Raw genomic sequence first — 45949 nt, 5'->3', positions numbered from 1 at the left:
CCTTTGCCCACCCTACCCCTGTATTTAATCTTGATAAGGCACTACGCTGGTGAATAGATCTCCGCCTGCGCGGGGACGACACTTACATGTCAAAATCAGCAAGTCGGCCTGCTATATGGATACCATATCTGCCCTTGCCACCATGGCAACGTCTGCTATCGCGGACTTAACTGCGGCTTCCCGCTGAAAAGTGCCAAACAGGCCCATCAACGCCAGGCCGCCAACAGCGGTTCCCGCTACCGCACTGCCCACCAGTAAAGAAACGCCGGAACCAGTCGCCAGCCCTGTAAAAAACGCTCCCGGCCCAGTCCAGAAACCCAGCGCAAAACCAACAGCAAAACCAATGATTGCCGACAGGAAAAAGACGGTGGCTGTGGCCACAACGGCCAGAGCAATTTTAAGCGTAGTCCGCATAAGGGGATGCGATCCCTGCAGGGATGTCCGACAATTCCGCTCAAACTGGATAATCGCGTTTTTTTTATCTGCCTGCGGATCCTGCAGGGCCTGCACCAGCTGCTCGGCATACAGACCGGTCTGTCGCCTGTGGTGTCTGCTGTGTAAACGCTTGAGCATTCTGTCCAGATCGCACAGTTTTTCGTGTAATACCGACGACTCTCCTTCAACACCAGTCAAGGCAATCGCTGCATTAAGTGGATCAGACAGGCTGTGTGGGTCCTGTCTTAAGAAATTCGTACTATCGGCTGGCAGGGACAAAACATCATGAATCATGTGAGATAAGTCTTTTATGCCAACGGCCGTGCGTGCCGATGTAATGCATGCACCCCGAACCGGACTGGATAATTGATTGTGGAGATCCCAGAACTGCCTCAGCGTATCTGGGTGCGCTTTGTCATAACAGGTCCCTGCCACAATGATATTCGGCTGCGACGGGCTGGCTTCCATTTTTTCAAGATAACGATAAATCAGCTCTTCGTTTAATGAGGGCTGAGACAAGTCGACACATAACAGACCAATATCGGCCTGTTGTATGCTGTTAAACAAAAGGGCATCGTATTTTTCATCACCGGAGCAATCCCATATCCTGTAGTGATATTTTCCCTTATCCAGAATAAGGTAGTCCGCCGCGAGGGTTGGGAAGTAGTTTTTTCGGAACAAGGCATGACGATCCCGAAACTTCGCAAGCAACTGCGTTTTGCCTGAGCATTTTTCACCAAAAACAACCATGTTTATTGTGCGCAAAGACATGTTGATTCCTTAAGCATCGCAATCCCTTTGGACAACATTAACACATTTGGACAAAAAATATAATTTTTTTAGAAACAGACACCGCATCCGTCCGCACCCTGACCGTCAGGGTGCGGACGGCCTGCTGGCTTAAGGCATGCTTGATGCGGCCGGGGATGACGATGCATAGCCGGCTTCCATAACGGCTTCAGCATGCAGGCAGACGGCACGCAGCAATTCTGACAAAAATCCGACTTTCGGATAGGCGTTTTCAGGGAAAACGCTATAGACATCCTGAAAAAGTTCGACGATGGGTTTGCCATCCTCCTGTTGGTTGAGCACGATGCGAAGCCTTTCCATATGGCTGCGATCTGCGGAATCGGTCGGAAGGCTGTCCATCACCTTTTGAAAGAACGCCATATAAACAGCCTTTGGATTCAGCGCAAGTAACGTTTCATCCATGATACCTTCACTGACGGCCTCCTGCAGAATTTTCCCGGCCTTGGTTTTTACATTCTCAATAAAGCAGGCATCGGAACAGGCAAATTCCTTCGCCACGACACTGCTCCATTCAATTTCCTGAAATCTTTCCCAAAAATCACGGGAATCGCAGTCAAGAAGATACTCCAGATTCTGCACATCTCGATCAAAACGAATACAAAAATCACGCATGTACCCAGCCAGATAACTGAAAGGAGATATGTCGTTCTCGCGCAAGGCTTCACGGAAAATCCTGTGGACATCGGGCAGACTGAAAGGTCTAAGCGTACTCAGACGGGCGATAACGCTCTCAATCTCACCTCTCTCAGGGGGATGATAACTATTTTTATATCTATCGAGATCCGTACAGACTCGTGTCTGTAACGACAGTAAATTATCGCAATCAACGGCCGTCCATTTTTTGGCGGCATATGACTCCACCTGTTGAAAACGCTCTTTGACCCGGCTCAGTACCTGCTGGAATAAAACGCCGCCCCGAGACTCCATATCTTTACGTTTAAAATAAGCTTCCCAATTCCCCTGATGGTTTTCCCAGGCATTTCTGATTTCACAGATCCACTGCTTTGGCAGATACTCATGAAGCTTTTGGAGGAGAAATTCAGGGCTGCATAAAAGACTGAATGAAAGCTCCTTGAGCACTTCTTTTCCTGCTGTTGTTTTTTCAAGTTTTGTAAGCAGCGCCAGATCGAAGATGCCAGCCTTGAAGGAGCCGCTGAAAACATGGTCTTTCAGAGCCCGGCAAACCAGTAAACTCAGCATGGGATTTTTTTTGACCAGAAGGTCGTACACGATCTGATGACCTTCCTCAGGGCCCTCGCATAGCCAGGCCAGCAGCGAACTGGCTCCGAACACCAGGGTTGGCGCCTGATCTTTCAGCAGGGGTATCAGCAGCATCCCTGTCGTGAGTTCAGGCAGGCTTTTAAAAGCGTCCAATACGAAATGGGAGGCTTTTTTGTCTACCATAAACCTGTATAACAGCGTATAGCCGTGTTTGGTCTGTACATCAGCATATTGCCAGAAGGTAGCAGCATCCTTAAATTTCTGCTCCATCGTACCCAAAGGAGGCTGCAATGCCCCGGCAACGCCGCGCTTATTTTTGGCCGGAAGCAGGCTGAGCTCTTGTGAGACAACGGTATCGCGGATAGCCGCCAGAAAAAGATAGCCGATATTGAATGGCGTTGCCGCGTCATCACTTAATATCCCGTTTAAAATCCCCACCATGTCCTTTACGTTCCTAACGGTTTTTTTCTCCAGTGTCTGCTTCAGTTTGCTGAATACGAAGCTTACGCCTTGATCAACCTCCCCAAAGCAAACCGTTTGAAATGCCTCAAGTACACGCTTTTTATAATCTTTATCTCGGTGATATTCAGCTTTTTTAGAGGCATCATCGTATTTTTGTTTGAAGAAAACCATGGGTTGCTCGAGCCAGAAGGACTGCCTGTCCCTCATCTTGTCTGATAGCGTCTCCCATTCTTCAGATTGTCTCAACATCGTCCTGAAAAACACATGGCATTCCTTCGGTACATGGCGAGCCGCTGCCCAGAGAAACTCATCCCGTGACATGCGACTGTGTTTATCCATCAGCAGCGACAAAACCCGGCTCTCATCAAGTGGCATGCCATGGTTGCAGATGGCATGGCACAGATCCGCAAAGCCCGGATTATAGGCCGGGTCATAACTCAAGGTCATTTTTTTGAACAGCTGCCTGAGCTCATTGAGCAGTCCTGGGTTACACCCTAAAATCTCCAAAAGAAAATTATGATGGCGACGGTCGCCCAGTTTAAAAAACCAGTAGAGCAGAGACGTGCCGTACTGTTTTTTCGGGTCTTTGGAAAACTGCATGCCAAACTGTCTGGCAGTTATAAAAGGCAGTACATTAAATGGTGTCAGCAAGTAGCTGCGCAGCTCGGAAACAGTGTCGGGTCTGCTTACAAACTCAAGCATCCTCTCAGCATTTCCAGGGCTGAAAATCTCCAGCGCACGCTGCCGGGCTTCCGCATCAACCAGCGTTCTCTGAGCGGTTTTTATGACTGTTTGAGAGGTTTTAGCGCGGGGGCCTTTTTTGAAAAAGGAGGGACCTGCGCTACAGGCACTGTCACTGACAGGGTCTGAGGAGCGGGCCGCGACAGGCACCTGCGGTATCTCGGGTATCATTTCTGGTACAGCCGGCGCTGTTTTCGGAAGCACAGGCATGACACGCGCCTGACAGCGCTCCAGAAACGCATCAAAGGCTTCGTTTGTACCATGGCAGCGTCGCATAAAGATCGCGCGCGCGTGATCAATATTGTCGTTACGAATGTACTGCTCCACACATACCAGCCACTCTTCAGCACCAAAAACCTGCCTGGCTCTCGTAAACTCGGGCGCGCTTCCTTCCGGCAGGGTTTGCTTCAATACGGTGGTCAGTGCGACTGTCGGGTGACAGGGCCTGTCGGAATCAATCAGTACCAGCGTTTCGCTGACACGGGAGCAGGCCGTAAAAAGACGGTTAAAGGCGGTCGCATTTTCCCATTTGCCAAGCCCCTGTTTAGGACGGTGCACGGCAGTAGAAGAGGAGGACGAGGATTGCTCACGGCTGAGTCCTTCGCTGATGCCTGCAAAGCGCGCCGTATCAAGGTAGCGATAGAGTATACAGGTTTCAAACTGCATCCCCTTTACTTCGGCGATGGTTCTGACCATAGCGCCCTCACCAAAACGCGCTTCCGCCTCCGGCTTATATTCCTCATGTGTGATGATGACACACTGCGGATTGTCCGTGGCAAGAGCCTTAAGGTTATCCCGTATGGGCTCTGCCATGGTTTCCCAGGTCAGCCAGTGCGCCTTGCCGGGACGTGCATGCCTGCCCTGGGAGCACTTGAATTCGTGCACCTGGCGCTTATCCTGCAGTCCGCCTAAATCGTTGATGGCAAGGGTGATAATGCGTTGCATGAACGGCTCCAGAACCAGCGGAACACGATACGATCCAGGCAGGGAGATATGGGTCATCTGGACATTCCCATTTCGTCCGTTCGCATAGGCAAGGTTACGGATGGGCTTTGTGAAAGGCAGCGCGTCGTTCAGTCGCTGAAAATCACCTGCACAGAGTACCAGTGGCAGCTCCGGGCCTGCAAATTTTGCGATATTTTCAAGCTGTGCTCCCGAGAGATCCTGCGCTTCATCTGCCCAGACCACACCACCACACACCTTCGGTTCAAGGCGGAGAAAGGAAAGATCGACCTGGCGCCTGGAATCGAGAGTTGGCAGCCAGCCCTGTTCGATAATATCCCAGACAAAACGGCGATCGAGACTTTCGGGCTCCAATATCGAAAGCCGCTTTCCAAGACTCAGATACGCAGCCTTGTTTAAACAGCCCGATGCAATACGTCCTTCCTGATACACGGTCCGGGCTTTTTCACGACGATGCCGCTCCCTGGCATCACGATCGCGGCCCGCGGGTCGCTCCAGCAAGGTCGGCCGTTTTTCATAGCCGAAGCGTTTTGCAAAGGATGCCGCGTGCTCAAGATACCAGGTGATAAACTCCTCTTCTCCGGCTTCCGTCCTGGTGCTCATATCAAGGCCGCAGGACTCAGCCCATTCCCGATACGTCAGGAATTCAACAAGACCACCGGGATCGAGGGCCTGTGGCATGGCATTCCAGGCCGACTGCAGGTCATTTCGCAGCATGCTGGAGCGAGTGATGCATACGATACGCGGGTAGTATGCCCTTATAGCGGGCAGTCGCAGCAACATGGTTGAGGTCTTGCCGCTGCCGGGAAGCCCTGTGAACAGGATCGGCAGCTGAAGTTTCGAGCCCGAGCGTTGCGCCTCATCGAGAACCATTGGTCTGTCGGCATACCACTGCATCGGTATAGCCTGACGAGTCTTATGCCGTTTCAGGGCGCGAAAACGCTCGGCAGATTTCACATCCTCCCAATCGCTTCGGGCGGCATCATCAGCACTGGAAGAGGCTGCCGACGTGGCGGCCAGTTGAGTACCCGCATGCTCACGGAAACGCTCAAGCGCTTTGGGGTTACGCATGACTTTAGAGCTGCGGTAGTGATCATTAGACTTTTCGATAAAATGCAGGTACTCTTTGCCTCCCAGCTCAATAACGGTAAAAAGCAGTCGACAGCGACCTCTGGCCCGTCCAGACCCGGTGCGCGCGCTCCAGAGATTATGCCCCTTGAGCTTTTTCAGCTTTATTCCTTTGAACGCTCCGTTTTTAATCTTTTCAAACGTGTTTTCGCACTCCGTGAATACTTCGTCAGAAACCCCCAGAATACCTTCCCAATATGAAAACATGGACAACCCTCTATAAAAAAATTAACCCAGGCGGCATGTTGCCGCATCTGGCTGTGCTGGTGTGTTATCGGACAAGCGGCTCAGGATGACAGGGTCCGTAACGGCGCGGAGATAACCGGCAAGCATCCCGGCCCGAGGCAATTTGGGTATTTCGCGCGCACGGACTAAATAGCCATTCAGGGCTTCATCGCTGATATCGCCCTCTGCCACTATTTGCTGCGTCAGCATATCAATGATGGCCTTTTCATCTGGCGTTTTCTTTGATTCTGGCCCGTTTATAAGCTCCAGTGCCAAAAGGGTGTTATCGCGCTGGGATAACGAATAGGTCCGGGACTCGATAAGTCCTCTGCCTCTCCTGTTGGCCTGGGAATAGATGCCCTTAAGGCGCTCGTAAACATGAGCGTATTCCGCAAAACGGGGATGCCTTGATACCACAGGGGTTACAAAGCGTTCCCAGAGGCCCTCGGGTATCTGATGCAGGAGATCAGCCCAGGGTTGACACTCCGGTGGATAATAAGACGCTATTGCCTGCAAAAGCTCAGCGGGAGACACGTCGAGTATTTTGGCATAAAACTCAATGATGCCGGCACCTTCGGCTGTGTCTACAATCATCGCGAGGCGCTGGACATCGAGAACGGCGGGATGAAAGTGACCCGCAAGAACCTGCTTAGTTAATACTATCGCAAAGAGCGTTATGAGCTCCTGATTTTCACCACACAATATGGCTCTCAGGGCCTCCAGTCGTTCGGGATAACGCGGTTCACATAACCAGTCAAAAAAGGATGTGCCTCCTCTGGCCACCGCAGACTCATCTTTAACAAAGAGCTCCATCAGCTTCAGGCAACTGAGTTTCTGATAGAGCTCCTCGGCGCTATGAATACCTGATCGCGCTGAGGGAGCCGGTTGAAAAAATCCTGATGACGATGAAGAAGCTGCCCGCGGCCCGGAAACGGGGAGGGTTGCCTGCGGCATGGCCTCCATAATGCCCTCACGCGCGGCATACAGAACGGAATAAACGGGATGAAACCAGTTTTTTCCGCAGTTCTGCAGTTCATAATTAATAGCATCCAGCATGACTGAGGGCTCTTGACAGTGGCTTGCCTTGTCCCTAAGTGTTGCCAGCGGGTTTTTCGCGATTTTTTCATACATATTGTTGAGCACCCCAACCTGGAAATAGGTGCGAATGCTCTGCATAAGGTTGTCGGTGCGACAGGATTTACGCCATCTTATCCGGCTGTTTTCGATGCGATTTCGCATATCATCTATCATAACGCCTATCGAGCTGCGGGCTTCCGGGGCATACAGCCTGATATGCTCTTCCCACCTGGATAAGGGCTGCATATGCAGACTGATGCAAAGTTTCTGATAGACCATAGGAATATGGAGAATGATCAACCCAAACACCGAATGGCGATCGGCAGGAAGACCCGCATATTTGCTTATTCTATCCAACAGCACACCAACTGAACCGCCTTGTTTTTGCAGGAGGGTAAGATGGCGCAAATCAGCATAACGATCGTCAAAACAAATATCTTTCGTGCGATAAAGCTGCCGACAATAATCACCAAGGGCATGAATGAGCGAGGGATTTTGTTCAAGCAGCGCGTTTAGAAGCCTGTTTCTCCCTTGAGATGCATTTTTAAACACCCAGTACATCATAGAACTGCGTTCAGCATGAGGCGTCTTCCGGAATTGCATGCCAAACTGTTCAAGAGTAATCAATGGAATAAGATTTATCGGGGTGGTGAGTATTTTGAGAACGTGCTCCGCTTCCAATGTGAGCTCGGGTGCCTGAGTAAACAGAGCCGCCAGGGAAGAATCGTCCGGATTAAAAAGCCGGGCCAGCATGCTCTTCGCATCGGCCTTAACTGATTTAGCGCCCTGCCGCCTGCCTTTTGTACGCCTGCGCACGGGTTCTGCCATGGTCGAGGACGAAGCGGAGGAAGAGGAGGCTGACGTCGATGGCGCATACGATACCGGGCTGCTGCTACTGCAGGAAGGCGCGGCCACGGGCTCCTGTGGCATGACGGGCTCTACCCGTCTCTCAAGTCGCCTCACCAGACCGGCAAAGTCCTCAGGATTACCGTGGCACTTCTCAACAAAAAGCCTTAGTGCGGTATCATGATTACCCCGACGGATAAACTGACGAACGCGTTTTGCCCATGCCCGTGGACTGGCATCGACTGGCGCATCGGACAGCGTCAATGGCTCGCTCGAGGGAAGTGTTGACCGTAAGGCATTGGACAGGGTTACCGTATTATAGTTGCCGGTGCTGTTCTCTATAACAACAAGACGCTCACTGAAACGGGTATAGGCGGTAAACAGCCGATGGTAGGTCGTTGCGTTTCGCCAGTTACCAATGCGATTTTTGGGGCGATGATTTGAGCTGCCTGCACCTGTATCATGCTCAGTTTCGTGTAGGCGGCTGATTCGTTCACAGGGGAGCGTGTCCAGCAGTCGATAATGTACACCGTTTTTAAACTCCATGCCCTTGATAGCCTCTATTGTAAAGATCAACACATCATCGCCGAACACGCTGCGCGCTTCCTCCACATAATCTTCGCAGGTCAAAACCGCAAATTCAGGATTGTTTGCCCCAAAAGCGCGAAGGGCACCAAATGTTTCAGATGACATTTCCTCACGGTCAAACCAGTGTGCACTTCCCGGCACGGCATGCGGGCTCAGCGTGGATTTAAAGGTACGGACCTGATCACGGTCCTGCACCCCTCCGGCATCACGCACCGACCAGTCCATCAAGAGTTGCACGGTGCCTTCCAGCACAGTGGGCACACGAAAAGAACCCGGCAGAACAGCGCGCGAGAGGCTGGTGCCAGCCTCAAACACCATCTTTTGTAAATGGTCGATAAACGGCAGCGAGTCATTCAGGCGCTGGTATTCACCGGCACAGGCGATAAACTGGAGCTTCTTACCCGCATGCCGGAGCAGATCGCGAATCTGCCGGCAGGAGAAGTCCTGTGCCTCTTCTATCCACAGCAGACCATCAAGAGGTTCTGGAGCGAGAGCCACAATGGATGGGTCAATGAATGCGCTTTGTACGCAATGCTTCTCCCATGCTGGCATTATCAGCTCATGTACAAAATGACGTTCTGCACTTTGCTGTGGAAACAGCGAAAAACGTGTCCCCAGCGCCTGATAGGCCAGAGAATCATAACCGCAGGCAATACGCAGTTCCTGGTAGATGGCTGACGCCTCAGCGTCTGCGTGTAACGCACGCTGCTCTTTATTATCGATTTTCTTCTCATCCAAAAGAAAAGGTACTTCGACACTATGGTAACGGGCTATCTTACGTGCCTGTTTCCGATACCAGGCTTTAAATTCCTGTTCTCCCACGAGGGTTTTACCAGCAAGGCTCAGACCATTGCGCTCCGCCCACTCCAGCCAGGTTAAAAATACGACTGGATTGCCGGGCTCCATGGCCTGCGGCAGTCCATTCCAGGCACGCTGCATGTCGTTTCGCAGTCCTGCCGTGTTGGCGATACACACAATCTCATTATAAATCAATCGAAGCTTAGGAAGCGTCAGCAGCACGGTTGATGTCTTGCCACTGCCCGCAAGACCGCTTATCAATGCCGGCACCCGAATGCTCTGCAGGTTACGCTGTTCGTCACTGAGCTCGATCATATGGTGATTGAACCAGCGCAGCGGAGCAGCTCTTCGCGCACCTTTGGAATGATTGACATTGCCGAGACCCGCGCCATCGGCATCCTCCCATGTAGCCGCCTGCAAAAGCTCGCCTTTACGCGAGGTTCGAAAGCGCTTCAACGCTTTCTTATTTTTCATAATGAATGAGTCGTCATAGTGCTCGTTCGACAGCTCAACAAAACAAAGATACTCACGTCCTGCAACGGCGATAACGGTAAACAACAGGCGTTCTTTATAACCAGCCCGCGCACTCCAGAGATTATGCCCCTTCAGTTTTTTCAGGCAGGCGCTTTTAAACTGACCGTTACGAATCTGATCAAGAGTCTTTGCGCATCGAGCCTCAACATCAGGATTTAAATCAAGAATATCTTCCCAGTAATAATAAGCAGTAGCAGGCATTGTTTATTCCAAGATAAAAATGAACATATTTTATTCTATGTGCACATAAACATCAATTAAAATCGTTTTCATTATGTGGAGTTATGCCGTGCCACACCCACCACCCTCATCCCCAGCCCTTCTCCCTCAAGGGAGAAGGGAGCCACTCGTACCATAACCTGGGATAGTGGCCGCAGGAGACTAATACATGGCGCAATGTGCTATGATGTTATCCTGTCAATTGATAATTATTAAAAAAACGTCATGCGCCGTATTAATCGCTGCCTCAATCATCAGCTTGCCGAACTGTGCCATCGTGCGGTACAGATGGACGAGTTGAATCTCAAGGTTACACAATACCTGCCTGAACAGCTGCAGCCGCATTGCCGTGTGGGAAGTTTCAATAAAGGTTGTCTGATGTTGCTCGTTGATAAAAATGAGTGGGCTACGGATTTGCGCTATTGCCTTCCTGAATTGCGCGATGCCCTGCGACAAAAGGCTGGTGTTTACCAACTGATGTCGATCAAAATTCAAATAGCGGATCAAATCGCTGGCGCGGACAAAACAAAAACTCGACAAAAAAGCGTACCCTCTCTGTCAGAGGCAGCACGCGATGCCTGTCGAAACGCTGGAGAATTATGCTCGTATGAGCCGTTGAAAGATGTATTATTGCATCTGGCTGACAGCGGAAAGCGCAGCCCGGATCAGGAAAAACCGTAATCCGGGATAAATCAGGCCTCGAGCGGCATTAAGCCGGCAGCGGCAAAGACAGGTTGATAGTTGTCTGCAGGGCTGGCATCGAAACAGGTGTATTCCCAGGCATCCTGACGCACCATTAACTCGCGCAGCAGACGATTATTAAGTTCGTGACCTGATTTATGCCCTTCAAAAGCACCAATCAAACCACAACCCAGTAAATACAGATCGCCAATGGCATCAAGAACCTTATGCGCGACGAACTCACCATCAAAACGCAAGCCGTCTTCATTCAACACACGGTAATCGTCAACAACGATCGCGTTATCGAGACTGCCGCCCTTGGCCAGATCGGCCTCGCGCAGTTTTTCGTAGTCGGAGAGAAAACCAAAGGTTCTGGCTCGACAAACCTGTTTCACGTACGACGTACCGGAAAAATCAAATTTGGCCGTTTGTGGCTTATCATTGAATACAGGATGATCGAAATCAATGGTAAAGGATATCTTGTAACCTTCGTAAGGAAGAAACTGAACGTATTTTCCCTTATCCTCAACACGAACCGGTTTTAAGATTCGAATAAATCGTTTGGCTGCCTTTTGCTCGGTAATACCGGCAGACTGGATCAGAAATACAAACGGTGCCGCACTGCCATCCATAATTGGAATTTCCGGGGCATTGACGTCAACATAGGCATTATCAATGCCAAGGCCTGCCAGAGCCGAGAGCAGATGCTCAACGGTAGCTACCCGCACGCCGTCCTGATGCAAGGAGGTACACAGCATGGTATCGCCAACCTTATCGTAGGAGGCACGAATCTGAACCTGGGGGTTTAAATCAACTCGACAAAATACAATACCGGTGTCAATAGGGGCTGGACGCAAAGTTAAATCAACTTTTTTTCCAGAATGTAAACCAATACCTGTTGCATGAATTTCTTTCCTGAGTGTTCTTTGTTTCATCATTCAGCGATCACCTTTTCGGATATCCCATTTTTCACGCGCAATAATTTAACAAATCATACCAACTTTCTGATGAATAGTCTATTTTTTTGATTAAATTGGCGCACGGCCTGGCCAGGCAGCCCTATGGCGCTTACTCAAGGAATTTGAGATAAATGTTCTATGATCTCTACGTCCCCCGACTTGTTCGCGGGACGTAGGATTACGCAGGATGCCCAGACTGCGATACCAATCAGTCGACCAGTTCTTCCTGACGTCGCAGGAAAGCCGGAATATCGAGGTAATCAACATCTGGCACAGATTCAGTCGCATGAGTGGCAGCAGCAGATGATGCCTGTTTACGCATCAATGCCGGACGCTCCAGCTGTTGGTAGTCAAAGGAGCCATCACTGCGCAGGGAATCAGTAAAACGCGATTTGGCGCTGATGGTCTGAGACTGTTTCTGCTGCAGACGGGCACGAACGTCGCCACCCAGTCCGGTTACGATAACGGTTACGCGCATTTCATCGGTCATGTCCGGATCAATAACCGTACCAACCACGACGGTCGCGTCATCAGAAATAAACTCCTTAACCACGTCGCCCACTTCTTCGAACTCACCAATCGACATATTAAGACCAGCGGTGATGTTGACGAGAATACCTTTGGCACCGGAAAAATTTACGTCTTCCAGCAGAGGCGAGGCAATGGCTGCTTCGGCTGCCTGACGTGCACGCTGTTCGCCTGTCGCACTGCCGGTTCCCATCATGGCCATACCCATTTCAGACATAACGGTACGAACGTCAGCAAAGTCGACGTTGATAAGACCAGGGCGTGTGATCAAATCAGAAATCCCTTTGACAGCACCCAGTAATACATTGTTGGCTGCCTTAAACGCATTAAGCAGGCTGATGTTTTTGCCAAGCACGCTCAACAGTTTATTGTTCGGAATGGTAATCAGCGAATCGACGTGCTCAGCCAGACGACGAATGCCCTCTTCGGCCGCCAGCGCACGTTGCTTACCTTCAAAGGAGAAGGGTTTGGTCACCACGGCAACCGTCAGGATACCCAGCTCTTTTGCCACTTCAGCAAATACCGGAGCGGCACCCGTTCCTGTACCACCGCCCATACCGGCTGTAATAAACACCATATCGGCGCCCGCCAGAATTTCGCGGATACGATCACGGTCTTCTTCCGCGGCCTGACGCCCAATACGCGGATCGGCACCGGCACCAAGACCTTTGGTCAGCTCATCACCCAGTTTCAGGTGAATCTTGGCACTGGAATTTTTCAGCGCCTGAGCATCCGTATTGGCACAGATAAACTCTACATCATCAATATTTTCAGCCACCATGTGTTCCAGCGCATTGCCGCCGCCGCCACCGACACCAACAACTTTTATTACTGCGCTGTTATCCAGGCTCTGTGTTAACTCAAACATTACTGCCTCTCCCTCTCGAATTCTGTCGATTAATATTCAATTAAAAATTACCCTGAAACCATTCACGCATACGCGACCACACGCCTTTACTGCTGTCACTCAACACCTGAGCGTAACCACTTTCGTATTGTTGCTGATAACCATGCAGCAGCAAACCAACGCCTGTGGACAAAGACGGATTGCTTGTCGCTTCGGCCAGACCCGCCACATGACTGGCATAACCATGGCGAACGGGCATTTCAAAACACATTTCGGCCAACTCTATGGCCCCGGAAATGCTGGAGCCCCCGCCTGTCATAACCATCCCGGCGGCAACGCGATCAGCAAATCCACTTCGGTTTAACTCATTCCGCACGAGACCAAACAATTCTTCATAGCGGGCAGAAACAACCTCCGACAGTGTTTTCGCTGAAATTTTTCGACCAGGTCTTTCGTTCACGCCCATGACCTCGATCATATCATCGGCACTGGCCATTTCCGGCATGGCACTGGCGTATTTAATCTTGATGGATTCTGCGGCCTTCGTTGGCGTGCGCAGAGCCATGGCTATGTCGTTGGTCACCTGATCACCGGCGATGGGAATCACCGCTGTATACTGAATGGCACCGTCGTAAAACACCGCAATGTCAGTTGTGCCGCCGCCAATGTCAATCACGCACACACCCAGCTCTTTTTCGTCATCGGTCAACACGGCATGACTGGATGCCAGCTGCTCCAGAATAATATCGTTCACATCGAGGCCACAGCGTCGCACGCATTTCGCAATATTCTGCGCAGCACTGACCGCTCCCGTCACGATATGAACCCGCGCCTCAAGACGCACACCGGCCATACCGGCCGGCTCACGTATACTGCCCTGATTGTCGATAATATATTCCTGGGGCAGAATATGAAGAATTTTCTGATCCGCAGGAATAGCCACTGCCTTGGCCGCTTCAATAACGCGCTCAACGTCTGCCTGCGACACTTCCTGATCGCGGATAGCCACGATACCATGTGAATTCAGACTGCGAATATGGCTGCCGGCAATACCGGCAAAGACAGAGCGAACCTCACAGCCCGCCATTAATTCGGCTTCCTGTACTGCGCGCTGGATTGAATTGACGGTAGATTCAATATCGACTACAACACCTCGCTTTAAACCCCGGGAGGGATGACGCCCGATACCGATGATCTCAATGGTCCCATCAACGCTGACTTCGCCTACCAGCGCCACGACCTTTGACGTACCTATATCAAGTCCGGTAATAATGTTTCTTTCAGATTTTCTGGCCATTCTCTTCCCGTTTATTTTTTCCATTGTACCGCCATTCCGCGTGGATATCGTAAATCCACACTGACTAATTGATCCGGTTTGTCGGCAAACACCGCTGGCCAGGCCTTGCAGAATCGATGTACTCTCATCTCAAGATCCTGTTTACCAAGGCGCAGCTGAACACCGTTTGATAACACAAGTTCCCAGGCCGCATTTTTGCGCCATTTCAAGGCCGCGGCATGTAAACCGTACATTGTTAATATCTTACTCATTTTTTGATAAACTTGTAAGACTTCCTGATGCTGATTCTTTGGTCCTGACAAATGCGGCAGAGAATCGTCCGTTGCGCTGCCTCCTTCATTGAACACCTCTCCGGAGTCGCTCAGCATGGCGTTGTTCCAGATTGCAATGGGTGTCTTTTCAACCAGTTTTATTTTCAGTGTATCCGGCCACAGACGTTCCACATACACGTCATCGCTCCATTCCAGACGGTTCAGCTCTTTCGTTAAGCGCGTAACCGGCAGGGAAAAAAAGCTGTACTGGCTGTATTGCTCGAGTATGGCTTCCAGCTGTTTATGCGTAATATGGTGATAGGTTGCCGCAATTTTCACGGTATTGACCGGGAATCGCTGCGGATCCGCCAGAAAGAGATAAACCGAGCGGGCTGCAAGAAACAAAGCGCACACTATCAATAGCGTTAACATACCGTTATAGCGCAGTCGTTCTTTCCCGTCGTCCATCCTCTCTTACACCTTCTGCTATCTTGCCATCAATTACCAGCATACCGCCAGTGCTATTGAAAACTGGTCACCAATTGTTGCCTGCAACGATTATGTGTCAGCGCCAGCGCGACAAGCCTGTCAAGAAGATCGGGATAATTCAATCCACTGGCCTGCCACATTTTTGGATACATGCTAATCGACGTAAAACCGGGCAATGTATTGATTTCATTGAAATAGATATTTCCAGTTTCGTCATTAACGAAATAGTCTACCCGCGCCAGGCCACGGCATTTCAATCGTGTAAAAATATCAGCAGACATGGATTGCAGTCTGGACAGCAGGGCCGCATCGAGCTGGGCCGGCACCTGCAGTTCAGTGGCATCGCTCTCAAGGTATTTCGCTGTGTAGGAATAAAAACCGTCGGTGTGATGAACACGGATTTCTCCGGCAACGCTGACCAGCGGTGGTTCGGAGGGTCTTTCATTTTCCAGTACGGCCAGCTCGATTTCCCGTCCGGATATAAATTCTTCCACCAGGATGCTGTGGTCATAACGAAGCGCATCACCAATAGCATGTTCCAGTTCAGGCATGGTTCGTACTTTGTGTATCCCCACGCTGGAGCCAAGGGAACAGGGCTTAACAAACAGGGGCCAGCCGAATTCGGCCACAATTTCCCTGCAGAAAGCCTGACGCTCTTTATCGTTGGTGTGCCATGACAGGGTGCGGTAGCGTGCGCTCCGAATCGTATCATCACAGGCCACGCGTCGGGCCATGTCCTTATCCATACCGATTGCAGAGGACAGAACGTGACAGCCAACATAGGCCACGCCAGCCAGCTCCAGCAGCCCCTGCAGAGAGCCATCTTCGTAGAGAGGACCGTGTACTACCGGAAACACCACGTCTGCTTTCAAAGCAAACTGACCATCAACCAGCAGGCCGGGCAAGGGTTTTGATTGGGCGGTCTTCACAGGCAGACTGGTTCCGTGTGTCAGCAGTTCCTGGTAATCATTCAGATAACAGCGTCCGTCCTTATCCATTCCAACAGGAATAATATTGTATTTTCCAGCGTCCAGACAGGCCAGCACGGATGCGGCAGACATCAGGGACACTTCGTGCTCACCGGATTTTCCGCCGTAAAGTAAAACGAGATTAACAGGGCTGGCCATCAGGCTTCTCCAATAATGTGTACTTCCTGAACAAGGTCAATCTGCTTTTCCTGCCTGACCTGCTCACGAATCAGTTTGATCAGGGACTCTATATCCTGTGCTGACGCATGACCCTGCTGATTAATAATAAAGTTTGCGTGCTTGGTTGAGACCACCGCACCGCCTATCTGCTTTCCTTTCAAGCCACAGGATTCAATCAAAACCGCGGCAAAATTTCCGGGCGGATTCCTGAACACGGAACCGCAATTGTATTCGTTGGTTGGCTGGGTATCGGCACGATGTGCCAGCAGCTCTTTAATCAGTCGCAGGGAGTTTTCCTTATCACCCTTTGGCAAGCGGCATGTGGCCGCAACAAAACACTCATCCCCCAGACCCTGCACGTGTCGATAGGCAATATCAAATTCGCCTGGTTTGCGCACGCGAAGCACGCCGTCGCGGGTCATGGTTTCCACCTCCACCACCGACTGCCAGGTTTCGCTGCCAAAACAACCGGCGTTCATACGCAGAGCACCGCCCATGGTGCCGGGAATACCGGCCCAGAACTCACCACCCGCCAGACTGTTACGCGCACAGAACCGCGCCATGGTGGCGCAGGATACCCCAGCCTCAACACGCACGTGGGACTCATCCAGCAACTGAATGTTCTTCAGGCAACCCTGGGTCAGGATGACGGTACCCTGAAAGCCGCTGTCACGGATCAGGGAGTTGCTGCCAAGCCCCAGCCAGAGCACCGGTTCACTACGTGGCAGAGATTTCAGGAACAGGGAAAGATCGGCAATACTGACCGGCTTGTATAACTGTCTGGCTAACCCGCCCACTCGCCACGTTGTGTATTGAGCCAGCGATTCATTCTGCAACAGGGTTCCCTGCCAGGATAATCTGTTGTCCATCACCATGTCCTGATCGTTCATACCGCTTCCCGTTCGCTCTGCATCAGGTTAAGTGCCAGCTGGCCAACATTCCCAGCCCCCTGCATCAAAATAACATTACCATCACGAACCACTTCGTCCAATACCTTAACGATGTTCTGCTCATTCACGAGGCGGGCGTTAGGAAACTTCAGCATGATGTCCTGCAGCAAGGCCTGACTCGTGATGCCAGGAATGGGCTTTTCGCCTGCAGGATATATATCCAGCAGCAACAGTTCATCAGCAAGGCTCAAGGCCTCAACAAACTGCTCAAACAGCGATTGTGTGCGCGTATAGCGGTGTGGCTGGAAAACATGAATCAGGCGCTTGCCCGGCCAGACCCGGCGAAACGCATCGACAGTAGAAGAAATTTCTCTGGGATGGTGGCCGTAGTCATCCACTACAATGGCCGAACCATGTTCAAAACGACGCTCACCCAGCATTTGGAAGCGGCGCCCCACCCCCTGAAACTTCAGCAGACCACGGACAATCGCTTCGTCATCCACACCCAGTTCTGTTGCTATCGCAATGGCAGCCAGCGCGTTTAACACATTATGCTGACCAGGCCATTGAAAGCGGATGGACAGCGGCGCATGCGGCATGGGTCTTTGTACGGTAAATTCGCTCAATAACCCGTTTTGCGTCCAGTTCAGCGCGCGGTACTGCGCGCCCTCGCGGAATCCGTAGGTCATGGTTGGGCGTTCAATCAGGGGCAGAATACGACGGACCTCTTCGTCTTCGAGACATACCACAGCCAGTCCATAGAAAGGCAGGTGGCGCAGAAACTCAATAAACGTGTTACGCAGCTTGTCAAAGTTATCGTCGTAGGTTCCCATATGATCAGCATCGATATTGGTAATAACCGCCATCATGGGTTTCAGGTACAGAAAGGAGGCATCACTCTCGTCGGCCTCGGCCACGAAATAGGCCGATTTACCTAATTGAGCATTGCTGCCACAACTGGTTAATTTACCGCCGATAACAAAACTGGGATCAAAACCGCCCTCGCCGAGCAGACTGCTGACCAGACTGGTTGTGGTGGTTTTTCCATGGGTTCCGGCGATCGCAATACCGTGGCGAAAGCGCATCAGTTCCGCCAGCATAGCAGCGCGGGGAATCACAGGAATCAATTGCTCACGTGCCGCAACAATTTCAGGATTATCAGCGGCGACGGCCGTGGAGCTGACCACCACATTGGCACCGGCTATGTTTTCGACCCGATGACCTATGCTGATTTTAATTCCCAGTGCCTGCAGACTCTGCACGGTTCGGCTTTCGCTGATATCTGAACCGGTAATGCGGTAGCCCTCATTATGCAAAACCTCGGCAATACCGCACATACCTGCGCCACCAATTCCAACGAAATGGATATGTTCCACACGCCCCATCCTTGGCGAAAGAAAATGTCTCGAGCTATCCACGGCAGATCCCCTATGAAGTGGGCGATCGCAATCCCAGCGATTGCCAACGGTTTTCGTGATCAATACGCAACAGTAAGGCTATGACCACACAATTAATAATCACACTGGCGCCGCCATAACTTAAGAGCGGCAGCGTCAGTCCTTTCGTTGGCAACAAACCGGAATTAACACCCATGTTTATTGCCGCCTGCAGCCCCAGCCAGAATGTGAGTCCGTAGGCTGTGTAGGCTGCAAAAAAACGCTCCTGAGTAAAGGCGGTATAACCAATTGTCAGCCCCCTCAAGACCAGTATACTATACAAACTCAGTACAAGCAGGACTCCGAACAGGCCCAGCTCTTCTGCCAGCACAGCAAAGAGAAAATCCGTGTGTGCTTCAGGCAGATAAAACAGTTTTTGAACACTGTCTCCCAGACCGACACCCATCCAGCCACCACGACCAAAAGCAATCAGCGACTGGGTCAATTGATAGCCGCTGTTAAACTGATCCGCCCAGGGATCAATGAACGCAGTCAGGCGCGCCACCCGATACGGTGACGAAACGGCCAGCATGGCAAGGGAACATAAAACGGCTATCAGCAAACCGATATAATACCGTAATTTCACACCGGCAAGAAACAGCATGGACATAACGGTTCCGGAAATAACCACCGTAGCACCAAAATCAGGTTCCATTAACAGTAATACCGCAACCAGACCCAGAATAATCATGGGTTTGACAAAACCCAGAATGGAGTCCCCCATGCATTCACGCTGGCGAACCAGATAACCCGCTACGTAAAAAATCATGGTCATTTTCGCAAGCTCAGACACCTGCACACCAATAGGGCCCAGAGCCAGCCAGCGTCGACTGCCGTTAACCACTCGCCCAAGCCCTGGAATCAGCACCAGGAGCAGCATCAGCAGGCAGATGAGCAGCAAGGGCATGCTGGCTTTTTCCCAGACGCTGGTATCGATGCGCACAACAACCAGAGCAAACACAAATCCAGCCGACAGATACAGGAACTGGCGCACCAGAAAATGGAAAGGCTGGTGATAGTATTTGGTGGAAATCATCACCGAGCTGGAGGCCACCATCATCAGACCAATCAGCATCAGACCCAGTACCGCACCCATCATCCATTTGTCATAGAGAGCCAGAGGCTGGTTGGTGGGCTTGCCTCGCTGCGTGTAATGTCGTGGCTGCAGAGTCGTCACAGCATGTCCACGATCTGAGCGAAGGCTTCTCCGCGATGATTAAAATCGCGGAACATGTCCTGGCTGGCACAGGCCGGAGACAACAGCACCACATCACCGGGCTGCGCCCGGGCGCGCGCCAGCCGAATGGCTTCATCGAGCGTGGTGGCACGCACAATCGGCGTTACACCAGACAAGGCCTGAGCGATTTTTTCAGCATCGGCGCCTATCAGCACGGCCGTGCGGACAAAATCCCCCACGGTTATCTGCAGTTCACTGAAATCGGCGCCTTTACCAAGCCCGCCCGCAATCAGCACAATTTTACCCGCCATGCTGCCGCCTATCCCGGAAATTGCCGAGATGGTCGCGCCGATATTGGTGCCTTTCGAATCATTAATCCAGTCAACACCATCCAGGGTGCGAACCCATTGGCAACGGTGCGGCAGGCCGGCAAAGGTGCTTAACACCTCGATCATATGCCTGACATCTATCCCGGCCGCGTCAGCCAGGGCACAGGCGGCCAGGGCGTTCTGCCAGTTGTGCCGGCCTTTCAGGCGCAGGCTGTCAACGGAAAGCAATCGGTTTTTACCCTGCGCCAGATAATTGCTGCCCTGGTAACGGATAATACCCCAGTCGCCCCCTTCTGCTTCATCGAGACCATAGTGGCATGAGCGGGCAGACGCCGCGTCACCAACCGGAATGGTATGCGCATCATCGCGGTTGTACACGCAGACCAGTGCCTGGTGATATACCCGTTGCTTGGCACTTATGTAGGCGCTCAGCGTATGATGGCGATCGAGGTGGTCTGGTGAAACATTGAGAATTGTAGCGGCAATCGGTGCCAGAGAATGCACCAGATCAAGCTGAAAACTGGATAACTCCAGAACCCACAAATCGTAATGCTGACCATCATCCAGTAGATCGAGCACAGGCAGACCAATGTTTCCGGCTACAGCCACAGACAATCCGGCTGCCCTGGCCATTTCACCGACCAGCGTGGTTACCGTAGATTTGCCGTTGGTACCGGTGATGGCAATAACCGGCACCTTGATTTCGCGCGCCAGGCATTCAATATCGCCAATGACCGAAATCCCCTCTGCCTGCGCCTTCAATATAAAAGGCGCATCAAGAGCCACACCTGGGCTGGCTATGATACAGCCAAGCCTTGGATAAAGATGCTCCGGAAATTCGCCGGCAAACACCTCGACGCCGGGAAAGTCATGGCAGAAATCATCCAGCCCCTCGATGTGGGCGCGTGTATCGTACACAACGAATGGCAGCTGGCGTCTTTGTAAATAGCCGGCAATAGAACGACCGGTTTTGCCCAGTCCTGCAACCAGATAGAGAGCTTGGCTCATAGCATCCACCTAACGTAATTTTAAAGTAGCCAGACCACAAAGGACAAAAACAACCGTCATAATCCAGAACCGCACAATCACCTTGGGTTCAGACCATCCCTTTAATTCAAAATGATGGTGCAGGGGCGCCATGCGGAACAGGCGCTTGCCGCCGGTAGCCTTGAAGTACCCAACCTGAAGAATGACCGACACGGTTTCAATGACAAACAGCCCTCCCATAATCAGTAATACCAGTTCCTGCCTGACAATGATAGCCACCATACCCAGAGAGGCTCCGAGAGCCAGCGATCCAACATCACCCATGAAAATCTGGGCCGGGTAGGTGTTGTACCAGAGAAAGCCAAGTCCGGCACCGACAATTGCCGAGCAGAAGATGGTCAGTTCCCCGGTATTAGGCACAAAGGGAATAGCCAGATAATGAGCAAACAACGCGTTACTGCTGGCATAGGCGAACACGCCCAGGGCGCCCGACACCATCACGATGGGCATGATGGCAAGCCCATCAAGTCCGTCCGTCAGATTCACGGCATTGCTGCTGCCGACGATGACAAAATAAGCCAGGACAGGAAACAGAGGCCCCAGGGTTATCAGCCAGTTTTTGAAAAAGGGAACCGTTAACTGCGTTTGCAGAGGCAGCGTCTCGCTGGTACAAAGGAAGAGAATGGCTGCGATGGCAATCACGGACTGCCAGAAAAATTTCCAGCGCCCAGGCAGACCGCGGCTGCTTTTGCGCACGACCTTACGATAATCATCGACCCAGCCGATCATACCGTAACCGAGCATTACCAGCAGCACCAGCCACAGAGCCGGCTGGCGTAAATCCCCCCATAACAGGCAGCTGGACGTCACGGCCAGCAGAATCAGCACGCCACCCATGGTAGGCGTACCCGATTTACTCAGGTGACTCTTGGGTCCGTCATCACGAACAACCTGCCCCAGTTGTAGATTTTTAAGCCACTGTATCATCAGAGGACCACAAAACAAGCCAACCAGCATGGCCGTCAGGGCCGCCAGAATGGAACGAAAAGTCAGGTATTGAAACACTCTGAACGCATGATACTGTCCCTGTATTAATTGCGTTAACCAGTAAAGCATGTTGTCTTTTCCTCTTGTTGGATACGTCGGTTTGTATTTGCCGTTAAAAAACCGGCGAGCATAACATAAACTTCGGCATTCACACAGCACCCGCCTAAACCAGTATCCTGTCTTTGCGAGCGCTCAGCTCAGTTTGAAGCCAGCATCTGAAAAAGAGGTACGTCATCCCGAACGCAGTGAGGGATCTCCCGAAGGTGGCATCGAGCCAATCCCGGAGATCCCTCACTGCGTTCGGGATGACGTACTTCTCCAGGAGCGCCAGCAAAGCAGCCGCTAACCTCCGCATCATCCGTCTCTGCCATCAATCCACCAGCTGTCGTACCACTTTCTCCATGGCCGCTGAACGCGAGCCTTTTACCAGTACACTTGTGTTTTCATCAAGCAAGGGCAACAGATCGCGGGCCAGATCGTCCTGTTGTCTGTAATGCGTTGCTCCCTCGCCAAAGGCTTTTGTGCTGTGTTCACTGTGATTGCCACAGGTCATTAATCGATCAATACCGCTGCTTTTAGCCACGCGCCCTATCTCTTCATGGTGAGACTGCGTCCACTGTCCCAGCTCGCCCATATCGCCCAGAACGAGAATACGGCGTCCCTTGCGTTTCGCCAGCACTTCCACCGCCGTTAAAACGGAGCGCAGATTGGCGTTGTAGCTGTCATCAATTATCTGTGCGTGTTTTTTTCCCTGCAGGCAGGTCATGCGGCCGGCGACACCGCGAAAGCCCTGCAGTCCCTTAACGATATCAGCAAGCGACACCCCCGCCGCGTAACAGCAGGCAGACGCCGCCAGCGCATTACGGGCAGAATGAATGCCGGGAACAGCCAGGTGAACCGCCGCTTCGCCAGAAGGCAGAACCAGAGTAAAGCGGGCACAGTCCCGCTCGTCCAGCTCCAGCGATCGGGCATAAACATCAACGGCTTTATTTAATGAAAAGCGCAGCACGCGTTTATCGCGAAGCAAGGCATCCCAGTAATGCGCGTAATCATCATCATCGTTAACAATCGCCGTTCCGTTTTCAGGCAGGCCCTGATAAATTTCGCCTTTGGCATTGGCCACGCCATCGATAGAACCAAAGCCTTCAATGTGAGCGGGCGCAATATTGTTGATCAGGGCTATTTGTGGTTGAGCGATGGCAACCGTGAAGGCAACATCCCCCATGCGACTGGCACCGAGTTCAAATACGGCGTATCGGTGGCGGCTTTCCAGCTGCAGCACGCTCAGGGGGGCGCCGATGTGGTTGTTGAGATTTCCGGGGGTAGCAAAAGACGGCTCGGGTAAAATCGCGGCGATCATTTCCTTGACGCTGGTTTTACCATTGCTCCCTGTCAGGGCAATCACCGGACAGGACAGACTTTTTCGGTGCTGTGTTGCCAGGCTGGCCAGCGCCTGCAGTGAATCAGGAACCACCAGCTGCGGTATGTCGCCCAGATTATCCTGGCGACACTCACAAAGAACAGCGGCAGCCCCGCGGCTTACCGCGGCAGAGATAAAGTCATGGCCATCAAACTGTTCACCACGCAGGGCGACAAACAGCATGCCAGGCTCTATTGTGCGGCTGTCAATGGACACGCCGCTGATTGACAGCGGCGCCGTTTGCTCTAATCCCAGTTGTACAGAAATATCTTTAAGGTTCATAGTGGCACCACATAGGTTAAAAGCTTAGTGTACTGTGTATTGCTTCAACCCACCAGCAGGCCAGTACCTTACCCGAATCGGCTTTATGCCGGCTCCATTTCCTCAGCCGAGACATGGCTGTTTAACAGACGGTAATAGCGCGCAATGGTGTCGTTGGTCAGGGGACGCTGTTTGCCATCGAGCAAATGCGTGTCCAGATCCTCACTCAACTGCTTCGCTGTTTCCAGCATGATAGTCAAGCGCTCGCTGTCAATGGTTGCGTTGCCGGACGACTCCATAAACAGGCAAAGCCCGCGCACGCTGAATCCACCAATATTCTGCAAATCAAACACACCAGACGAGGTGGCAGATGCGAGACTGAACAGCACGGGTCCCTGGCCGTTGCGATGCTGATGGCGATGAAACAGTTGCCCTTCCCCAAAACGCAGTCCAGCAGCCAGAACAGTCTGCAACAGCTCATAACCGGCCAGCTGACGGTTTTCCTTTGCCAGTAAAAACAGCATCACTGAAACGCCGGGCTCATTAGGAGCGTCTGTTTTATGAGCGGATTCGTTATCCTCAGGCTCCACAGGCATCAGCGGTGCTTTAGCCACCACCTTGACCGCCAGAGGCTCGTCCGCATCGAGATCGTCATCAGGTGCGTAATCGCGTGGCAGTTTTCTGACAGCGATAATGTCGTCAAATGCTTTATTTTCAGCCGCACCCAGAGTCGGCGCAGGAGCCGTCGCTGCAGAAAAATCCTGCCGTCTTGCCTTCATCAAACGCCCGATAGCTACAACGACGCCGATGAGCAATAACACATTGAGTATTAAACTCCAGTTTGCCTGCATGTTTTACCCCTGATGAATTCGTAAAAAAAAGATAGGAATTCAGATACTATATTATGATAAGCCAGTCATTGCCAAGGCCTGCTCCACATCAACGGCCACAATACGTGAAACCCCAGGCTCTTTCATGGTCACACCTATCAGTTGTTCTGCCATTTCCATGGCGATTTTATTATGTGTGATAAACAAAAACTGGACGGATTGTGACATTTCTTTCACCAAAGTGCAAAAGCGTCCGACGTTCACATCGTCCAGAGGGGCATCGACCTCGTCCAGCATGCAAAACGGAGATGGATTCAGCTGAAAAATAGCGAAAACCAGGGCCACAGCGGTCATGGCTTTTTCTCCACCCGACAGCAGATGAATGGTGCTGTTGCGCTTACCTGGCGGCTGAGCCATCACCACCACGCCGGCATCAAGCATGTTGTCGCCGGTTAATTCGAGTCGCGCATTACCACCACCAAACAGACGGGGAAACAAGGCCTGAAAGGCCGCGTTAACCTCATCAAAAGTCTGCTGCAGACGCTGGGTGGTTTCTCTGTCCATTTTTTCAATGGCTGACTCCAGTGTCTGCAGGGCTTCCATCAGATCCTCGTATTGCTCATCAAGGAAACGCTTGCGCTGCCCTTCGGTTTCATATTCTTCGATCGCGGCCAGATTAATCGCCCCCAGACGACGGATTTTTTCCTGCAGATCTGACAGCTGTTCTTCACGTATCGTCGCCGTGATTTCTGATGGAAGAGCCGCCAGCACAGTGTCCGGTTCCACATTCATTTCATGCAGCGAAGCCAGCAGATTTTCTCCATTCACCAGCAGGGACTGTCTTTGCAGCTGCTGTTCCTGTATGCGGTCCTGGATCAGTCTGACCCGCTTCTCTTCCTCGCGTATTTTTGCCTCCTGTCGCTCAAGATCAAGGCTCAGCTCCCCCAGTTTATCCCGGCAAAGTGCCAGCTGTTGTTCCAGTTCCTGATGTTGCTCCAGTCTGTCCTGCAGATTATCGGCCAGGGTGCTGTCAGGCGTGTCCAGTGCCAGTAGCTGTTCAGCGATGTCCTCCATTCGCTCACTCATGTGCTCCAGCCGCAATTGGTCGCGAACCAGGCTCTTGCTCAACTGGTTAATCACCAGCTGCTCACGTTCACGTGCCAGCTCACACTGATGCCGGGCCTGCTGCGCCTCATCGAGTTGCCGGCGTGCGGTGATCAGCTCATCGTCCCAGTGAGCTTTTTCAACCCAGATCTGGTTTTTTTTCTCTTCATACTGCTGACGCAAGGCCGTGGCCGTCTGAAGAGCAGATTCTACCTCGAGCTGCTGGATGTGCATTTCTTCGAGGCGAATCAGCAGGTCGTCACGTTCTTCTGTCAGGCGTGCCCGGGCATTGATATGCTGCTGCGCGATGCGCTCCTGTTCACGAATCTCCGCTTCGCAGACTCGCGTCTTTTCCCGGCACAGGCTCAGCCGCTGCTGCGCCTGTGCCGTCTTATCGCGATGCTGTTCGAGCTCTTCTCTGAGGCTGTCACGCTGCTGTTTCAGCAGCACCAGCCCGGCCTCCACCTCTGACAGCGTCTGGCCTAGAACAATCAAATCCTGTTGACGAGCCAGGAGGCTGCGTCCGTCCTGATTCGCCATCCCCGGCATTCGCAGCCAGCCCGGCCCCATCCAGCAGCCATCTTCCGTGATGACGGATTCATCATCCTCGAGCTGAGGCAGCCAGTCGCGAGCCTCCTGCAGGCTGCCAGCGGTGTATATCTTGTCCAGGGACAGCGTGCCATGAGGTAAGACACCCTGGATTTTGTCAGACAGACGCGGATATTTCGCTCCTCCAGCCCTTAGAGATTTGCTGGTGATGATATTGCGGGCCGCGCCCTTCATGGCCTCCAGCTCCGGCCACAGATTATCCATGGAATCGCTTACACCGGCACGAAGACTGCTGCCCAGCACCCATTCGCAGGCCGTCTGCCAGGACGGCTCCACCGTCATTAATTCGATCAGTCTGGGATACTGTGACCAGGTGTCATCTGTTGCGGCGCTGCTTTCGCCCTCGCTCATGGCAGCCTGAAGAGACGCGTTGAGGCTGGCGTGCTCAACGCTCAGCTGCCTGACATAGTCTTGCTGGCGGTTCCAATCGTTTTCGATTTCTGCCAGACGGGTGCGCAGATCCTCTCCATGCTCATTCAGGTACTGACTGTCCTGCTCCTCCTGCGCCACCTCCTCCTGCAACAGTGCCAGAGCGGCGTATTGCGCATCTGGCCCGGACTGCTCCAGTGCAGCCTCTACCTGACGGGCTTCATCCTCAATTTTTTCCAGGCGCAGCATGCAGTCCTGACGCGCCTGGCGCAGATGGTTGAGGCTAACCTGAGCAACCTGTTCATCACGGGATGCATCAGCAAGCCGGCTTTGCGTCTCTTCAACCTGCTCCTGCCAGACGTTTTTTTGCTGCGAAACATCTTGAAACACCTGTCGTTTTTGCTGCAGCTCTTCTTCCAGAAGCGTGAGGTTTGTCTGGATCTGCGCAAGACGCGACTCGGAGGCCTGTTGCGTTTGCAGATCCTGCTGGTACTGGCTGTCCTGCGTCTGCCAATCGGATTGTATCTGTTGCTGCTCGTTAAGCAGACGAAGTTTTTCGCGCTGCTGTTGCTGCCGGTTTTCTTCCAGAAGCGCAATCTCGGTGGCTAATTGATAAAACTGTTCCTGCACATTCTGAAGGTGCGTATTTTCTTCCTGGTGCTGTTCGCGCAAGTGAACATTCTGGCGCTGTGCGTGGGTTACTTCGGCCTGAAACTGTTCGTATTCAACCTGGCTTAAGTGCAGAGCCTGTTCAAGCAGGCTTTGCTCCTCATGATTCGTCTGCCATTTTAATACGAGAATGTCAGCCTTGCAGCGACGCTCTTCGCTTTTAAGCATCTGATAACGCTCGGCAGTTTTTGCCTGGCGCTCCAGCTTTTGCAACTGGTTATTCAGTTCCTCGCGGATGTCTGCGACCCGTGCGAGATTATCGCGCGTATGAGTAATCCGGTTCAGTGTTTCCCTGCGTCGTTCCTTGTATTTGGATACGCCGGCAGCCTCTTCAAGAAAAACGCGCAGCTCTTCCGGCCGGGCCTCAATGAGGCGCGAAATGGTGCCCTGTCCGATGATGGAATAGCCGCGCGCGCCGGCGCCAGTACCCAGAAAAATATCGGTAATATCGCGCCGGCGGCAACGCACGCCATTCAAAAGGTAAGAGGAATCCCCATCACGGGTCACCACACGTTTGACGGAAATTTCCTGAAAACTGGCGTATTGTCCGCTCAGTCGTCCCATGCTGTTATCAAAGATCAGCTCAACGGACGCCTGACCAACGGCCTTGCGGGTGGAAGAGCCGTTGAAGATAACATCGGCCATCGATTCGCCGCGCAGATTTTTGGCGGAGCTCTCTCCCATCACCCAGCGGACGGCATCGATAACATTGGATTTTCCGCAGCCATTCGGCCCTACAACCGACACCAGCTGCCCCGGAAACGGGATAGTAGTGGGATCAACAAAAGATTTGAATCCGGCCAGTTTTAGCTGTTTGAGCTGCATGGAAAACGCTGTTTAAAAAAAGAGGGCTTCAGTATACCCCACAACCGCGGGGAGAAGAACAGGCTCAGGTGCTGCTCCCTGATTAGCCTCATATCAGTTTTAATCGGACAGCCCCTTTGAATCTCACCCTGATTACTTGCCTGTATCAGCGTTTAGCTGCTAAGTTTAAAACTACTATGACAGCACAACACGACCACAATTAAGGACCCACCATGCACCACGATAAGGAATATGGGGATTTGATGCAGTCTGTTGCAGAAAAAAGTCTGCAATTTATCAATAACTTTAAACGATCGCCAGGCCAGATCCCGGAGCAGCTCAGGCAGTTTACCGACCTGCTCAGCGATTCTCAGGCTCTGCTTACCGGGCTGCTCAAAAATCCAGAGCAGGTCTGGAACATGCAGATGGCGTATTGGCAGGATTCGATGAGCCTGCTGCAGGATCACTTCAGCAACTGGCTGCAGGGAAAGGCTCTACCCATCGAAGACAAGCGCTTCAGCAGTGACGAATGGGTCAATAATCCCTTTTTCAATCTTTTAAGCCAGCAATACCTGTTAGCCAATGAGCATCTGACCTCTCTGCTTGAGCACGTCGATTTTGGTGACAAAAGTCTCTCAAAGCGCGTTCGCTTTTTTGCGCGTCAGTACCTTGATGCCCTGTCACCCGCCAATTTTTTACAGACAAACCCTCAACTGCTCGCCGAAACCCTGCAGAGCCATGGTAAAAATCTGCTGCGCGGCCTGCAGAATCTGTTGACGGATATAGATTCCGGTTCCTCGCGACTGATCATTAAAATGACCGACATGGACGCCTTCAAGCCGGGTGAAAATATCGCCATTACCCCCGGCAATGTCATATATCGCAATGACATGATGGAGCTGATTCAGTTTCTGCCCGCCACAGAGAAAGTTCACGCGGTTCCCCTGCTGATTGTTCCGCCATGGATCAACAAATATTATATTCTTGATTTGAGTCAGGATAATTCATTCATCCGCTGGATAGTGGCACAGGGTTATACCGTATTTGTAATTTCCTGGGTTAATCCTGGTAAACATCATGCGCACAAAGGCCTGGCTGATTATATGATCGAAGGCCCGCAGACGGCCGTCAGAGTTATTCAGCAACAACTGGATGTTCCTCAGGTTAATGCATTGGGCTTTTGTATTGGCGGTACCCTGCTCACCTGCCTTCTGGCCTGGAATAAGGCAAATAATGACACGTCGATTCGCAGCGCAACACTACTGGCTACGCTCATAGATTTCAGCGATCCCGGTGATATTTCTGTATTTATCGATGAAGCTCAGATAAGTCAGCTGGAAGCTAAAATGAGCGTCAGTGGTTTTCTGGACGGCAACTCCATGGCCAGTACCTTCAACTCACTGCGTGCCAACGATCTGGTCTGGTCGTTTTTCATTAAAAATTATCTGCAGGGCAAAAACCCGGTGCCATTCGATATTCTCTACTGGAATGCAGACTCGACCAACCTGCCGGCCAAAATGCATTCTCAGTATCTACGCTGGATGTACCTGCATAATGATCTGGTCAAGCCCGGAAAAATAAAATTAAACAAAACCGCTCTGGATGTCAGCCAGATTGATATCCCGTCTTTTTTCGTATCCACCAAAAAAGATCACATCGCGCCCTGGCAGACCACCTATCTGGGTTTTGAGCTCTTCAAAGGAAAAAAACAGTTTCTGCTGGGCGGCTCCGGGCATATCGCGGGCATTGTCAATCCGCCAGAGGGGAACAAATACAACTACTACACCAACAGCAAAACCACGGAAACAGCGGAAGACTGGCTGGCGCACGCCACCGAACACAAAGGCTCCTGGTGGAAGGAATGGGAAAGCTGGCTGAAAAAGCAATCAAAAAAACTGATTGACGCGCCAAAAATGGAAAACCTGCCTCTGAAACCGCTGATGAGCGCACCCGGTTCCTATGTTCTGCAATCGCGGCCGAAAGATGCCGATAAAACATGAGGCAGGCAGCTGAGTTTTTTTTATTCTTTGATAATCTGTATCTGCTTGTTCCGTTGATGTTGCTGGGCATGGTCGCGATAAACCGCTCACTGTTTTATGAAGCGACCTATCTGACCTTGTTCAGTATTCTGATAAACGTGGCCTTAAAAGTCACCTTCAAGGTTCCTCTTACCTTGATTGTGGGCCATCCCGGCTATGGCCTGCCCAGCGGTCACATGCAGCTGGCCATGGTTTTTTATGGATTTCTCGCCTGTCATGCCCTGGGCGGAACCGGGGCGGCCAGATACGGCTTCAGCCTGATAATCCTCATGCTGTTAACAGGCATTGGCTGGGCGCTGACCTATAAGGGTTATCACAGTGTTGATGATGTACTGGCTGCGGTCGCGACCGGTCTTATCCTGCTCGCCATCCATCGCCCTCTGCGCCGCTATATTCCTTTGATGGCCACTTGCGCATTCATTTACAGCAGCATCCGCTACACCCATTTGCCGCGCCATGCCTTGATAGCCTTTATCCTGCTGTGGTGCTTTGTGCTGTATGAACGCTTTAAAACACAAAACCTACGCGTAGCGATACGTGCACCATCTGGCCATGGCGATCGAACCGCTCACAGCAAAGAGGATGGGAATTAAAAAGTTCAGATTAATCCGGGTCAGCTCGAAAATCAGAACAATGGCCGTAATGGGCATTTTTTGCGCCGCGGCGAGAAAGGCTACCGCCCCGACCAGCGCGAAGGCATCCAGTGGAATATGCGGCCACATCCCTCGCCACAGGCCACCCAGAACAACAGCCAGCAAGGCTCCGTTAGCCAGGGACGGCGTTAATAATCCTCCCTGAGCTCCAGCGCGCAGGCTGGACCAGCAAATCAGGCTTCTCAAAACCAGAAGGATAAAGCTCAGCCCTATCCCATCTGCATCGTCAAATTCAATTTGGGCCGGACTTTTACCATTCCCCAGCAAAGCCGGAAAATAAATGGCCAGGCAGCCAATGATACTGAAATTCAGAAAACAGACGATTGGCATATGCCAGTCATGCCGGGCGTGAGTGCGGGCCTTGTTGGCAACCCGGATAAACCAAAAAGCCGCATAACCGAATATCGGCCCAAAGAGCATCGCCCACACAACGAGGGAAAAATCAATGTTCAGGTCAGGTATCTGATACAAGGGTTCATTACCAAGCCCAATCCAGGACACCACAACAGCAATTGCGGAGGTAGCCAGTGCCGGAAACACGGCCGACCAGCTAAAGGAACAGAGCAACACCTCAAGAGTGAATAAAGCGCCCCCCAGTGGCACATTATAAACTGCGGCCAGCCCGGCTCCAGCACCACAGGCCAGCATAATCCGCCCTTCTTCCTGATTAAGCCGTAAAACGGATGAAATCCAGCGGGCGCACACCGCCCCAATCTCTCTGGGAGCGACTTCACGACCCAGGGGCGATCCCAGCGCAATCGTCACAATCTGCAGCAGCGCATGGATAATCGTTGAACCATAGGGCATACGCTTACCCGTCTTGATCGACTCGGCAATGCTGACCAGCGCCTGTCCGTAGCGATACAGAGCCCACCAGCCCAGGCCGGCAATCAATCCGCAGAGCATCAGAATCAAAACCCGCCTTTGAGACGAAGACGCCCGTACCCCTTCGAGGAAACTCTCATCGCTGATGACTTGCCCCAGACTGTATCCGTAGGCGATGTGTTGAATGGCGTGCAGGAGCATGGCCAGCAGCATCCCGAATAAACCAGATGCCACCCCCACCAGAATGGTGGCTGCAACAAGATAATAAAAAGCTGAGTCTGTCTGACTGTCTGAGCTGGGAACCGGATCCATGGTTTATTGTCCAATAGCAGGAAACTCCCGGACGCAGCAAGGGAGATCCCTTGCTGCATTCGGAATGGCGACCAGATTATTTCTTATCGCCAGCCTTGTTTTTAACTTCTTTTAACAGAGACTGCATTGATTTTTCAAAAATTTCAAATGATTTTTGCATGTAACCCAATGCTTTATGACCATTTTCTACCGCCAGATTGACTTGTTTTTCCAACAGTTCCTCTGGTTTTTTCAGATTGGCCAGCTCTTCCGGCTTGATAGCAAGACCCTGCAGGGTTTCTACGTTCAATTTTGCGATAGCCTGAAAATGCTCCTGAGCTTTTTTAGCCAGGTCAGACCATTTTTCAAAATACTCTTGATTCATGACGCTCTCCAAGTTATGTTGCACTGCACAATTTAATTGTAGTAGTGTATTTGTACTATTGTCAAGAATCAGAACAAATTATTTTACGCCCGCTTTGATCAGATGCTGAATCTGTGTCTACACTGAGTCTATCAACATCTCCACGGTGAATCATATGAAACAGATCGGCAAGGCAGGGATCCTTTTTTCTGTGCTGTTTTTGGCGCTCAATACGCAGGCCGCTGTCAACATGGCAGACCTCGTCAGGGTAAACGTGGCCAACAATCCCGACTGCGTCAGCTGGTACAATATCAACAACGAGGCCTGGTGCTCAACCAGGGCAGGCCAGGAGCCACCCGTTGACCCGGCAATACGTGCCTATGAAACACAGAATATTCAGTTTGATCAGCGCCCCTGGCAGGCGGTATGGGGAAAAAAAACACCGATGATTACGACTGTAGAATACGTGCCGGCAGGCGATAATATCGACAACTGGCAGGAACTGGTGACCAGTCAGTTCGTACCGGATCCAGAAGCCCGGGTCAGCCTGAAAGACTTTACCGGTTCGATGCTGCAGAAATTAAAGGATAGCGGCCTGAATCCCGTTATTACTGTACTGACTGACTCACCCGACCAGGTTATCTTTGAGTTTCGCATCACCTCACCTGACAACCTGATTCAGGATGAACTGCAAAAGATAACTCGTAATAAGGATGGCTTTTACATTTTGCATTACGCCACCAAAAAAGCCGACATGGGCGATAAGAACAGGGCATTATGGCTGAAAAATCTGGAGGCCAGCACGCCTCGAATCGTTTCGCAGGCGCCAGCTCGATGATATGATAGCGTCATCTTTTTCCAAATCAGATACAGGCCATGACCCGATCCGTACTTCGTATTGCAACCCGCAAAAGCCCCCTCGCGCTCTGGCAGGCCCGACACGTTGCTGACCTGCTGAGACAGCAGTGGCCCGAGCTGAACATTGAACTGCTGCCTATGTTGACGTCCGGCGACCAGTTCATCAAAGACAAACTTCAAAGCCTCGGAGGCAAAGGCCTGTTTGTCAAGGAACTCGAGGAAGCTCTGCTGGACAAACGAGCCGATTTTGCCGTTCACTCCATGAAAGACGTACCTGCCGACCTGCCGGCCGGACTCATCATCACGGCCATTTGCGAACGGGATAATCCTCTGGATGCCTTCGTCAGCCAGCGTTACGCTCACATCAGAGAACTGCCGGTCAACAGTGTCATCGGTACCAGCAGTCTGCGCCGTCAGTCTCAGTTACTGGCCTGGCGACCGGATTTGAGCATTAAGACCCTGCGCGGCAATATCAATACGCGCCTGGCCAGACTCGAGCAGGGAGACTACGACGCCATCATACTCGCCGCGGCCGGTCTGATGCGCATGGGCATGGACGATGTCATGAACGATGTGCTCGACGACCGCATTATGCTGCCGGCCTGCGGACAGGGTGCACTGGGCATTGAATGCCGGGAGGACGACCTGCGCATGCAGGAGCTCCTGGCCCCCTTGAATCATTCACTTACAGCCACCTGCGTCAAGGTGGAACGTCGGGTGAATGCCCGCCTGGGCGGTAACTGCCACGTTCCCCTGGCCGTCTATTGTCAGGAAAGTGCCGCAGAAACCCTGCTCCTGCGTGCAAAAGTTCTTAGTCTTGATGGAAAAACCCTGATTGAAGATCAGCAGCAGGGTCATCCCAGCGAAGCCTTTTCCCTGGCCGATACCTGCGCCAACAGGCTGCTGGCCAATGGGGCTGAACAGTTGTTACATGCCTCATGAGCAGCATGAACCTAAACGGACTCTGCGTGCTGAATACACGCCCGGATCATCAGGCCGATGCCTTGAGCCAGCAAATTATCCAGGCACAGGGCCGGGTCATCCATTTTCCGACACTCCAGATTGAGGCGCTCGATGACCGCTGGCTAAGCACACTCCCTAATCTGGCCGAAGTCGACCAGGCTGTTTTTATCAGCAGCAACGCTGTCAACCACAGCCTTGCCTGCCTTAAACAGCAGAAAATTCAGTGGCCCGCCACCATCAAGGTGATTGCCATCGGTCAGGGTACGGCCCTGAGCCTGCAACAACACGGCATTCAGGTCGATGCCCTGCCCACGCAGGCTGACAGTGAACATCTGCTGATGCTGCCGTCGTTGCAAAACATAGGTCAGCAACGCATCCTGCTGTTCAAAGGCGAAGGCGGACGCCCTCTCATTGCCGACACCCTGCGGGAACGGGGAGCGCAGGTACTGGAGGTCTGTGTTTATCGACGCAGGCTGCCAGAAGCGCTTTCAAAACAGAAACCTGGATGGTGGCAGGATGACTCGGTGGATATTATACTTATTACAAGTCAGGACGCATTGTGCAATCTTTTTACAATGGTTGGGCACTGCCATGTGAGCCATTTACAGGACATCCCCTGCCTGGTTATCAGCAACCGCCTGGCCGATGCCGCGAAAAAAATGGGTATGAAAACGATTGTCGTTTCCAAAATGGAGCACATCGTGGAAACGCTGCATCAATTCAATAAAGGACGTGACCATGGATAACAGCAACGCAGCGAAAACGGGAAAAAAAGCCGAAGCTTCGCCAGCAAATCAACGACCGCGGCAAAAAAAAATGCTGGCCCCACTGGTGGCCATACTGGCGCTGGTTCTGGCTGGCAACAGTTTCTATCTCACCTGGTCCATGTATCAGCAAAATGCCAGTTACGCCAGCAACATCGCGTTGTTAAAAGCTCAGCAGAATGACATCAGCGCCCAAATTCAGGCCGCTGCTCAAAACTGGACACAGACAGAACAACAGCTGCAAAACCGCATCAAAAGCCTGAGTAATAACCTGCACAGTGCACTGCAACAGCGATTGTATCAAAAACAGGACTGGCTGTTATTGAAAGCACGGCATTATCTGGAGCTCGCACAGGTCAATCTTCACTGGAGTGATGACAGCAAAGCCAGCATAGCCCTGCTACAGCAGGCCGATACCCTGCTGGGAGAAATTCCAGACCAGCGTGTCTTTCCGGTACGGCAAACCATCGCCACAGACATTTCCCGTTTGCAGGCGATGCCGGTTGTTGATGTCGCCGGCCTCTTAAGCCAGCTGGATGCGGCACAGGATCTGGTATCAAAACTGACCGTCCAATCTGCACTCGTCAGTCCCGCGTCACAGAGCACGACACCCGAGGCCAGTGCATCACCATCCGCCTGGCGCACAAAACTGCGCGACAACATCAGCGTGCTGGAAAAGCTGGTGGTGATTCATCATCACGACGAAGACATAAAACCCATGCTCTCCCCCATGCTCCAGAATATTCTGCGCGAAAGCATTCGCATGAATCTGCAGGAAGCGCAATGGGCAGTTTTGCAAAACAATTCACAAGTCTATCAACTATCCCTGCAGCGGGCGCTGACACAGATAAAACGAAACTTTGATTTAAGCGCTAACTCTGCTCAGGCATTAATTAAAAATCTACAGGCTTTGCAGCAGCAAAAACTGAATGCTGAAAAACCCGTGATATCAGATTCCTTACAGCAGCTTAATCAAATTATCGATTCAGGCGCCAATGGAGATAAAACACCATGATGCGTGTCCTCTTTATTTTTCTCCTCCTGCTGGTTTCGGTTGGGTTGGGTGTCTGGTTCAGCAAGGATCCCGGCTATATTGTGATTGTTATTCATCACTGGACCATTGAAACAACCGTGCTGGTTGCTGTTGCTGCGCTAATGATTGGCTTTCTGCTCCTGCATGGCTTACTGACGCTGCTGCGCCAGACCACAAAACTGCCAGGCAACTACCACAACTGGCGCTCAGCCAGACGCACTCAGCGTGCTCAGGCTACCACGCGACGCGGCCTGATAGAATTCAGTGAGGGCTATTGGGCCTCGGCTAAAAACCACTTACTGAAAGCACTGCCCGACACAGACATGCCCCTGTTGAACTATTTAACAGCAGCCCGGGCAGCCCAGGAAATGGGGGAAAATCAACTGCGTGATGACTACCTGCGCGAGGCTCAGCAATCCATGCCCGATGCCAAAATCGCCGTCGAGCTGACTCAGGCGCAACTGCAGCTGGCCAATCAACAGTGGGAGCAGGCCCTGGCAACGCTCAGGCATTTACAGGACATGGCGCCGCATCACCCTTACGTGCTGAAACTGCTGATGCATCTATATCAGGAAGTGCGGGACTGGCCTCAGCTGCTCAACCTTTTACCTGAACTGAAGAAATACAGTGTGATCAGTAAAGCCGATTTTGACAGCCTGCGCCAGCACACGTATTTACAGGCCATGACCGATCTGGCCAGACAATCCCAGGCCGAGGCCTTGACGGATATGGTCAACCAACTGCCGCGATCACTGCGTCAGGATACCGATCTGATGATCTGCTATGCCACGTTTCTCATCCAGAACAATCAGCCTGAACTGGCCGAATCCATCCTCGCCCGTTGTCTACGCACCCGATATGATGACAAGCTGGTTAATCTGTATAGCCAGATCAACGGCGGTGAAAAACAATTATTTTTCGTAGAATCCCTGCTGAAAAAACAAGCCGACTCAGCCATCCTGTATCTGGCGCTTGGTCGAATCAGCATGGCCAATCGTTTGTGGGGAAAAGCCAAAAGCTACCTCGAAAAGAGCATCAGCCTGCAGGCCAGTCCAGAAGCCTATGCTTCACTTGGGAAACTCTACGAACAGTTTGGCGAAGAGGACAAGGCCTGCCAGGCGTACCGGCAGGGTCTGGAGCTGTGTGGAGATAATGCCCCCATATTGTAGATTTTACGATATTTTTTGTTGGGCCAAGGCCCAACCTACGCTGTACTTAAATAATGGCCGAACAGGCGTCATCACAAAAGGCCAGATCTTTTTCAACCTGAATGGTGGCATGCTGGATTTTATGTTTTTCTTTCAGGGCAATCACCAGACGATGACGTGCTTCGTCGGTCAGCTCTTTTGCCGGCATCAAAAGATGCACCGACAAGGCGTTTTCCTGGGTGCTGAGCGCCCAGATATGCAGATCGTGGATTTGCTCCACACCGTCCTCAGCGAGCAGCATATCCCGCACGGCAGCCCAGGATATATCACGGGGTACTGCATCGAGAATCAGACGCAGGCTGTCGGTGAACAGAGTCCAGGTGCCCTTGAGAATAATGGCGGCAATCAGCAAACCTACGATAGGGTCAATCCACAGCCAGCCAGTCCAGTACAAAACAGCCGCAGCAACGACCACACCTACCGATATCAGCGCATCGTAGAGCAGGTGCAGATAGGCTGAGCGAATGTTTAAGTCATCCCGCCCTCCCAAAAACAGCATGGCCGTTGTGCCGTTGATCACAATACCAATGGCAGCCACGATCATGACCGGTACGGCCTGAATTTCGGAGGGAGTGAACAGCTTATACATCGCATCCGTAGCAATGATGCCACAGGAAAACACCAGCATCAGACCGTTGGCCAGAGCAGATAAAATGGATGATTTTTTCAAACCATAGGTGGATTTTTCGGTGGGCGACTTTTTCAACAGACCATTCGCCACCCAGGCCATGATCAACCCCAGCACATCGCCCAGATTGTGCACCGCATCGGCCAGCAGACTGGTGGAGTGAGACGTGATGGAAAAGAAAATCTGGCAGAGAACAAACAGGCCGTTTGCCGTAATAGCGATAAAAAAAGCGCGGTTAAAGGCTGGCTGTGCGTCTGGTCCGTGGTGGTGGCCGTGTGAGTGCCCCCCGTGAGTATGATGATGTCCGCCCATGGATTACTCCTTGTTAAAATTATTCCTGCTCTGTCCCATAATAACTGACACCGATTTTAATACGCTCACGCTCGTTTTTTTTGCGCCAGGCATTGGTATCGCGCAGGGAATACACACAGCCGCAGTATTCCTGCTGATAAAAGTTTTCCCGTTTGGCAATTTCATACATTCTGGCGGAACCACCGTCTTTACGCCAGTTATATGTCCAGTACTGCATACCCGGATAACGGGCAGCCGCACGCAGTCCGGATTCATTGATCTGGTTCATGTCCTTCCAGCGGGATATGCCCAGTGAACTGCTGATAAGCGGAAAGCCATGCTCGTAGGCATACAGGGCCGTGCGTTCAAATCGCATATCAAAACAGGTACTGCAGCGCTTGCCGCGCTCAGGCTCCCATTCCATGCCTTTTACACGCTCAAACCAGTTGTCTTTATCATAATCCGCGTCAATGAACGGAATGCCGTGTTTCTCGGCAAACATGACATTTTCCTGTTTGCGAATCTCGTATTCCTGAACAGGATGAATATTGGGATTGTAGAAGAAAATGGAAAAATCAATTTTCGAAAACAGCAGGGCTTCCATTACTTCGCCCGAACAGGGCGCACAACAGGAATGCAGTAATAACTTGTCTGCCCCGTCCGGCAAAACCAATACTTCACGATTAACCATGACCCAACGTCTCCAGATTAATAAAATGTTGTCGATAATAAACCAGTTCCGCAATCGAGTCCCTGATATCATCCAGAGCCAGATGTTTTGACTCTTTGACCACGCCGTTTAACAGCCTGGGCTTCCAGCGTTTGACCAGTTCTTTCAAGGTACTGACATCAAGATTGCGGTAATGAAAAAACGCAGCCAGCTGCGGCATGTATTTATATAAAAAACGCCTGTCCTGACAGATGCTGTTTCCACACATCGGCGACATGCCTTTGTCCACAAACTGCTGCAGAAACTCTATCGTTTTTTGCTCAGCCATAGCTTCAGTGACGCCTGACTCTGCAACGCGTTTGACCAGTCCGGACTGATTATGCTGCCGGGTGTTCCATTCGTCCATGGCAGCGATACGTTCGGCCGATTGATGCACCGCAAACACCGGCCCTTCCCCCAGAATATTAAGCTGAGCGTCTGTCACGATTGTGGCTATCTCAATAATTCGGTCCGTTTCCGGTTCGAGGCCTGTCATTTCCAAATCAATCCAAATCAGATTGTTATTATTTTTCATGTTGTTTCCGGGAAGTTAAAATGTTTTGGATGCTGGCAACACGTCGCCTGTGCAACTCGTGTTTGATAGCAACCCCTTGAAAACCCTGTTCAATCAGCTCAGCGACAGCAACGGCCTGACAGGCCGCCAGAATCTCACGCCAGGCATCGGCCTGTTGATACTCTACCTGGAAACCACGCCCTTGCGAATCCGCCTGGCAGGCTGTCAGCAGTTTATCAAATAAATGTGGCCGCCGGAATGCGTCCGCCTTTTCCAGCAGTTTAACGACCGTATCCGGACGCAGCTCATGCAGTCGGTGCACATTCAAATGCAAACGCGACACCATGACGCCCAGACTGCGATACTCGACTGGAATCCGCAGACGCTGACACAGGGCCTCAATCGGCTGGACACCCAGCTCCTCATGGCCATGATGACTTGGCCAGCCACTCATGGGGGTCTGCGCCTTACCGAGATCGTGAACCAGAGCAGCAAACCGCACCAGCGGGTCGTCAGACAAGGCAACCGCGGCCTGCAACACCATCAGGGTATGAACGCCACTGTCTATTTCCGGATGGTGTCTGGGTGGATTAGGCACGCCGAACAAACGATCAAGTTCGGGCAGAATCACAGCAAGCGCACCACAGGATCGCAGCGTACTGATAAACAGCTCCGGATTTTTTTCCTCCAGGCTGCGCTGCCACTCCTGCCAGACCCGTTCAGCCACCAGATGCGCCAGTTCGCCATTCCTGACCATGCGATACATAAGCAGGCGCGTTTCCGGCGCCAGCCTGAATCCCAGGTGATGGTAGCGTGCCGCAAATCGCGCCACGCGCAGCACGCGCACGGGATCTTCAACAAAGGCATCGGACACATGACGCAGGTATTTTAATTCAATATCGCGGACACCATGGCAGGGATCAATAATCGTACCGTTCTCGTCCATGGCAATAGCGTTGATGGTAAGATCACGGCGCTGCAAATCCTCTTCGAGACTGACATGCTGACTCGCATCCAGTTCAAAACCATAATAGCCAGGAGCGGTTTTACGCTCCGTGCGGGCCAGAGCATACTCGTCTCGGGTTTTCGGATGCAGAAATACGGGAAAATCACGGCCTACCTGCTGATAGCCCTGCCGGAGCATCTGATCGACGGTGGCGCCCACCACGACCCAGTCTTGTTCCTTAACGGGGTATCCCAATAATTTATCCCGGACCGCCCCACCTACCAGATACGCTTTCATTGTTTACCTGTATCAGCCATGCGAAATGATATAAAATGTTCTTTTATTATACTCATCGCTGTTGTTAAAGTACATTATTCACCGGATAATCCGGCCTGCAGGCACTGTCTGGAGAAAAGCACTGTCATTCATGGCGGTTTACCTTCATACTATCAATTGGTAATAAATTTAACCAAAGACCGTTAAACACGTATGGCAAAAAGACAATTAAATAAACAGCAGACGACTCGCATACAGAAAAAGCAGTCAGATTATCAGCAAACAGCAGAACTGAATAGTGAGCGCAATGAAAATGGCCTCGTTATTACCCGTTTCAGCCGTCATGCCGAAGTTGAAAACAGCCTTGGCAAGCGAATAATCTGCTCTATACGTCCGACTATCGATTCTCTGGTGGCCGGTGACAGGGTCATCTGGCAATCCGTCGGCGACAGACAGGGCGTGGTGGTCAGCTGCTATCCCCGTCAATCCGTACTTGGACGACCCGACAAGCGCCACGGCATTAAACCCGTAGCAGCCAATATCAGTCAGTTAATGATCGTGGTCGCGGCCAAACCTGAACTCACCTGGTCTTTGCTGGACAGCTACCTTGTCATGGCTGAAAACCTTGGCTTACAGGCCAGTATCGTCCTGAACAAAACCGACCTGCCCTGCAACAGTCTGAAACAGGAACTGCAGGACAGCTACGAACCTCTGGGCTACCCCGTTCTGTTTACCTGCCAGAATGATTTTTCTGGCTACGATGAGCTGCACAAGGCACTTAATAATCAAACCAGTGTCTTTGTTGGACAGTCCGGCGTTGGAAAATCGTCCCTGATAGCCGGCATCCTGCCGCATGAAACGAAAATTCAGGTTGGCGAAATTTCCAGTCAGTCCAGTCTTGGCTGCCACACTACCAGCAACTCACGTCTCTACCACTTGCCGACCGGAGGCTCGATCATTGATTCACCCGGTGTCAGGGAGTTTGGATTATGGCGTATGCCCGTTGCTGATATTATCTATGGCTTTCGTGAGTTCAGGGATATGAGCTTTGAATGCAAATTCCGCAACTGCAATCATCGAGACAGCCCAGGCTGTGCCATTATTCAGGCAACCCGGAGTAATAAGCTGTCGAAGCGACGCTACGACAGTCTGATAAAAATCTGTGACAGTGCTTTGTAAACCAATCCTAACCTTAAAACCAGGAGCACCATCATGCCATCTATCCAGGAAATGCTGTTATCTGATAACAAAGGACTCTATCTTTTCGAGACGATTAATGATGACCTTTACCACGAACTGGATAGGGTGAGCAAAGACGCAAGACAGACTCTTGCCATCGAGCTTGTTAACGAACGTCACCAATATCCATTTGTTGCTCTCGTCAGTCGGCTGACGGACATCTGTTTCAAAACAAAAGGCGCCGAATTTATTCGATATGGCAGCTCAGACACCCTGGGTGAGTTGCTGAAACAACTGGTCATTCGTCTGGATGGGCATCAAATTACCGATATCGCATTTATAGACAGCTACCAGCCTGATAAAGAAGTGAGCAGCCTCTTCACTATAATTCACGACAAGGCACGCTCTCTGGGAGAGGAGTACAGCAGTAAACTGCCACAAAACATAGCTAACAAAATTTATAACAACATTCTTATCGATCAGGTCGATGAGACAGCCTTGCCGCAATGCGCACGGGATCTGCAGACCTGGGTCAAAGACTCTGAGGCCTGTAACGCCTTCTTTAATAAATTAATTGACCGGGAGCTGCTGGAACAGAAGCGTCAAAGCTCCATAAACTCCCTGCTGCAAATAAAAGAAAAACTTAAAGGTCCCTGGCATTTGGGCCCGTACTCATTTTTTACAACGCGCAGAGAGGTTATGATTGATGGAGAGCGTTTTATGCTGCCTGGTCAGGTATGCCCGCTGGCCAACATCCTGCTTGCCTGCGAAAGAGAGGGGTTTAAAAACCCGGCTGCCTGCCTGCGTTCCCTTCAACAACAGGCCGCAGCAAAACTCAGGTCTGCCTGGCGACTGGATATAATGACACCAGGTGTTCGCGAGTTTATGAAAAATCTGGTCACGCAGGAACGAGTCAGCCAAAGCGCAGCCTCGACAAGTTCCATGATGTTCAGTGAAAGTCAGTGGTAAGTTGATGTACTGCTGGAGCCAACACACTCGCCAGGTTTATCTGGGTGTAATAAGGTCAGTAATTCACCGACGGAACCGCAACTTTCGAGAAAAGCCTGTTTGTCAAGAGCCCGCTGGCGCAGACTGTAGTCGCTGCTGGACGCTTTAAAAAACTGCGGGCTCCTGTCCGGAGGACAGTGCTCTGACAAGGTTGTTATCGCGTCCAGGGTAGATGCCATTGAAACCGGCTCGGTGACATTTCGCAGCTGATTTAAAATATGTAGACGCAAGGGCTTGCTCATCCTGCGCAGAAACAGGGCAAAATGAGCATTCACGTTCACCCACTGGACCAACCTGTTGCTCTTGTTGCGCAGCTGATGAAGGATTTTGTCCGACAATGTCGCTATTTCTCCATTCAGATCAAACTCTCTGCTTGATTCAGAGGAAGTGGCCTTTATTTTAAGCATACCGCTCAACGCGGTGAGGATAAGCGCTGGCTCAAAGCAATGGGCATGCACCCTCGAAAAGAGCTGACCGTTGGCAATTGATTTCAACCAGCTCAGGGTATCGGAAGTACGCGTTTTTGAACCATTATTCAGGGCAGCAACAACAATGTTATCCAGAATGTTAAAATAAATGGTATTGGCATCGCGCCATTCTCCATCTCTGATCTCGTGTGCAAGTATGGCAAAAATTCTCGAACCACTATGGGTTACTTTATTTGAAAATGTTTCAAACTCAATATCATAACCACTGCCAAATATGCTGAACTTATGGGTTAACAAAGAAACCATGAGGATCAACAGCCTGCGCCCGGCCTCTGAATCTGACGAATCAGTAGGAGCCCGGTAATGATTTTGGGCAGAGCTGAGTCGCTTAGACTCGACTCCGGCAAGCTCCTCGATCCGGGGAGAAAAGGTGAATCTGGTTTTAAAGTCATAATCAAGACACAGTTTTATAAAAAACTTTCCGAAGGATGCAATGCAGGCCTGCTCGTACACGATGGATTTCAATACAGACAAAAAAGTACGTTCCTGACTTTCAAGGCATATTCGATAATTATACCAGTCGTTTCTTTCTACTTCAGGCAATTGATGCATGTAGTCCAAAAGCTGTTGATAAGCAGCGTAAGCTGACTGTAACATCTCAACGCTGACATTCCCAAGCCGGAGGCCATCAGCAAAAATACTGCTCTGCACTAACTCCTTTAACACCAGTACCGTCATCCGGCTGAGTCCATGATTGGCCGGCGTTAACTCGCAGCGTTTGTATATTTCCTGATACTCAGCTTTTGCAAACTGCATTCGCCAATGCTCACGCAAAGTCAGCCTTCGCGGTTGAAACTCACTGCAGTTAAAAAACAATCCATTCGATTTAAAATATTGTACTGAGGTGTTCAGGCTAATCAGCCTGTCTTTGTTTTCTGACAATATATAGTCGGTCAAAGGGCGGGAGATGTAGGATTCGCTTGCTACGAGATCGTGGGTCTGGGTCAGGCTTGGGATTAAAAAACTGTAATAGTTTTTTGAAATCAAACCAGCTCCTGCGAGACTCTGTGCCAAAACGATCCAGGCTGTATTCACGCCATCCCACAAACGGGTATAGTCTTCGGCCTGATCCATTATCAGGCTCCAGCGTTCCGCATATAAGCTTTGTATATGGTTCAATAAAACCGGTGTTATTCCATGCAATCCCGCGGCCTCGCGCCGCACATCATAAAGCATTTGAGCAAGACCGCTGGATGGCGATACCGTCAGCATATCAAGCCGCTGCTGCAGGGCAGATAAACTAAAATGAGGTCCTGACTGCAAAGCCAGATACACGTTGTCAAGCTGAGGGGACTTTGCAACCAGCGAGGGATTGCAGCTATGTATCCAATACACAATCGGAGGAATTTTTTCAAGAAACGGTTCTCTTTCAGAAAAGCCATCCAGCAAAATATCAAGCAGATAGTGTTTTTGACCACCGAAATCTATCTGAATACTGTAAAAATGATTTACATCGTCTCTGTCATGATTGCGAAGTTTAATGAAAAAATCGCTCAGGGCAGCCAGGTGACCAGCTTCGCCAGCATCATAGCACCGATCAAACAGAGTCAATAAATCGCGCAGCAGAGTAACGCGCAGACTTCCCTGTTCCTGCCAGGAACGTGCCATACGGCGAATAACATAACGCCAGATACTATGCAGGTTTTCCTGAGAGTTACTATCAGCAGTTGGTTGTTTAGTTAATAAATCTATCAGGCAAACTATTTGCCCTTTGTGGGACAGGTTTGTACCATAAAAATGCCTAAGGTCCGTCAGTCGATAACGCTTCAAATGTGTGTTCAGGTCACACCACGAGGATTCCTTTGTTATGTTAAATTCAGGATTCCCTGCTCTGATATGGCAAGCATCAATCATAGTGGATAATGCAGTAAGCAATTGTGGCTCAAGGTGGCCGGAATGAGACCACGAGCGTTTTGCGGTGCTTAACAGATAGCTCCAAAACGATGTATGCCCATCAAAACAGGCTTCCCTTCCGGGCGACTTACGTTGTAACCGGGATAGCTCTACCAGACTGAGGGTGCGTACACTGCGTTTGTCAATGGTGCTTTGCACCAGCAAATGCCCGGGATTTTCCTGCAGCCGATCAAATAAAGCATGGACTAAATGCCAGGTCTGGCCGTCCTGATCAAGATAAATATCACAGGGATCTTTAATAAAACCGATATTTACTAAATTATCAGGATCAATATTGTTGGTCAGTACAGGAATGAGAATGCGCAACAGGCACGTTTTTAACTCCTTGCTCAATTCTTTAGCCAGCGACAACCATGCTCGATTTCCATTCCCGGCACTAAAGGTATAATCATTATCTGTATCAAAAACAGCTTTCCAACGGGCGGCAAAAAGAGCTTTAAGTTCAAGTAAATCAGTTGCAGATAATTCTCTATCCGCTGGCAGCAACGCATATTTTTGTGTTAGCTGTTCGATCGCAATGGTATCAAAAAGATTCAGAATACGTGTTTCAGACGACAAAGCATCAATAAGTTCCTGTAAACGGCTAACAAACATACGACTTGATATCCCGTAAAAGGTAATTGATAGTACAGCTGCTCATAATAATATACGAATATGATCTTGTGAATACAATTACATCACTTGTTCACGATTAAATTTTGTTTGGTGTGTTTATCAGAGCAAGATTATGAGTAAACATGTTCAATACATTAAAAATCAATGTCCGTCGTTGCGAGCGTCCGCTCTGGATGACGTACATGATCAGTATAGAGATTTATC

General features: G+C 51.2%; 33 protein-coding genes. 10 read left to right on the top strand and 23 right to left on the bottom strand.

The features are described from left to right. Window positions 1-111 precede the first annotated feature (111 nt). The 3 genes from ACQUTA_RS11200 to ACQUTA_RS11190 all read right to left on the bottom strand — a co-directional run bounded on the left by ACQUTA_RS11200 (window position 112) and on the right by ACQUTA_RS11190 (window position 10029). Window positions 112-1206, bottom strand: a complete 1095-nt coding sequence (locus ACQUTA_RS11200; protein WP_444988338.1) for a P-loop NTPase family protein — start codon at window positions 1204-1206, stop codon at window positions 112-114. Between the two features lie 129 nt (window positions 1207-1335). Next, window positions 1336-5967, bottom strand: coding sequence for a hypothetical protein (locus ACQUTA_RS11195; RefSeq protein WP_444988337.1), 4632 nt, complete (start codon window positions 5965-5967; stop codon window positions 1336-1338). A gap of 21 nt (window positions 5968-5988) precedes the next feature. Next, window positions 5989-10029 carry a hypothetical protein gene (locus ACQUTA_RS11190; RefSeq protein WP_444988336.1) on the bottom strand — a complete coding sequence of 1347 codons (4041 nt, stop codon included), beginning with the start codon at window positions 10027-10029 and terminating at the stop codon, window positions 5989-5991. A 243-nt stretch (window positions 10030-10272) separates the two neighbouring features. Between ACQUTA_RS11190 and ACQUTA_RS11185 the strand changes: the two genes are divergently transcribed. Next, window positions 10273-10728, top strand: coding sequence for a DciA family protein (locus tag ACQUTA_RS11185; protein WP_444988335.1), 456 nt, complete (start codon window positions 10273-10275; stop codon window positions 10726-10728). Window positions 10729-10739: 11 nt separating this feature from the next. Here ACQUTA_RS11185 and lpxC read toward each other — a convergent pair whose 3' ends face one another. From lpxC to smc, 13 genes are all read right to left on the bottom strand, one after another. Then, window positions 10740-11666 (bottom strand): UDP-3-O-acyl-N-acetylglucosamine deacetylase, encoded by a 927-nt coding sequence (gene lpxC / locus ACQUTA_RS11180; RefSeq protein WP_444988334.1) that lies wholly within the window; start codon window positions 11664-11666, stop codon window positions 10740-10742. Window positions 11667-11895: 229 nt separating this feature from the next. After that, on the bottom strand, window positions 11896-13083 hold the full coding sequence (ftsZ, locus tag ACQUTA_RS11175) for a cell division protein FtsZ (protein WP_444988333.1): 1188 nt from the start codon (window positions 13081-13083) through the stop codon (window positions 11896-11898). 40 nt (window positions 13084-13123) lie between these two features. Beyond that, the gene (gene ftsA, locus ACQUTA_RS11170) at window positions 13124-14359 is read right to left on the bottom strand and encodes a cell division protein FtsA (protein ID WP_444988332.1); all 1236 of its coding nucleotides are present in this window, start codon (window positions 14357-14359) and stop codon (window positions 13124-13126) included. An 11-nt stretch (window positions 14360-14370) separates the two neighbouring features. After that, window positions 14371-15078 (bottom strand): cell division protein FtsQ/DivIB, encoded by a 708-nt coding sequence (locus tag ACQUTA_RS11165; protein ID WP_444988331.1) that lies wholly within the window; start codon window positions 15076-15078, stop codon window positions 14371-14373. Window positions 15079-15131: 53 nt separating this feature from the next. Continuing rightward, window positions 15132-16226, bottom strand: coding sequence for a D-alanine--D-alanine ligase family protein (locus ACQUTA_RS11160; protein ID WP_444988330.1), 1095 nt, complete (start codon window positions 16224-16226; stop codon window positions 15132-15134). Further along, window positions 16226-17137: a UDP-N-acetylmuramate dehydrogenase gene (gene murB, locus ACQUTA_RS11155; protein WP_444988329.1), complete on the bottom strand. Its 912-nt coding sequence runs from the start codon at window positions 17135-17137 to the stop codon at window positions 16226-16228. Before murB ends, ACQUTA_RS11160 begins: the two co-directional genes overlap by 1 nt. After that, entirely contained in the window at window positions 17134-18522 is a 1389-nt protein-coding gene (gene murC / locus ACQUTA_RS11150) for a UDP-N-acetylmuramate--L-alanine ligase (RefSeq protein WP_444988339.1), read from the bottom strand. Before murC ends, murB begins: the two co-directional genes overlap by 4 nt. Before the next feature lie 43 nt (window positions 18523-18565). Then, the gene (gene ftsW, locus ACQUTA_RS11145; RefSeq protein WP_444988328.1) at window positions 18566-19750 is read right to left on the bottom strand and encodes a putative lipid II flippase FtsW; all 1185 of its coding nucleotides are present in this window, start codon (window positions 19748-19750) and stop codon (window positions 18566-18568) included. Beyond that, complete coding sequence (murD, locus tag ACQUTA_RS11140; protein WP_444988327.1) at window positions 19747-21087, bottom strand: UDP-N-acetylmuramoyl-L-alanine--D-glutamate ligase; 1341 nt, start codon at window positions 21085-21087, stop codon at window positions 19747-19749. Before murD ends, ftsW begins: the two co-directional genes overlap by 4 nt. Window positions 21088-21096: 9 nt before the next feature. After that, window positions 21097-22182 (bottom strand): phospho-N-acetylmuramoyl-pentapeptide-transferase, encoded by a 1086-nt coding sequence (gene mraY, locus ACQUTA_RS11135; protein ID WP_444988326.1) that lies wholly within the window; start codon window positions 22180-22182, stop codon window positions 21097-21099. 301 nt (window positions 22183-22483) lie between these two features. Further along, the gene (locus ACQUTA_RS11130; protein WP_444988325.1) at window positions 22484-23815 is read right to left on the bottom strand and encodes a UDP-N-acetylmuramoyl-tripeptide--D-alanyl-D-alanine ligase; all 1332 of its coding nucleotides are present in this window, start codon (window positions 23813-23815) and stop codon (window positions 22484-22486) included. An 83-nt stretch (window positions 23816-23898) separates the two neighbouring features. Beyond that, entirely contained in the window at window positions 23899-24645 is a 747-nt protein-coding gene (locus ACQUTA_RS11125; RefSeq protein ID WP_444988324.1) for a cell division protein ZipA, read from the bottom strand. A 51-nt stretch (window positions 24646-24696) separates the two neighbouring features. Next, complete coding sequence (smc, locus tag ACQUTA_RS11120) at window positions 24697-28200, bottom strand: chromosome segregation protein SMC (protein WP_444988323.1); 3504 nt, start codon at window positions 28198-28200, stop codon at window positions 24697-24699. Between the two features lie 212 nt (window positions 28201-28412). Between smc and ACQUTA_RS11115 the strand changes: the two genes are divergently transcribed. Together ACQUTA_RS11115 and ACQUTA_RS11110 are read left to right on the top strand one after the other, a co-directional pair. Beyond that, a complete protein-coding gene (locus ACQUTA_RS11115; protein WP_444988322.1) occupies window positions 28413-30179 on the top strand; it encodes a PHA/PHB synthase family protein in 1767 nt (588 codons plus the stop codon). Continuing rightward, the gene (locus ACQUTA_RS11110; RefSeq protein ID WP_444988321.1) at window positions 30176-30811 is read left to right on the top strand and encodes a phosphatase PAP2 family protein; all 636 of its coding nucleotides are present in this window, start codon (window positions 30176-30178) and stop codon (window positions 30809-30811) included. Before ACQUTA_RS11115 ends, ACQUTA_RS11110 begins: the two co-directional genes overlap by 4 nt. Here ACQUTA_RS11110 and ACQUTA_RS11105 read toward each other — a convergent pair. Both ACQUTA_RS11105 and ACQUTA_RS11100 read right to left on the bottom strand, forming a co-directional pair. After that, window positions 30740-32008 carry a chloride channel protein gene (locus ACQUTA_RS11105; RefSeq protein WP_444988320.1) on the bottom strand — a complete coding sequence of 423 codons (1269 nt, stop codon included), beginning with the start codon at window positions 32006-32008 and terminating at the stop codon, window positions 30740-30742. The genes ACQUTA_RS11110 and ACQUTA_RS11105 overlap by 72 nt on opposite strands. Before the next feature lie 76 nt (window positions 32009-32084). Further along, window positions 32085-32372, bottom strand: a complete 288-nt coding sequence (locus ACQUTA_RS11100) for a phasin family protein (RefSeq protein WP_444988319.1) — start codon at window positions 32370-32372, stop codon at window positions 32085-32087. Between the two features lie 154 nt (window positions 32373-32526). Between ACQUTA_RS11100 and ACQUTA_RS11095 the strand changes: the two genes are divergently transcribed. Genes ACQUTA_RS11095 through ACQUTA_RS11075 form a run of 5 tightly spaced genes read left to right on the top strand, consistent with a single transcriptional unit; the run spans window position 32527 to window position 37138 of the window. Then, window positions 32527-33189, top strand: coding sequence for an HI_0983 family protein (locus ACQUTA_RS11095; protein ID WP_444988318.1), 663 nt, complete (start codon window positions 32527-32529; stop codon window positions 33187-33189). Window positions 33190-33227: 38 nt separating this feature from the next. Then, window positions 33228-34151, top strand: coding sequence for a hydroxymethylbilane synthase (gene hemC, locus ACQUTA_RS11090; RefSeq protein WP_444988317.1), 924 nt, complete (start codon window positions 33228-33230; stop codon window positions 34149-34151). A 5-nt stretch (window positions 34152-34156) separates the two neighbouring features. Next, entirely contained in the window at window positions 34157-34918 is a 762-nt protein-coding gene (locus tag ACQUTA_RS11085) for a uroporphyrinogen-III synthase (RefSeq protein WP_444988316.1), read from the top strand. Continuing rightward, window positions 34911-35951 (top strand): uroporphyrinogen-III C-methyltransferase, encoded by a 1041-nt coding sequence (locus ACQUTA_RS11080; RefSeq protein WP_444988315.1) that lies wholly within the window; start codon window positions 34911-34913, stop codon window positions 35949-35951. Before ACQUTA_RS11085 ends, ACQUTA_RS11080 begins: the two co-directional genes overlap by 8 nt. Then, complete coding sequence (locus ACQUTA_RS11075; protein ID WP_444988314.1) at window positions 35948-37138, top strand: heme biosynthesis HemY N-terminal domain-containing protein; 1191 nt, start codon at window positions 35948-35950, stop codon at window positions 37136-37138. The genes ACQUTA_RS11080 and ACQUTA_RS11075 overlap by 4 nt, the downstream gene beginning before the upstream one ends. A gap of 46 nt (window positions 37139-37184) precedes the next feature. On the opposite strand, the gene ACQUTA_RS11070 is transcribed toward ACQUTA_RS11075, so the two are convergent. From ACQUTA_RS11070 to ACQUTA_RS11055, 4 genes are read right to left on the bottom strand one after another with little or no spacing between them, the layout of a single operon-like run. Then, complete coding sequence (locus ACQUTA_RS11070; RefSeq protein ID WP_444988313.1) at window positions 37185-38117, bottom strand: cation diffusion facilitator family transporter; 933 nt, start codon at window positions 38115-38117, stop codon at window positions 37185-37187. A 19-nt stretch (window positions 38118-38136) separates the two neighbouring features. Then, window positions 38137-38787, bottom strand: coding sequence for an epoxyqueuosine reductase QueH (locus tag ACQUTA_RS11065; protein ID WP_444988312.1), 651 nt, complete (start codon window positions 38785-38787; stop codon window positions 38137-38139). Continuing rightward, on the bottom strand, window positions 38780-39340 hold the full coding sequence (gene orn, locus ACQUTA_RS11060; RefSeq protein ID WP_444988311.1) for an oligoribonuclease: 561 nt from the start codon (window positions 39338-39340) through the stop codon (window positions 38780-38782). The genes ACQUTA_RS11065 and orn overlap by 8 nt, the downstream gene beginning before the upstream one ends. Next, complete coding sequence (locus ACQUTA_RS11055; protein ID WP_444988310.1) at window positions 39330-40562, bottom strand: multifunctional CCA addition/repair protein; 1233 nt, start codon at window positions 40560-40562, stop codon at window positions 39330-39332. The genes orn and ACQUTA_RS11055 overlap by 11 nt, the downstream gene beginning before the upstream one ends. A gap of 192 nt (window positions 40563-40754) precedes the next feature. Here ACQUTA_RS11055 and rsgA point away from each other — a divergent pair, with 192 nt between their 5' ends. Both rsgA and ACQUTA_RS11045 read left to right on the top strand, forming a co-directional pair. Further along, window positions 40755-41720 (top strand): small ribosomal subunit biogenesis GTPase RsgA, encoded by a 966-nt coding sequence (rsgA, locus tag ACQUTA_RS11050; RefSeq protein WP_444988309.1) that lies wholly within the window; start codon window positions 40755-40757, stop codon window positions 41718-41720. 33 nt (window positions 41721-41753) lie between these two features. Beyond that, window positions 41754-42689, top strand: coding sequence for a hypothetical protein (locus tag ACQUTA_RS11045; RefSeq protein ID WP_444988308.1), 936 nt, complete (start codon window positions 41754-41756; stop codon window positions 42687-42689). Here the strand turns inward: ACQUTA_RS11045 and ACQUTA_RS11040 are convergent. After that, window positions 42680-45724 (bottom strand): hypothetical protein, encoded by a 3045-nt coding sequence (locus ACQUTA_RS11040; protein ID WP_444988307.1) that lies wholly within the window; start codon window positions 45722-45724, stop codon window positions 42680-42682. The two genes, ACQUTA_RS11045 and ACQUTA_RS11040, sit on opposite strands and share 10 nt — an antisense overlap. Window positions 45725-45949 lie beyond the last annotated feature (225 nt).

It is taken from the genome of Legionella navarrensis, from assembly GCF_052527415.1.
The sequence above is the reverse complement of the archived record's forward strand: the minus strand, read 5'-3'. Positions and strand labels throughout refer to the sequence as shown.

What these genes read in the sequence shown, in the direction of transcription:
- ACQUTA_RS11085 (WP_444988316.1), top strand. Translation starts at nt 34,157, where the DNA reads ATGAACCTAAACGGACTCTGCGTGCTGAATACACGCCCGGATCATCAG.
- ACQUTA_RS11165 (WP_444988331.1), bottom strand. Translation starts at nt 15,078, where the DNA reads ATGGACGACGGGAAAGAACGACTGCGCTATAACGGTATGTTAACGCTA.
- ACQUTA_RS11190 (WP_444988336.1), bottom strand. Translation starts at nt 10,029, where the DNA reads ATGCCTGCTACTGCTTATTATTACTGGGAAGATATTCTTGATTTAAAT.
- murD (WP_444988327.1), bottom strand. Translation starts at nt 21,087, where the DNA reads ATGAGCCAAGCTCTCTATCTGGTTGCAGGACTGGGCAAAACCGGTCGT.
- ACQUTA_RS11070 (WP_444988313.1), bottom strand. Translation starts at nt 38,117, where the DNA reads ATGGGCGGACATCATCATACTCACGGGGGGCACTCACACGGCCACCAC.
- smc (WP_444988323.1), bottom strand. Translation starts at nt 28,200, where the DNA reads ATGCAGCTCAAACAGCTAAAACTGGCCGGATTCAAATCTTTTGTTGAT.
- mraY (WP_444988326.1), bottom strand. Translation starts at nt 22,182, where the DNA reads ATGCTTTACTGGTTAACGCAATTAATACAGGGACAGTATCATGCGTTC.
- ACQUTA_RS11110 (WP_444988321.1), top strand. Translation starts at nt 30,176, where the DNA reads ATGAGGCAGGCAGCTGAGTTTTTTTTATTCTTTGATAATCTGTATCTG.
- murC (WP_444988339.1), bottom strand. Translation starts at nt 18,522, where the DNA reads ATGGGGCGTGTGGAACATATCCATTTCGTTGGAATTGGTGGCGCAGGT.
- ACQUTA_RS11065 (WP_444988312.1), bottom strand. Translation starts at nt 38,787, where the DNA reads ATGGTTAATCGTGAAGTATTGGTTTTGCCGGACGGGGCAGACAAGTTA.
- ACQUTA_RS11105 (WP_444988320.1), bottom strand. Translation starts at nt 32,008, where the DNA reads ATGGATCCGGTTCCCAGCTCAGACAGTCAGACAGACTCAGCTTTTTAT.
- ACQUTA_RS11130 (WP_444988325.1), bottom strand. Translation starts at nt 23,815, where the DNA reads ATGAACCTTAAAGATATTTCTGTACAACTGGGATTAGAGCAAACGGCG.
- orn (WP_444988311.1), bottom strand. Translation starts at nt 39,340, where the DNA reads ATGAAAAATAATAACAATCTGATTTGGATTGATTTGGAAATGACAGGC.
- ACQUTA_RS11160 (WP_444988330.1), bottom strand. Translation starts at nt 16,226, where the DNA reads ATGGCCAGCCCTGTTAATCTCGTTTTACTTTACGGCGGAAAATCCGGT.
- rsgA (WP_444988309.1), top strand. Translation starts at nt 40,755, where the DNA reads ATGGCAAAAAGACAATTAAATAAACAGCAGACGACTCGCATACAGAAA.
- ACQUTA_RS11195 (WP_444988337.1), bottom strand. Translation starts at nt 5,967, where the DNA reads ATGTTTTCATATTGGGAAGGTATTCTGGGGGTTTCTGACGAAGTATTC.
- ACQUTA_RS11040 (WP_444988307.1), bottom strand. Translation starts at nt 45,724, where the DNA reads ATGTTTGTTAGCCGTTTACAGGAACTTATTGATGCTTTGTCGTCTGAA.
- ACQUTA_RS11045 (WP_444988308.1), top strand. Translation starts at nt 41,754, where the DNA reads ATGCCATCTATCCAGGAAATGCTGTTATCTGATAACAAAGGACTCTAT.
- ACQUTA_RS11115 (WP_444988322.1), top strand. Translation starts at nt 28,413, where the DNA reads ATGCACCACGATAAGGAATATGGGGATTTGATGCAGTCTGTTGCAGAA.
- ACQUTA_RS11100 (WP_444988319.1), bottom strand. Translation starts at nt 32,372, where the DNA reads ATGAATCAAGAGTATTTTGAAAAATGGTCTGACCTGGCTAAAAAAGCT.
- lpxC (WP_444988334.1), bottom strand. Translation starts at nt 11,666, where the DNA reads ATGATGAAACAAAGAACACTCAGGAAAGAAATTCATGCAACAGGTATT.
- ACQUTA_RS11185 (WP_444988335.1), top strand. Translation starts at nt 10,273, where the DNA reads ATGCGCCGTATTAATCGCTGCCTCAATCATCAGCTTGCCGAACTGTGC.
- hemC (WP_444988317.1), top strand. Translation starts at nt 33,228, where the DNA reads ATGACCCGATCCGTACTTCGTATTGCAACCCGCAAAAGCCCCCTCGCG.
- ACQUTA_RS11075 (WP_444988314.1), top strand. Translation starts at nt 35,948, where the DNA reads ATGATGCGTGTCCTCTTTATTTTTCTCCTCCTGCTGGTTTCGGTTGGG.
- ACQUTA_RS11095 (WP_444988318.1), top strand. Translation starts at nt 32,527, where the DNA reads ATGAAACAGATCGGCAAGGCAGGGATCCTTTTTTCTGTGCTGTTTTTG.
- murB (WP_444988329.1), bottom strand. Translation starts at nt 17,137, where the DNA reads ATGAACGATCAGGACATGGTGATGGACAACAGATTATCCTGGCAGGGA.
- ftsZ (WP_444988333.1), bottom strand. Translation starts at nt 13,083, where the DNA reads ATGTTTGAGTTAACACAGAGCCTGGATAACAGCGCAGTAATAAAAGTT.
- ACQUTA_RS11200 (WP_444988338.1), bottom strand. Translation starts at nt 1,206, where the DNA reads ATGTCTTTGCGCACAATAAACATGGTTGTTTTTGGTGAAAAATGCTCA.
- ACQUTA_RS11080 (WP_444988315.1), top strand. Translation starts at nt 34,911, where the DNA reads ATGGATAACAGCAACGCAGCGAAAACGGGAAAAAAAGCCGAAGCTTCG.
- ACQUTA_RS11125 (WP_444988324.1), bottom strand. Translation starts at nt 24,645, where the DNA reads ATGCAGGCAAACTGGAGTTTAATACTCAATGTGTTATTGCTCATCGGC.
- ftsA (WP_444988332.1), bottom strand. Translation starts at nt 14,359, where the DNA reads ATGGCCAGAAAATCTGAAAGAAACATTATTACCGGACTTGATATAGGT.
- ACQUTA_RS11055 (WP_444988310.1), bottom strand. Translation starts at nt 40,562, where the DNA reads ATGAAAGCGTATCTGGTAGGTGGGGCGGTCCGGGATAAATTATTGGGA.